This window comes from Vibrio pelagius, from assembly GCF_024347575.1.
Taxonomy (GTDB): domain Bacteria; phylum Pseudomonadota; class Gammaproteobacteria; order Enterobacterales; family Vibrionaceae; genus Vibrio; species Vibrio pelagius.
In genome coordinates, this window is record NZ_AP025503.1 from 922746 (window position 1) to 980416 (window position 57671).

Sequence of the window (57671 nt, forward strand, 5' to 3'; positions counted from 1 at the left end):
TGGTTACATTGTTAAGCCTTTCACTGCTGCAACGCTAAAAGAAAAACTAGACAAGATTTTTGAGCGCTTATAAGCCTCGGAGCAAAAGATTTAGGCGCTTCTAGGGGAGGAAAAACTGTTTGGTTTCCCCGTTATCCCAAAAATTGAAGCGTCGCAGTATATGCGGAGTAAGGCCGAATTCAGGATGATTTCATTAGAACAAGCAAAAAAATTAGTAGAGCTGCTTGAAAACGATGAGCAGCAACAAGCTGATTCTCTTGTTAGAAGCATGTATGAAGAGAATGTTGGTCTTCAAGACAACCCAATGCTTCAAGAAATAGGTTCTCTGACCCGCGATCTCCATGACTCTTTGACACAGTTCAATTTGGATGAACGCATTAGCGTTATCGCAAATGATGAAATCCCAGACGCTCGGGATCGCCTTCAATATGTCATTGATAAAACGGAAGTCGCTGCAAATAAAACGATGGACGCGGTCGATCGTTGTATGCCAATTGCAGACAACCTACACGAGTGTTTACTTCAAGTAAGGCCTCAATGGAATGAACTGATGCATGGCCGCATTGAGCTGGCACAATTTAAAGCTTTATGTCACCGCATTGATGGACTACTTGTTCAAGTAGAGGGTGATAGTACCGAACTGCGTGGACAACTGACTGAAATCTTGATGGCTCAAGACTTCCAAGACTTAACCGGCCAAATCATTGGTAAGGTTATCACTCTTGTCAATGAAGTCGAGGGTCGCTTAGTTGAGATCCTGACCGTGTTTGGTGCGGATCAAGCTAGCCAGAATAAAGAGACCGATAAAAAAGCGTCAACCGCACCTGAAGGGCCGATCATGAACCCTGAAGAGCGAGAAGATGCAGTGGCATCTCAAGATGAAGTCGATGACTTGTTATCCAGTCTTGGATTTTAAAGGTAACGTATGAGCTACGAATTAGACGAAGACATTCTTCAGGACTTTTTAGTCGAAGCGGGTGAGATTCTCGAACTACTTTCAGAACAGTTAGTAGAGCTTGAGAACAACCCTGATGATAAAGATCTACTAAATGCTATTTTCCGAGGTTTCCATACCGTTAAGGGTGGTGCAGGTTTCCTTGCACTGACTGAACTGGTTGATACCTGTCATGGCGCCGAGAATGTGTTCGACATTCTAAGAAATGGCCAACGTAGCGTAACATCAGGCTTGATGGATACCATGCTTCAAGCACTGGACACCGTTAACGTGCAGTTCCAAGCTGTTCAAAATAGGGAGCCTCTGGAGCCTGCTGAACAATCTCTACTTGATGAGTTGCATCGTCTATGTAAACCAGAATCAGAGGATGAGATTGTTGCTCCTGCAGCTGAAGCTCCTGCACCTGTAGTCGAACCTGTTGTTACACCTGAACCTGTAGCACCAGCGGATACGAATATTAATGCAGCATCTGTCGATGAGATTTCTCAAGATGAATTCGAAAGACTGCTAGATGAACTGCACGGTAAAGGTGGGTCACCGACAGCCGCACCAGTAGAACCGACACCGCCTCCAGCAGCGCCAGCGCCAACGGCAGATAGCGGTGACATCACTGACGATGAGTTTGAAAAACTGCTTGATGAGTTGCACGGTGCAGGCAATAGTCCATCTAACGCGACCTCAGCGCCACCACCTCCACCGCCAGTAGCACCCGTTGCCTCTGTTTCTGCAAGTGCAGATGGCGACGACTTAATGACGGATGAAGAGTTTGAAAAACTGCTAGACCAACTGCATGGTTCAGGTAATGGCCCATCAGCAGAAGAGTTAGATGTCGCGACCAAGCCTGCTGAAGTGAAACCAGCTCCGGCACCAGCAGCCGCTGCTGCACCGCAGCCTGTTTCAGCACCTACAGCGGTACAGACACCAGAGCCAGTGAAAGCGCCTGTTAAATCTGAAGCGAAAGCACCAGCGGCTAAGAAGCAACAAGCAGAAGCGACCGTACGTGTAGATACATCAACACTGGATACCATCATGAATATGGTTGGTGAGCTAGTATTGGTACGTAACCGTCTTGTGAGCTTAGGTTTGAACAGCAACGACGAAGAAATGTCGAAAGCGGTCTCTAACCTAGATGTTGTTACTGCAGACCTACAAGGCGCGGTAATGAAAACGCGTATGCAGCCAATTAAGAAAGTATTTGGCCGTTTCCCGCGCGTTGTCCGTGACTTGGCTCGTAGCTTGAAGAAAGACATTGTACTTGAGATGCGCGGTGAAGAGACCGACCTTGATAAAAACCTAGTTGAGGCTCTTGCGGATCCATTAATTCACTTGGTTCGTAACTCGGTTGACCACGGCATTGAAATGCCTGAAGCTCGTGTAGCTGCGGGTAAGCCTCGCACTGGTAAAGTGATTCTATCGGCTTCACTAGAGGGCGATCATATTGAGCTAGCTATCGTTGATGATGGCGGTGGTATGGACCCTGACAAGCTTCGTGCAATTGCGGTGAAACGTGGATTGATGGATGAAGATGCAGCCTCTCGTCTATCAGACAAAGAGTGTTTCAACCTGATTTTCGCTCCGGGCTTCTCAAGTAAAGAGCAAATTTCAGATATCTCTGGCCGTGGCGTCGGCATGGATGTCGTAAAAACGGCGATCAACACGCTGAATGGCTCTATCGATATCGACTCTGAAATGGGTAAAGGAACTAAGATCACTATCAAAGTTCCACTGACGCTAGCAATTCTACCAACATTGATGGTAGGTGTAGCCGGTCACCCATTCGCATTGCCATTAGCATCCGTGAATGAAATCTTCCACTTAGATCTAAGCCGTACCAATGTCGTTGATGGTCAGTTGACGATCATTGTTCGTGATAAATCGATTCCGCTGTTCTACTTACAGAACTGGTTGGCACCGAAATCAGGCATCGTTGAGCTACGTAAAGGTCATGGTCACGTGGTTATTGTACAGCTAGGAAGTCAACGTGTTGGCTTTGTGGTTGATACTTTGATTGGCCAAGAAGAAGTGGTAATTAAACCTCTAGATAACTTGCTGCAAGGCACACCAGGTATGGCAGGTGCGACGATCACCAGTGATGGTCATATCGCTCTTATCTTAGATGTACCCGATCTACTGAAGCAGTACGCAGCAGCGTCTAGAATTTAATTTAAGGATAAATATGGCGATTAAAGTATTAGTCGTTGATGATTCGAGTTTTTTCCGTCGTCGAGTAAGCGAGATCATTAATTCAGAGGCGCGCCTAGAGGTCATTGATGTTGCTGTAAACGGCAAAGAAGCGGTTGAAAAAGCCAAAAGGCTAAGACCTGATGTCATCACAATGGACATTGAAATGCCCGTTATGGATGGCATTACTGCCGTCCGTGAAATCATGGCAGCAACACCAACGCCAATTCTGATGTTCTCTTCACTGACACACGATGGTGCGAAGGCGACGCTGGATGCGTTGGATGCAGGCGCCCTAGACTTTTTGCCGAAAAAGTTCGAAGACATTGCTCGAAATCGTGATGAAGCCGTATCACTGCTGCAGCAGCGTGTGATTGAGATTGCATCGAAGCGTGCATTACTAAGACGCACCGCTTCGATTACTCGCCCCGTGACGCCAGTTGCTTCAACCACAGCATCTACAGTCTCTTCATTGCGCCAACCTGCTGCGTCAGTTAAGCCTGTGGCAGCTAAGTTCCGTGCATCGGGCAAGAAATATCAATTGACGGCTATTGGTACGTCGACTGGCGGTCCAGTGGCACTTCAGAAGATTCTGACGCGCATACCTGCCAATTACCCACATCCAATTGTGTTGATTCAGCATATGCCGGCAACCTTTACCGCGGCATTTGCGAGTCGCTTGAATACCTTGTGTAAGATTGAAGTGCGTGAAGCTCAAGATGGCGACATCTTAAAACCAGGCGTTGCGTATTTGGCACCAGGCGGTAAACAGATGATGATAGATGGTCGTCCGGGTTCTGCTCGACTGCGTATCATCGATGGTGGCGATCGTATGAACTACAAACCGTGTGTGGACGTAACTTTCGGTTCTGCTGCAAAGATCTATCACGATAAAGTGCTGTCTATGGTACTTACCGGGATGGGTGCAGACGGTCGTGAGGGTGCACGCATGCTTAAATCTGCAGGTTCAACTATCTGGGCACAAGATGAAGAGAGCTGTGTGGTGTATGGTATGCCTCAAGCCGTTGCTAAAGCGGGCATTTCAACTGAAGACCTTCCTCTTGAGCGAATCGCCGAGAGAATGTTGGTTGAAGTTGGCTTAGCTTAGGTAGCGCATCATGATTGTTTGGAGTGTTGCAAACCAGAAAGGTGGTGTAGGTAAAACTACAACAACGGTGACTTTAGCTGGGCTTTTGAGCCAAAAAGGTCACCGCGTTTTGTTGGTCGATACCGATCCACATGCATCACTGACAACGTATCTGGGTTACGACTCAGATACCGTTGAATCCAGTTTATTTGACCTGTTTCAGTTGCGTGAATTTACGCCTGAAACAGTCGCACCTTTGACTCTGCAAACAGAGGTTGAGGGTATCGACATCATACCCGCGCACATGTCTTTGGCCACCTTAGACAGAGTGATGGGAAACCGTAGCGGTATGGGCTTGATTTTAAAGCGCGCACTGGCAGCGGTGAAAGATGACTATGATTACGTGTTGATTGACTGCCCACCTATTCTTGGTGTGATGATGGTGAACGCGTTAGCAGCCAGCGATCGCATTTTGATCCCAGTGCAGACAGAGTTCTTGGCAATGAAAGGTCTTGAACGAATGATCCGAACACTGACCATCATGCAGAAGTCTCGCAAAGCGCCATTTAAAGTTACGATTGTTCCGACTATGTACGACAAACGCACCAAGGCGTCGCTGCAAACATTAACTCAGTTAAAAGATGACTATCCGAATCAGGTGTGGACATCAGCAGTACCGATCGACACCAAGTTTAGAGATGCAAGTTTGAAGCGTTTACCAGCGTCTCATTTTGCATCTGGCAGTCGTGGCGTATTTGCGTATAAGCAGCTGCTTATCTATCTCGAGAGGCTGGGTATTAATGAGCTCCAGTAAAGAATCAACTATCGAGCAAGGCAGCTTATCAAGCGAACAAGCCCTAGATGATTATTTCACAGCTTTGCTTGATGAAAGCTTTGAAACCGAAGAGATTTGGGTTGACGACGAGGTCATAGAACAACAACCTAAAGAGCCAGAGCCAGAGCCAGAGCCAGAGCCAGAGCCAGAGCCAGAGCCAGAGCCAGAGCCAGAGCCAGAGCCAGAGCCAGAGCCAGAGCCAGAGCCAGAGCCAGAGCCAGAGCCAGAGCCAAAATTGGCGGAATATTCGAGTTACTCTGAGATTCGCTCGGCTGAGTTTGAAGTCCCAAATCTTGAGGACGTTCAAAAGCTACTCAGCCAGCTGGAATCAACCAATCTTGTTGAAGAGTTAAATCTCGACGACTTAATGGATCAGAACACGCAGCAAATTGCGCTCCATTCAACGACCACGGTTGATATGCCTGTGGAAACGGATTTGGCACCTAAGATGGAAGTGGCTTCGCCAACTCTAGAATTGGAAACGCCAGAACCAACAATGGTAGAGCAACAAGCTGAAGAAGAGATTCAAAGCTGGGACATCGAAGAGCCTCAAGCCTTCACAGAGCCTGTCTATCAGCCGAGTGTTGAAGCTGTTGAAGAGACGGTTGCTGTAGAGGAAGATTTAGAAACGGCAGAGCAAGCAGTTGAGCTTGAAACTCAAGCGGGTGGGGCTAATCACTTCACTTCGTGGGAGAGCACAGTTCGTAGTGAAGATTTCCAAGTTCTCTACTTTGATGTGAATGGTGTGACTTTCGCTGTCCCACTGGATGAACTTGGCGGCATACACCGTCTAGAAGAGTTGAGTCACCTAATTGGTCGCCCTGCTTGGTATTTAGGCCTTCAATCTAATAGAGATAGTCAATTAGATGTGGTGGATACCGCAAAATGGGTGATGTCTGAGAAGTTAACCAGTGACGAATACAAAGAAAACTATCAATATATAGTGATGCTTGGTGAGAGCATGTGGGGGCTGGCGAGCACAGAGCTCAAAGGTACCGAGCTCTTAAATACAGATAAAGTACGCTGGCGAGAAATGGCGGGCAAACGTCCGTGGCTCGCGGGTATGGTTAAAGAAAAAATGTGTGCTTTGATTCATGTTGAAGCATTGATCGCCATGCTAAATGCAGGGTTAGATGTAAAAGCATTAGATTAATAATAGTGAGCCGGTAACGGCGGCAAGAGGATTAAATATGTCTCAATTGAGTGAAGTTGAAGTAAGAAAAGATCAAACGAATGATGAAGTACTTCAATGGGTGACATTCCAACTTGAGGAAGAAACTTACGGCATCAATGTAATGCAGGTGCGCGAAGTTCTTCGTTATAGTGAGATTGCTCCAGTACCAGGCGCTCCAGACTACGTACTGGGTATTATCAACCTACGTGGTAACGTGGTAACCGTTATCGATACACGTTCACGTTTTGGCCTAATGCAAGGCGAGATCACTGACAACACTCGTATTATCGTTATCGAATCAGAACGCCAAGTGATTGGTATCCTAGTGGATAGCGTGGCAGAGGTTGTTTACCTTCGTTCTTCTGAAATCGATACTACGCCAAGCGTTGGTACTGATGAAAGTGCTAAGTTCATTCAAGGTGTGAGTAACCGTGACGGCAAGCTTCTGATCTTGGTTGACTTGAATAAGCTACTAAGCGAAGACGAATGGGATGAGATGGCTCACCTGTAATGTTTGAAGCGCTTCCTTTAAGCCCAGCTGCTCTGATTATTGGCGTTGGGTGTTTTACGCTATTTATCGTCGTGCTACTGGGCAAAGTGAAACGTGTCCTTCAAAAGCAGCTCGACCACTCTCGCGCGCAAGTTCGTAGCTTGGAAAAAGAGCTTCAAAAATCGAACAAGCAGTTGCTAGAGGTGCGTTCTGTTGTGGTTGGTCTTGGCCAGAAAGTGACAGAGCAAGAAGATGTGATTAAGCATCTAAATGAGCGTATTGTTGAGTTAGAGCATGCTGACACTGACGGCAGACTCTACACTCGAGCGACAAAAATGGTTCAACTTGGGGCTGGAATAAACGAGCTTATTGAAGAGTGTGAATTGCCAAAAGCAGAAGCTGAGTTAATGATGTCTTTACAGAATAAATTAGCGGGCAAAGAGAAAATTCCATCTCTTAGTAGCAACCCATCCTCTTACGATGAGCAACGTAAGCCTTACGACCGTCGTAAGCCACCACGTCGCTAAAAATAAGTTAAGCGCGAAATCGCGAATCAAAAAAAGAAGCTCAGGCTTCTTTTTTTGTTTCTGAAGTTTACGAATTGTGAAATTTTACTTATAAAACGCTGTGTCTAAGTATTTGTATCTCTGAGGTATTATGATTTAAACATAATATATGTAAATTTTGACACAGCGTTAACAGTTTCTTACTGAGTTTGTTCTTTCGCAAAGACCTATACCTATTTTGTCACCATAATGGTGTGCTACTATACCCCTCTTATTATTGGACCTATATTTCCTATGTTAGAAGTCTCAAATTTAACCGCTATTCGTGACGAAAGAGTTCTCTTTGAATCTCTGTCTTTTCAACTTAAAGCTGGCGAACTCGTTCAGGTTGAGGGAAGGAATGGTACAGGCAAGACGACACTACTTAGGATCATCACCGGATTAGGCGATCGAGACGAAGGCACCATTTCATGGGATGGCCAGTCCATAGAGTCCAATCGCGATGCTTACCATCAAAACCTACTGTTTCTTGGACACCAAACCGGTGTCAAGCGTGAGCTCAGTGCTTACGAGAACTTAAGCTTTTACCAATCTATTCATAGTGGTAAGGCAAGCAAAGAAGAGCTTTATGGTGCTCTTGCTCAGGTCGGTTTGGCTGGGCGAGAAGATGTCCCAGCAGGACAGTTGTCCGCAGGTCAGCAGCGCCGCGTAGCATTGGCTCGTTTATGGTTAAGTAAACAGATGTTGTGGATCTTAGATGAACCATTAACAGCAATTGATAAGCAGGGTGTGAAAGTTCTCGAGAGTTTGTTTTCGCAACATGCAGACAACGGCGGAATTGTGCTTCTCACAACGCACCAAGATATGTTCGCTGACAGCCCGAAACTAAGAAAAATAAAGCTGGGTGAATAATATGATCACTTCAATGACAATGATTATCCGACGTGAGCTTCTTATTGCGTTTCGTCGTCAGGCCGATATTTTCAACCCGTTGTGGTTCTTTATTATCGTCATCACCCTATTTCCTTTGAGTATTGGTCCGGAGCCAAACCTTCTTGCGCGTATCTCTGCGGGTATCGTTTGGGTGGCTGCTCTGTTATCAGCTCTGCTCTCACTTGAGCGTCTATTCCGTGATGATTTTCAGGATGGGGCACTAGAGCAGATGATGCTCATGCCCATCCCGTTGCAGTTGGTAGTATTGTCCAAGGTCATAGCACACTGGTTATTGACTGGTTTACCATTAATTTTAATTAGTCCACTTTTGGCTGTTCTACTATCGCTGGATTTTGATACATGGCTTTCGGTGGTGTTGACTCTGTTGGTCGGCACGCCCGCGTTGAGCTTTATTGGTGCTATTGGTGTAGCACTTACGGTTGGGTTGCAAAAAGGGGGCGTGCTGTTGAGTTTGCTTATTCTACCGCTTTACATCCCAATTTTGATTTTTGCGACCTCGGCAATTGATGCGGCAGCACTAGGTGTTGCGTATAACGGTCAATTGGCCGTGTTAGGTGCGATGCTCATGGGTGCGATGACATTAACGCCTTTTGCGATTAGTGCAGCATTACGTGTGAGCGTGAACTAATTAAATAGATTGCGGTGTGAACTAATTGACACCATTGGACTCCTAGAGTCGCCATACGGAATGCAACCGTAAATAAATTATAATAACTATAGCTTTAATAGCTGTAAGTAATATGAAGTAAGAGTGAGATTACAACATGTGGAAATGGCTCCATCCCTACGCCAAAGCGGAAACCTCTTATCAGCTTGCTGGTAAGCTTCTGCCATGGTTCTCAGTTCTAGCACTATTTTGTCTATCCGTTGGTACCGTTTGGGGGCTTGCATTTGCCCCTTCAGATTATCAACAAGGCGATAGCTTTAGAATTATCTACATTCACGTTCCGTCAGCGATTTGGTCGATGGGTGTCTACATGTCGATGGCGATCGCAGCCTTTATCGGCCTTGTATGGCAGGTGAGATTGTCGGATATGGCATCTCTGGCAATGGCGCCAATCGGTGCTGTGTTTACTTTTATTGCGCTTTTGACTGGTGCAGTTTGGGGTAAGCCGATGTGGGGCGCTTGGTGGGTATGGGACGCTCGTTTAACATCCGAACTGATCTTACTATTTTTGTACTTGGGTGTTATCGCTCTACACCACGCTTTTGATGATCAGAAAACAGCGGCAAAGGCAGCAGGTATTCTTGCGATTGTCGGTGTGATTAACCTACCTATTATTCACTTCTCAGTAGAGTGGTGGAACACACTGCACCAAGGTGCAACGATCACTAAATTCGATAAGCCATCGATCTCAAGCGATATGTTGTGGCCACTGCTTCTCAATATTTTCGGTTTTGCATTCTTCTTCGGCGCTGTGTTGATGGTTCGTTTCCGTAATGAAATCATCAGCAAAGAGGGTCATCGTCCGTGGGTCCGCAAATTAGCGGCCGAAAAAGCGTAATCGGGGTAGGTAATTATGTATTTTGAATCTCTTAGTGATTTCTTTGCGATGGGCGGTTACGCCTCTTACGTTTGGAGTGCATTCGGAATCACTTTTCTTGCGATGATCATCCTGCTGGTAGTCAGCGTTCGTCGCGGTAAACAATTGCTCAATGAAGTACAAGCTAAAGTTGATCGTCAGGCGCGAATCGACGCAGCGAAAAAAATGGAGAACACTCTATGAACCCAAGGCGTAAAAAGAGACTGGGGATTGTCCTAGCTATTTTTATTGGTATTAGTGCAACGGTCGGCTTGATGGTTTATGCACTGAATCAAAACATGGATCTGTTCTACACACCAACGGAATTGGTAAACGGTAAAGATGGCCATAAGCCAGAAGTAGGTCAACGCCTGCGTATTGGCGGCATGGTTGTTGTTGGCTCTGTGAAGCGTGATAACGAATCTTTGCGCGTGAGCTTCGATTTAGCGGATGTTGGCCCTAAGGTAACCATTCTTTACGATGGTATTCTTCCTGATCTTTTCCGTGAGGGACAAGGTATTGTTGCTCAGGGCGTTTTGAAAGATGCGACGACTATCGAAGCGTTTGAAGTTCTAGCGAAGCACGACGAAGAGTACATGCCTTCTGAAGTTGCTGAAGCGATGAAAAAGACACATGAGCCTTTGCAATACTCGACTGAACAAAAAGAAGGAAGTGCTAAATGATAGCCGAGATCGGCCACTTTGCCATGATCCTATCGCTAGGGTTGGCATTGTTGCTGAGTGTGCTCCCACTCTATGGAGCTGCTCGCAACAACACTTTGTTGATGAACAGTGCTCGCCCGCTTTCTTGGGGCATGTTCATCTTCCTAGCGATTTCGTTTTTTATTCTATGTTACGCGTTCTATACCAACGACTTTACGGTTCAGTATGTAGCGAGTAACTCCAACAGCCAGCTACCTTGGTACTACCGTATTACGGCGGTATGGGGTGCACACGAAGGCTCGCTGCTGCTTTGGGTATTAATCCAAGCGGGTTGGACTGTTGCGGTAGCGGTGTTTAGCCGTGGTATGCCACAAGAGTCGGTAGCGCGTGTTTTGGCGATCATGGGTCTGATTACTGTCGGCTTCCTGCTGTTCATCATTGTGACCTCGAACCCGTTCCTGCGTACTTTGCCATTCTTCCCAGTTGACGGTCGTGACCTAAACCCGCTTCTTCAAGATCCAGGTTTGATCATTCACCCACCAATGCTTTACATGGGCTACGTAGGCTTTTCGGTTGCATTCTCTTTTGCTATTGCATCTCTAATAAGTGGTCGTTTGGATACGGCATGGGCGCGTTGGTCTCGCCCTTGGACAATTGCGGCTTGGCTCTTCCTAACGCTAGGCATCGCACTGGGTTCATGGTGGGCTTATTACGAACTAGGCTGGGGCGGCTGGTGGTTCTGGGATCCAGTAGAAAACGCATCATTCATGCCTTGGCTAGCGGGTACTGCACTAATGCACTCTCTCGCTGTGACAGAGAAGCGCGGTACATTTAAAGCTTGGACAGTACTGCTGGCAATCTCAGCATTCTCGTTGAGCTTACTGGGTACTTTCTTGGTTCGTTCAGGTATCTTGGTATCGGTTCACGCCTTTGCATCGGATCCTGCTCGCGGTATGTTTATCTTAGGCTTCTTAGTCTTTGTTATTGGTGGTTCTTTACTCCTGTTTGCTGTGAAAGGCGCAGCAGTACGAGTTCGTGGTAACTTCGATCTGGTGTCTCGCGAGAACTCACTGCTTGCGAATAACGTGCTACTTATTGCCGCGCTGGTGGTGGTACTCGTCGGTACATTGCTACCACTTGTGCACAAACAGATTGGTCTTGGTTCAGTCTCTATCGGTGCTCCATTCTTCGATATGCTGTTCTTCTGGCTGATGATTCCATTCTCATTCCTACTTGGTATCGGTCCACTGATCCGTTGGAAACGCGACAACTTGTCTAAGCTCGCGAAACCGATGGTTGTATCCGGTGTGCTGTCACTTGGTTTGAGCTGGTTGATGGTAAGCTTACTGGCTGAATACTTCAGCGGTACGGCGTTTGCTGGTTGGCTAATGGCGTTCTGGATTATCTTCATGCACGGTTTCGAGCTGCATGAACGAGCAACGCACCGCCACAGTTTCTGGACGGGTGTGACTAAGATTCAGCGCAGCCACTGGGCGATGATGTTAGGTCATCTTGGTCTTGCTGTAACTGTTATCGGTATCGCTATGGTGCAAAACTACAGCATCGAGCGCGATGTGCGTTTGGCTCCAGGTGAGTACTACCAACTTGAAGAGTACGATTTCTACTTTGCAGGTGTTCGTGACAAAGATGGTCCGAACTATGATGGTTACATCGCTGATTTTGAGATCACTAAAAATGGTAAGTACATCAACACATTGCACGCGGAGAAGCGTTTCTACACTACCGCTAAGTCTATGATGACAGAAGCTGCGATTGATCGCGGCGTGACTCGCGATCTGTACATTGCGATGGGTGAGCGTCTAGACGACAACAAATCGTGGGCTGTGCGCATTTACCATAAACCGTTCGTTCGTTGGATCTGGGCTGGCTCTTTGATCATGTCGATTGGTGGTGCGATTGCGATCAGTGACCGCCGTTACCGATTCCGCAAGCCAGCGAAAAAGACAGCCAAGAAGCAGGAGGCTTAATGAATAAGAAGATACTTTTCATTCCATTGATTGCTTTTATGGCATTGGCTGTCATTTTTGCAACTCAGCTTGTTCGCAACCAGTCGGGTGATGACCCGACTAAGCTTGAATCAGTATTGATTGGCAAAGAAGTACCTGAGTTCCGTCTAGAAGACCTAGCAGAGCCGGGCAAACTGTACGACCAAGCTATATTCAAAGGTGAACCTCTACTGCTAAACGTTTGGGCGACATGGTGCCCAACGTGTTATGCAGAGCACTCATATCTGAATAAGCTAGCGGCGCAAGGCGTTAAGATCATCGGCTTGAACTACAAAGACGATCGGACCAAAGCGGTAGGCTGGCTGAATGAGCTTGGTAACCCTTATCTTATCAGCTTGTTTGATGGTAATGGCATGTTAGGTCTAGACCTAGGCGTGTATGGCGCTCCAGAGACTTTCCTAATTGATGCGAACGGCGTTGTTCGTTATCGCCACGTTGGTGATGTAAACCCAACTAACTGGGCATCGACCCTTGAGCCTATGTATCAAGACTTGTTGGAGGAAGCAAAATGATGAAACACGCACTGATTGCGCTGTTAGCAACGTTTGCTATCTCTCTGACAGCGACTGCGGCTATTGAGGTTCATGAGTTTGATAACTTGCAACAAGAGCAGCAGTTCAAAAATTTGAGCAACACGCTGCGTTGTCCAAAATGTCAGAACAACACCATTGGTGATTCGAATGCTGAACTGGCAGTCGACCTGCGTCAAAAAGTGTATGAGATGACGAAAGAGGGCAAGTCTGAGCAAGAGATCATCGATTACATGATCGCCCGCTATGGCAACTTTGTAACTTACAATCCACCACTAACGCTAGCAACATCAATCTTATGGGTTGGTCCGTTTGCCGTTGTGGTATTTGGTTTTGCGCTGATTGTACTGCGCAGCAGAAAGTCGAAAGCGAAAGCCGTAGAGTCAAATGACGATTGGAATGCAGATAAAGAAGCACGTTTAAAAGCGTTACTCGATGAAGAGAACGACGGAGACAAGAAGTAATGACTCTATTTTGGATTTCTACAATTATCCTTTCATTCGCTGCTGTCGTGTTGATTGTCTTGCCATTTGTGAACAAGAAAGCCAACAATGATGAAGCGCTTCGTGATGAATTGAACAAGGCTTTCTATAAAGATCGTTTAGATGAGCTAGAAGTTGAAACGGAAGAAGGTCTAGTTGATAACCAACAGGAGCTGATTGCTGATCTTAAGCAGTCTCTTCTTGATGATATTCCAGCAGAAAAGGCGACCAAGAAGACGCAGATTTCAACCGCTGTTGTGGTTGTGCCGTCTGTGCTGATGGTAATCGCGCTTAGTTACGGTATGTACTTTCAATTTGGTGCGATGGACAAGGTTCAGCACTGGCAACAAGTGAGTGCAAATCTACCGGCTTTGTCTAAGAAGTTGATGTCTGCAGAGGGCAGTGCGCTGACGGATGATGAGTTGGAAGACTTAACGCTTGCACTTCGTACCCGTCTGCATTATCAGCCTAAAGATTCGACGGGTTGGTTATTGTTAGGTCGTATCGCGCTAGCAAACCGCGATGCGCAAACGGCAATCGATGCAATGGAGCGCGCTTATAAGCTTGAACCAAATAACGAAGATGTTCAGTTAGGGTTTGCACAAGCTTTGATGCTATCTCCAGATGAAGCGGAACAGAACCAAGCTCGCCTACTACTGAGTCGTTTGGTGCAGAAGGACTATGTCGACTTGCGTGTGTTCTCACTATTAGCGTTTGATGCATTTGAGCGTCAAGACTACCCGTCAGCGGTGAAATACTGGAGCATCATGCAACAGATGATCGGTCCTCAAGACAGCCGTTACGAGATGTTATCGCGCAGCATCGAAAGTGCTCAGAAAAAAATGGGTAACTTGATGGGCGTAGCGGAAGGTAAGAGCGTTGCTGTCACTCTAAATCTGGGTGAACAAGTTAATGCCGATCCTGATGCTGTCCTTATTGTATCAGTACACAGGGCAGATGGTTCTCCTATGCCGGTAGCCGCAGCTCGCTACCCACTAGGTGCATTCCCTCGTACCGTTGTGCTGGACGATGGCAATAGCATGATGGAAGGCATCAAGCTTTCTAGTCTTGAATCTCTGATGGTTCGCGCTAGGCTTGATACAGATGGTAACGTGGCAACTCGTGAAGGCGATTGGTACGGTGAAAGTGAAGTAGTAGAGCTTGGCTCGCCAGTCACACTGAGCATTGATCAACAGTATTAATCAGCGAATTGCATAGGCGTGGCTATTCCGATTTCTTTAGAAACGTTATAGACTTACGCAAACAATTGAGGCCAGCGATTGCTGGCCTTTTTCTTATTCCTTATGGAAAAGGTGTTATGTCTATCAGCGCTTTAAGACTTTCTAGCTTAATTCTAGCGGCCAGTATTATGGTCGGGTGTTCTAGTGTCCCCGATGAAGAAGTGGCCCACTCAGAAAACCAAGCAACCACAGAGTATGAAGCTGAATCGCATCCTAATGACCCTTTTGAAAGCTTCAACCGCGCGATGTGGGATATCAACTACGATTATCTTGACCCATATCTAGTGCGCCCTGTGTCTCTTGCTTATGTTAACTACACGCCAGTTCCTGTGCGTACCGGTATCTCTAACTTTCTAGCCAACTTGGATGAGCCAGCCAGTATGGTCAATAATCTGATCATGGGTAATGGTGAAAAAGCGCTGGATCACTTCAACCGCTTTTGGATTAATACCACCTTTGGTTTGGTTGGTCTGATCGATATTGCGAGTGAAGCGGGTATCACTAAGTATGACGATAAGTCTTTCTCTGATGCTATCGGTCATTATGGGGTAGGTAATGGTCCGTACTTCATGATTCCGGGCTATGGTCCTGTCACCACACGTGAAGTAACAGAGCAGGTTGATGGTCTCTACTTACCGCTCTCGTTATTGAATTTTTGGGCAAGTCTAGGGAAGTGGGCGTTCGAAGGTATGGAAACACGTGCTCAGTTAGTATCGCAAGAAGCGTTACTCGATGACTCTCCAGATCCTTACGCTCTGACACGTGATATCTATATACAGCGTCGTGATTTTAAGGCAGAAATTGAGCCTGAAGCGGTTGATCTAGAGGAAGAAGATTTAATTGATGACTATTTGGAAGATTTTTAACGCATAGTCTAATTAAGTTGATATAAAAAAGCTCGGAAACTTCCGAGCTTTTTTGATCTTGCCTTGTATTAGAGTAGCTTAGAAGCGGTAGTTCGCTTGAACACCGACTAGCCAGACATTACCCGTTGTTGTGCCTACAAATCGACCGCCAACTGCTTCTGCAGCGTCGTCAGAAGCATAACCACGAGATTCAGTAATTGGCGCATCTTTGGCAATGATGTATGTAAAGCCAGCATCTAATGAAAGTTGCTCAGACCATTGGTAACCAGCACCAATACTTAACCAAGTACGGTCTGTCTCTGGAATCGTGATAGTACGGTTTTTGTCACTTACTGCAGAAGTATCGTAAGCTACACCTGTACGCAGTGCTAGTTTAGGGTCAACTTGGTAAGTTGCGCCAACAGCTAGTCGATAATTGTCTTCCCAGTTCTCCACTTTAACTGTATGGCTACCGTAGTTGTTTAGTTCTGCCTGCAGTTTTTCGAAAGAGCTCCAGTCAGTCCAGTTGAAGCTAGCGTGAACTGCTAATGCTTTTGTTAATTGATGGAAGCTCGCAAGCTCAGCAGTAGCTGGAAGAGCTAGCATCATATGACCGTTGTCGCGTTGACCTGGATTCAAGCCAAAGCCGATGCCTTCAGCGTGACCTTCTAGTTTAAACTCAACCTCTGATTTATAAGCGAATCCGATACGGTTACTCTCATTGATCTGCCAAGCGGTACCCACTTGCCAACCCCAAGCTGTGTCATCACCTTCCATATACTTTAGTGTGGTACCTGCAGGTACAGAAATAGGCATTCCTGTATTAGGATCAACGCTAACTGCATTCTTTTCAGGAGCGGTAGCACCAAAGCTTCCTTCACCTATTACGTAGCGTACTCCGCCACCAATACTTACGGCTTCGTTGAGTTGGTAAGCAAAGTTTACATTTGCTTCTTTAGTTATAACGCTTGCTTCATTACCAAAGTGAGAAGCATTGAAGTCATCGCCTAGATTCGTTTCCATGCCGTAGTTCGTACCTAAGGCAAAACCAATAGCAAATTTCTCGTTGTAACGGTGAGAAATGTATAGATTCGGGATAATCGCGTCATCAGCGAAATCATTTGAAGATGCTTGGCTAGTACCTAGTGCTGGGTGTGCGTGGTTTACCTCACCTTTAACATCAATGTTTGGGTTTACGTATATACCACCAACAGAAACTTGAGTACCTTCTAGGTAAGTCAACATTGCAGGGTTACGCCATTGTGCGTCTGCACCGTCAGCCATTGCTGCTTCACCTGCGTATGCACGACCAAGACCAGTTGCAGAGTACTCTGCCAGTTGGAAGCCTGCAGCCTGAGTTACGCCAGATGTAGAAAGTAAACCAACTGCCACTGCAGTAGATAGAAGAGTCTTATTCATTTTCATTATTATGTTCGCTGAATCATAAGTATCAAGGTCAATGATTTTACTTTTAGAGCTATTACTTTAAAAACGAAATTCGAATAAAACACGGTTTTAGGTATTAAATGATTAAAATTTAACTATTGGCAGTCAAAAAAACTGAATGTTTCGATGGTGTTACGGGTTTTGAGCGTACACCTGTAGTGATATAAAGGTGTTAGAGGATACAGGTGTAAGCTTAATTGGGAGATTGTTGCGTGATCTAGGAAATAAAAAAGGGTCGCTAGTCGCGACCCCTTAGTGTTTTCAAGCTTTTGCTTTGATTAGAAGCTGCGGCTGTATTGTAGACCTAGTAGAATTGCATCTGCGTGTGTCGTTGCTGAGATAGATGTCACACCAAGACTTTCGTTTACACTCGTATCATCACCTAGTAAGTAAGTGAAGCCAAAGTCGACGTTAGATGCTGTGTCGATGTGGTAAGTAAAGCCTGCAGAGAACCATTGGCGGTCAGAGTCTGGTACAGAGATTGATGTTAAGCTATCCTGAGCGCTTGTGTCATACATGTAACCAGCACGTAGAGTCCAATCTGTGTTCAAGTAGTAAGTACCACCGATAGCGTAATGCCAGCCATCTTGCCATTTGTAGTCTTTCTGGTATGAGCCAGTACCTCCACTTAGTGCGTAAGCTAATGTCGATTGCGTCGGATCTAAGTTTTCAAAATCGATTGAATCAAAAGCACTCCAACCAATCCATTGTACTGAGTAGTGAACGGCAAATTTGGTATCTTCAATTTTGTGGAAGCCCGAGAACTCAGCCATATCTGGCAACGGCAGGGTTATTTCCTGTCCGTAATCATCTTCTGCTGTGAATTCAGGACTATAGCGGTAAGAAAGACCAAATCTGTTGTTTTCATCTAACTCATAAACGGTACCAACATTGAAGCCTACAGCCCAACCTGTTGCGCCATCAACGTCAAGTAGTGCTGTGCCTGCAGATGGACCGAAACCTGCACCAGCAGTTCGCTTCATTGTTCCTTCACCGTAGATCACATCAAGACCAGCACCGAAACTCCATTGATCATTTAGACGGTATGAACCAGCAACACCTAGGTTGATGCTCATTACATCTGTCAAGCCGCCATATTCACTTGCTAAGTAATCATCAGAAAACTCAGTCTTAGTACCGAAGTTAGAGTAAGCATTAACACCCCAAGCAAACTTATCGTTCACAGGAACAATCAAATGGATGTTTGGTGCAACAGAAGTGTCACCGACATCATCTACATCACCAACAGGCAAAGTACCGCCACCTGTAGTGTAAGAGGCATCTTTTACCTCAATCATCGAAGTAATTGTTTCAAAACCAAGAGAAAGCTCAGTTTTGTCAAACAGCGCCATTGCTGCTGGGTTACGTGCCATTACTGACGCGTTATCTGCGATTACTGCATCACCAGCGAAAGCACGGCCGATACCTGTTGCTGATTGTGCGTTAAGTTGGAAACCTGCTGCCATTGCTTGTGAAGAGGCGAGTGTAATTGTCGTAATTGTCGCTGCCAAGAGAGACTTTTTAAACAGACGCGTGTTGTTTGTCATTTATTAATTCCTTTATTTATCCGCCTCTACAGGGCGATTTATTTGAGCTTTTGCTCAATGGGGCTGATCCTAAGCGTAAGTATAGAGTATACAAATCCGACCATTAAAAAATTTGAGCATAAAATTACGGAAATGACGCCTATCTGACACGAAAATGGTAGGAAACGCTGTTTTTTAGAGTTTTAACTCTAGCGTTATATTTTTTGTGAATGGTTGAGGTTTTATCTATAAAGCAAAGCCCAGCAATATCAGTGATATAGTGCTGGGCTCAGTGTTTACGGGCGTTTGACGAGCAGGTTAGCTCATCGGTTTGATCATTTTAGATAACTTTTCTGCAATTTTGTCGACATCTTCACCTTCCATGCCAACGAGTATCAAACTGCTGTCATCGATAGGGGTAATAGAACCAGACATGCCATCTTCTTCGAAGTTTTGGCTTTTGTCTGAAGGTATCCCCGTTAAAAACAGCGTGACTTTGCCTTTTTCGCCTTGGAATACCATGTGCATGGCATTGGATTTACCAAAGCCGCAGTGGTTTAGGTAATAGACGTGATATGGGAAAGTATCATCAAATTGGAACGCGAATGGGTTCATCTTAGTATTGATTTGCTCAGACGATACATTCTCATCCAATACTTCAACAAACGGCTTTTCAGTGACCACATGTTTCAGAGCCGTATCCGCTAAGCTCGCTTGAGCAGGGGACACAAGTGCATTGCCCCAATTTATCTGTCCCACGAGTAACCCAGCGACAAACGCAACCGATGCGGCCATTGCCATTGCACGGCGAGCAAAAGTAGGCTTAACCACTTTACTCTCTTCATAAGAGGTTTGATTGAACAAGATGCGATCGGCAAGATCGTCAGGCACATCGACGTTCATGGCTGAATGAATTTGCTTATCGAGAGCAAGAACATCATCCAAGAATTTACTGTTGGCCTCACTGTTTGTTGCAGCATCCATGATGTCTTGATTTCGTTGTTTCGGTTCCGACAATATACGACGACGGAATTCTAAATCATCCATTATGTTGCCCCCTTTCTGCCTCTTCTGAATCCAACATCTCTTTGAGCTGGTTTCGCGCCCTAAATAATCGTGTCATTACCGTATTTTTATTTAGCTCCAAGACCTCTGCGATCTCTTCACCACTGAAACCACCGATCACCTGAAGAAAAAGAGGTTCACGGTAATCAACGTCTAATTTCATGATCTGGGCTTGAAGCCACTGGTGCTGGTGATGTGGGTCATCACTGACTTTAGCATCGTTGCCGTGGTCATCAATATCAACCAGATCAAACTGTTTGCGTTCAAAACGTCGGGCGTTTTCGCGGCGTAAAATCGTGATTAGCCATGATTTCGCTGCCTTTTCATCTTGTAGGCTGTCTAGTGACTTCCAAGCCCTTAGGCAAGTTTCCTGCACTAGATCTTCGGCAATGCTTTTGTCTTTGCATAACCAATAGGCGTAGCGAAATAGGTCTCGATGATAAGCACGCACGAGCGCTTCGTATTTTCTTTGTTTGTCCATATCAGAGTTGACCGGACGCTTGGCAGTTTTCTTTCCAAACATATTTATTATCGACACATGAGCCTCCATATTCGCTCTGTGGATAGAGTGTCTTTGTTCGTTGTGCTTTGTTTTCTATGTTGTAATCGATTGGAGGAGGTAAAATCACATTAAAATTGATCTACTTCAAAATCTGAGACTTCGAACAGGCTATAGTACATCTTGTCGTCTAGTTAGCCTTATGGCTAGCATGTTGAGCAAGACGACACTTCCTTTTGAAGGCTGACTTTACTTTCTCCTAATCAGGAAACTGATTATTTTCAATTGGCGTAATGTTAATTGCTTTAAAACATTCCAACCACACAGTTCTGTGTGGTTTTTTTTTGCCTCAACAACTCAATAAGCAACACAACTCTTATGTTTCGCAAATGGTTGTTCTTGCATTTAGTTTAGCGCTTATTTGAGCCTTAATAATCTGAAAGGTTCGATTCAACATCACACTTCTTGTCAATGCCCGCTTTCTACCCGTGTCACGTTTATTTAAACGGCCGTTTGATTAAATTAACAACTTCTTTACAATGTGTCAGGTCAGACCTCTTACACTTAAGGAGAAACCATGGGCAAACAGGAAGTCAAAACTCGTTCGGGAGAGCGTGTTGCCGTTGTCGCTGGATTACGAACCCCATTCGCTCGCCAAAGTACAGAATTTAGTCAAGTGCCTGCGGTAGATCTAGGAAAAATGGTCGTGAGCGAAATGCTTGCGAGAACAGATATTGACCCTGCGCTGATTGAGCAGGTGGTATTTGGTCAAGTGGTTCAAATGCCAGAAGCGCCAAATATCGCGCGTGAAATTGTGCTGGGTACAGGAATGAACATTCACACAGACGCTTACAGTGTGACGCGTGCCTGTGCGACAAGTTTTCAAGCCGCGGCTAATGTTGCAGAAAGTATCATGGCAGGCACCATTGATGTGGGCATTGCGGGTGGTGCAGATTCGTCATCTGTGCTACCGATTGGTGTGTCGAAGAAACTTGCGGCTAACCTGCTTGCTCTGAGCAAAACCAAAACGCTAGGCCAAAAACTAAAAATACTAAAAAGCCTATCAGTGAAAGATTTAATGCCAGTTCCACCAGCGGTCGCTGAGTATTCTACCGGCTTGTCGATGGGACAAACGGCTGAACAGATGGCAAAAACGCATGGTATTTCGCGTGAAGAACAGGATGCGCTCGCTCACCGTTCACACTCTCTCGCTTCTCAAGCATGGAAAGACGGCAAGATCCAAGATGAAGTGATGACAGCTTTCCCTGCACCTTATAAGAAGTACATCTCAGAAGACAACAATATTCGCCATGAATCAACGCTAGAGGGCTACGCCAAACTGCGTCCAGCCTTTGACCGTAAATACGGCAGTGTGACGGCAGCAAACGCGACACCACTAACCGATGGTGCAGCAGCGGTTATGTTAATGCGCGAAGGCAAAGCAAAAGAGCTTGGCTTAGAAGTGATGGGCTACATTCGTGGTTTCGCTTTCTCAGCAATCGGTGTTGAGACCGACATGCTAATGGGGCCAACTTACGCGACTTCAAAAGTGCTAGAGAATACAGGGTTAGAGCTGTCTGATCTGACGCTTATCGATATGCACGAAGCGTTTGCAGCACAAGCTCTGGCGAACGTGAAAATGTTTGCAAGTGATGAATTTGCTCAGCAAAACCTTGGTCGAGGTAAAGCGATTGGTGAAATCGATATGGACAAGTTCAACGTTCTCGGTGGTTCCATCGCTTATGGTCACCCATTTGCCGCAACTGGGGCACGTATGATGACGCAGACTCTGCGTGAACTGAAACGTCGTGGTGGTGGTTTAGCGTTGAATACAGCGTGTGCCGCTGGTGGTCTAGGTGCAGCAATGATCTTGGAGGTAGAGTAATGTCTAATAATGCTGAAGTGAACACAGAAAACGAAGTTGCTATCAATAATGAGTCAGCTCCAGCGTCAGCAGAGGAGGCGTTCTCGCTGAGCATCGATGACCAAAACATCGCTTGGTTAGCGATTGATGTTCCAAATGAAAAAATGAACACGCTACAGGCCGCCTTTGCTGAAGAGATGAAGAGCATCTTTGAACAACTCAAAGAGAAGCAAAATAGCGTTAAAGGTTTGATTGTTCACTCTTTGAAACCTGACAACTTCATTGCCGGCGCCGATGTTCGAATGCTAGACGCGTGCACCAGTGCCAGTGAAGCTGAATCGTTAGCAAGACAAGGCCAGGAGATGTTCCAAGAGCTGTCTGACTTGCCATATCCGGTAGTGGCTGCGATTCACGGCCCATGTCTAGGTGGTGGTCTAGAGCTCGCTCTGGCGTGTGACTACCGAGTTTGTACTGATTCCGATAAAACCCGTTTAGGTCTTCCAGAGGTGCAGCTTGGTTTGTTACCGGGTTCTGGCGGCACGCAACGTTTGCCTCGTTTAATCGGCTTATTACCATCGCTGGATCTTATTTTAACGGGTAAGCAGTTACGTGCGAAAAAGGCGAACAAGCTAGGTGTTGTTGATGCTTGTGTGCCTGAAACTATTCTATTGAAAGTCGCGCAAGACTTCGTTGAGAAGAACTCTGGTAGCAAGAAGGGCAAACGCCTTGCGTCGAAGAGCCAAGCTTCGACCAAAGAGAAATTGATTTCGCGTAACGGTTTGGGCCGTAAGGTTATTTTCGAACAGGCTGCGAAGAAGACCAACCAGAAAACACGCGGTAATTACCCAGCGGCTGACGCGATTCTTGACGTGATTCGTTATGGTCTAGAGCACGGTTTCGATAAAGGTTTGAAATATGAAGCGCAGCGTTTCTCTGAACTGGTAATGAGTGAGGAGTCTAAAGCGCTACGCTCTATTTTCTTCGCAACAACAGAAATGAAGAAAGAGCATGGTGCCGATGCTGAGCCAAATCGCGTTAACCGTGTGGGTGTGTTAGGTGGCGGCCTAATGGGTGCGGGTATCAGTCACGTAACAGTTGCCAAAGCTAAGGTGCCAGTTCGTATTAAAGATGTATCGAACGATGGTGTTCTGAACGCTCTGAATTACAACTACAAGTTGTTCAACAAGCAGAAAAAGCGCCGTATCCTGAGTCGCGCAGGTCTGGAAAGCAAAATGCTCCAGCTGTCAGGTGGAATAGATTTTACCAGCTTCAACCATATTGATGTGGTGATCGAGGCTGTATTCGAAGATCTAGATCTTAAGCAGAAGATGGTCGCGGATATCGAAGAAAACGCCAAGCCTGAAACCATCTTTGCCACTAACACCTCGTCTCTACCGATCCATAAGATTGCTGAGAAAGCAGCGCGTCCTGAGAATGTTGTTGGTCTTCACTACTTCAGCCCAGCAGAAAAAATGCCGTTGGTTGAAGTTATTCCTCATGAAGGCACGTCAGATCAGACAATCTCAACAGTGGTTGCTTTAGCCAAGAAGCAAGGCAAAACGCCTATCGTGGTAAAAGATAAAGCGGGTTTTTACGTAAACCGCATTCTGGCGCCATACATGAACGAAGCAGCTCACCTTTTGCTAGCGAATGAGCCTATCGAAAAGCTCGACAGTGCGCTGCTTGATTTCGGCTTTCCAGTAGGACCAATTACTCTACTAGACGAAGTGGGCGTAGATATCGGCGCGAAAATCATGCCGATCCTAGTCAATGAGTTGGGTGACCGCTTCCAAGGTCCTGATGTGTTCGATGTTCTACTGAACGATGACCGTAAAGGCCGCAAGAGCGGTAAGGGTTTCTACACTTACAAAGGTAAGAAGAAAGAGGTCGACAAGTCAGTCTACAAACTTCTGAAACTTCAGCCTGATCCTAAGTTGAGTGATAACGATATCGCGATGCGTTGCGTGTTACCAATGCTAAATGAAGCGGTTCGCTGTCTCGATGAAGGCATAATTCGCAGCCCACGTGATGGCGACATCGGTGCTATCTTCGGTATCGGTTTCCCTCCGTTCCTAGGTGGTCCGTTCCGTTACATGGATCAAATTGGCGTGAAGTCGCTGGTTGAGATGATGAACGACTTTGCTGTGAAGTACGGCGATCGTTTCGCTCCGTGTGATGGTCTACTGACTCGCGCCGGTCTGGATGAGCCGTTCTATAATACCAATCACAGTAAGTAAGTGATCAAAAATAGCGCAGGGAAAAGGCTTGAGAACAAGGCGGCTTTTCTGCAACAGAGAGTTTCGATAAGTAGTTATTCTACAATCAAAAATTCTAACGCAGTTATCGAGCATTTTAACAAGCTAGGGTGAGCAATTATTTACTACGATTGGTATAAGTAGAGTGGTATAAATTTATGACAAAGCCCGTATCATTGACGATGCGGGCTTTTTTGTTTGGTGTGCGCAATAAGCATATTCCCGACTTACTCCTTCCTCCGTCTCGGAAATGACGGTAAAAGTTCGAGAAAAAATGACGTCATCTCCTAAAGCGACGAAGGAGCGTAGTAGGCGATCTCTTTTAGCGCGAGATAGTTTAAAAAAGGTTGATACGTTGACATCAACCTCTGTATTCACTGGCTATGAATTAACCGAGTTCTGTATCTTTCGGGCGCAGCTGGAACTCTTCAATAGAGCCAATCTCAACGCCCATAGACAGCGGTGGTTCTTCTTGATGAGCGTTGCCCTGAGCATGCATAACCAAACGGTTTGCGGTGCGTGGTTTGAGTTGGTTAACCACAAAACGAATCATGTCGCTACGTGTTAACTCTTTTAGCTCTTCCAGTACACGTTCACGCTGGTTGAAGTCGGTATCTTTATTGCCTATTGCGACCCACAGGCGCTGAGCACGACCACGTAATGTTGTGTCAGGTGTCGATATCTGATTCCAAAGCCCGCGCTTACTGCTGTGCCATTGATAATCATTGAGCTCTAACAGCACCATGTAGAAAGCATTAAGAAACTCGTCGATGGATGCAATCAGGTCAACAGGGGCGGCATTAGGTGATTGTACATAGAGCACGATACCGGGGTGGCGGTTGAGTGGCATGTTGCCAGTACCAACCATATACCCAAGCTGCTGCTTGGTGCGAATTTCATGGAAGAAGGTGGCCGACATCAAATGGTTAGCCAAAGAGTAGAGCGCGATGCTTTGTGGCGAAATGTCAGGACATTGGTAGTAAACCACAATCGCAGAATCGTCTTGGTTGCACACTACTTCGCGTTGGAAACTGCCATTTTCCCCAAGCATAACCAGTGGTCGCAATGACTCTTCGTACGCTTGGTCTTTGACTCTTAGCGCATCTTTCAGTGATTCTGCCATCTGCAAGGCATCGTCTTGACGCCAGTCACCGTAAACAAACATTTCGACATGCAGTTCGGCTAAGATGGCTTGCACGAATGACGAGAGCTCATCCACTTCGATGGTTTCTAACGCTTCAATTAACACCGAGTAGGGTGGGTTGTTCGGTTGCAGCAACCCAGTCATCGCGTTAAATAGCTGCGAGATAGGGCGATCTTGCGACGCGTTGCTCCAGCTTCTAAGCAGTTGGCTCTTAATCGTTTCAAAGCGAGTAGGGCTGAACTGGCGAGATGCAAAACGCTCCAGAATCATATTCAGAAGCTGCGGTTGCTTACGGCTAAAGCCAGAAATCGTCAGTGTTACGCCGCCTTGATGGGTATACATGTTGTATCCCATTCCGGCAATTTCAGCTTGATATGTCTCTTTTTCGAGTGAATCTAAGAACATTTCGACGCATAATCGCGTCTTAACAATGTTCCTAGGACTTGCCACAGAGTGAGGGCTATCGATCGCGACGTAAACCACACCTTTAGGAACGCGAAATTCGGTGTCTTGTAGGTGCCACAGTTTAAATCCGTCTAGCTCTTGCAGAAGAGTTGGGTGAGTTTTGTGCTCTTCAAGCTCTGCAGGATCTAAGTCATAGCAGATGAATGGGTTTTTGCCCGGTAATTCAAACTCCCATCCAGGGTTAATGCGTTGGAAAGCTTGTTTCTGTTCCTTAGTAAAAGGCCGCACCGAGTAAGGAGTGAAATACCATTTTGCTTGACGATCGTACTCAAGCCCATGAGCAACCAAGGTTGAACGCATGTTTTCAACAGTGAAATGCTTGAGTAAAGAGCGCTGTAATGCTTCATCGTAACATTCCATTTTGTAGTCGCCGTAGACTACGTCCTGCTCTGGATAGTGTTGCATGTTCATCACAAGATGGCTAACAACATCCATTGGACGAGCAGGCTCTTGGAAGCGGAATGCTGATTCTAGAACCGCGCGTTTTTCAAGGTAGCGCCACTCCTGCATACCCTCTTTTTCAATCAGCTTAATGTATTGAAATACCGCTTGGGTGATCTCATCAACTTTGGTTAAACCTTCGACAGAGAGTGAACAGCTCACCGTGAAATCACGATAGTTACTGCCACTGGCTCCACCGCCGGCAGAAAGCGAAGTGATCCAACCTTTCTCTTTCAACTGCATCATCAGGCTGCCTTCGCCCTCATAGCCGAGTAAATGTGCAAAGAAGGAGAGGGGCTTAATGCTGTAATGCTCATCCATGCTTGGCATTGGGAAGGTCAATATCAGTTTGCGGATCTCTTTAATTGGTTCGACAAACACCTGAACGCCCGTGCTCTCTGGACCTACAATTGAAATGTCGACTTTTTTCCCTTGTCGCTGATGATTGACAATGCTGCTGAACCTTTTCTCAACCCAACTCTGCATGTGATCAAGAGGTTGATTACCCGACAAGGTAAGCGTCATTAAATCGGCGGAATATTGTTGCTGGTGGAAGTCCAGAATCTCTTGGCGAATGGTTTGTTCATTTCTATCTCCGAGCGTTTCAATGTTACCGACCGAAAACTTGGCGAAAGGGTGAGCCGGGTTGACTAACTCTTTGCTCACTTGATAGAGGCGTCGTGAGTCGTCATTGAGCTTCATTTTGTACTCAGAATCAACCGCTTGGCGCTCTTTATCCAGCGCTTCTTCATTGAATAACGGCGCGGTAAAGAACTGGCTGAAGCGGTCGAGCGCATTTTCAAACGCATCGAGTTCAACATCGAAAAAGAAACAGGTATGTTCGGTACCAGTCCAAGCATTATTGCTGCCACCATGTTGGTTAATAAAACTTTGGAACTCTCCGACCTTTGGATACTTTTCAGTTCCTAAAAAAAGCATATGCTCTAGGTAATGAGCCAAACCTTCTCGATCATTTGGGTCATCGAAGTGCCCGACATTGACCGCTAATGCGGCGGCGGCTTTTTGAGCGTGTTGGTCATGAACAAGTAACACTCTTAAGCCATTATCAAGCGTTAAATAGCGGTATTGGTGTTCGTCGTTTGGGCTTAGATGCACACGCGTGTCTCCAGAGAAGGTAGTGTTTAAATTATGTACCCGATGTAAATCGGTGCAAACCTTGTAATCCTATTTTGGGATATGAAGAGCTTTTTGTTGTTTTTGAACTCGATTTTATCGATTTTTATCAGTGATTTATTATCTTTTAATAAGATTGTTAAGAAAGTCGAACTCTTTGGCAAGTGACTTGGTATAATTATTTACAACGAACAAAGTTTCCATAACTTTAGAGTCACCCCTAAGTAGCGTTCAGGCAGTCAATTGATTGCTCAGCTTTTAACGGCTACATAGACAGGATAGAACATGAAAGTATTCATTATGCGTCACGGTGAAGCAGAGCATTTTGCAAACTCAGATGCAGAACGAGCGCTCACTAAGCGTGGTAAGAAGTTATCGCTTGCAGTAGCCCAAGCTGCCGCAGAACAAGGCGTAACTCATTTTGATAAAGTATTGATCAGCCCATACTTGAGAGCGCAAGAGACTTGGTTAGAGATCTCGGAAGTGTTTTCTGGCAATAAGGTAGAAACGAGCGAAGACATCACGCCTTACGGTGATTCTGCACAGGTCTTCGATTACACCATTGCAATGGCTGAGGTTGAAAATCTGGAGAGTGTGCTGTTTGTGTCGCACTTGCCACTGGTGGGCTATTTAACAGCAGAGTTTGCCACTGGTATGACGCCACCTATGTTCCCAACGTCGGGATTGGTCTGTATCGACTTTGATTTAGAGACCAAAAAAGGTGAGCTAGCTTGGAATATTAACCCTTAATCGGTTATCTCTAAACTAAGCCATTCGCCAAAAGTCGAATAACGAAAAGGCACATCGTCGGATGTGCCTTTTTCTTTGTATCTCAATGAGTGTGGCTATGCTTCACTGCATTTTTGCGTCTTAACGTTGATTACAATTGGAGGCGTTACTTCTCAGGAATAGAGAGTAGAACGAGTAGTGCGCCATTACCACCGAACTCCAATGGAGCTTGGTGGAACGCAAGCACATCTGGATGCTGAGCAAGCCACAATGGTACTTTCTCTTTTAGAATATGCTTACCAATACCGTGCTGCACAGAAGCACAAGAGACGCCCTCTTTCACACAGTGAGCAATCATTGCGCCTAGTTCACGTTTGGCTTCTTGTTGAGTCATGCCATGCATATCGAGATAGACATCCGGTACATAGACACCACGACGCAGTCTTTTCACTTCGTATTTAGACACATCATCACGCGCGTAACGTGTCGGGCCATCTTCACTTAGGTGAGGGATGAACTCGTCCGAAAAATAAAACTCGCTGTCACTGGCTTGTCTGGCTGTTCGCGTAATTTCTTTTTGTTTGGTATTTCTTTTTGGCTGCTGGATTATGGTATCCTGTTGCAACTTTTTAACGCCCTTTACTGCTTCACTGAACAGGGCGAAATCGTCATCGAGATCGGTGTCTTTTTTGCTCATCAGGTTATAATTTCTAAATTGAAACGTAATTAGCAGTATTGTAGCGCTTTTCGGAGATGATTTTGGATAAGATTTTTGTAGAAGAAGCGGTATCAGAACTACACACGCTTCAAGATGTGATTCGTTGGACTGTTAGCCGCTTTAATGCAGCGGGCCTATTTTATGGTCACGGCACAGATAATGCGTGGGATGAGGCGGTACAACTTATTTTACCAACCCTTTATCTGCCGATTGACGTTCCTTCGCACGTATTGAACTCTCGCCTAACCAGCAGTGAGCGTCTACGTATCGTTGAGCGTGTTATTAAACGAATCAATGAGCGCACACCGACTGCTTACCTAACCAACAAAGCGTGGTTCTGTGGCCTTGAATTCTTCGTTGATGAGCGTGTACTAGTGCCGCGTTCTCCAATTGGCGAGCTGATCGAAGCGCAATTCCAGCCGTGGCTGACTGAAGAGCCAACTCGCATCATGGACCTATGCACTGGCAGTGGTTGTATTGCGATTGCTTGTGCACATGCATTCCCTGAAGCGGAAGTGGATGCGATTGATATCTCAACTGACGCACTGCAAGTGGCTGAACAGAACGTTCAAGATCACGGTATGGAGCAGCAAGTGTTCCCAATCCGTTCAGATCTGTTCCGCGATCTGCCAAAAGAGAAGTACAACCTGATCGTATCGAACCCACCATACGTGGATGAAGAAGATATGAACAGCCTGCCAGATGAGTTCACTCATGAGCCTGAGCTAGGTCTAGCTGCGGGTACTGACGGTCTGAAGCTGGTTCGTCGTATTCTCGCTAACGCACCAGATTACCTAACAGACGAAGGTATCCTTATCTGTGAAGTGGGTAACTCTATGGTTCACATGATGGAACAGTACCCACACATTCCATTCACTTGGATTGAGTTCGAAAATGGTGGTCACGGCGTATTCATGATCACACGCGCTCAGATGCTTGAGCACGCTGATGAGTTCTCTATCTACAAAGACTAATTAACAGAACTCATGAATCTAAAGCCACGCTGAACAGTGCGGCTTTTTTGTTTTTGGCGAGTCATGCTTGGTTTGTTTCTATCTTTGAATAAAAGCTTTGTTATTTTTCTATGGGGCGGATGATTACACCGTATGGCGATGGCTTTTACGAAAGTAAGCCCCGCGCAGTGATAGATAAAGCAACGTGGTGAAGTTGATCAAGTTGCACATCTGATTCATATTGGAGCTCAAACATTTATATTTAAGGTCAACACGCCCTAGTGAGTTACGGAGGATTCACGATGAGTTTTGATATTTGGGTTTATTACTTTCTTGCCGTATTGGTGCTAACAGCATCACCAGGACCAAGCTCTTTGTTGTGTATGACGAAGGCGGTGCAATCAGGATTCAGGCTGTCTGTTTTTACCGCTCTTGGTAGTTTAACGGCGATTACTTCAATCTTAACCCTGTCTTTTACCGGGCTTGGCGTCATCATCGCTTCATCTGAGGTCGTGTTTAACATCATCAAATGGACGGGTGCTGCCTATCTGATTTATCTAGGTTGGAAGTCACTGCGCTCAGATCAGCAGAGTTATCAGCTTGATGAACAAGGAGAAGAAGGCAGTAAGCAAAACAAAGGCACTCACCTACAGCACTACTTAAGCGGGTTTATTGTAGGCGCGAGTAATCCTAAAGCCATCTTGTTCTTCACCGCTCTTTTTCCCCAGTTTATTGACCCTACAGCGGCACTCTTTCCGCAGTTTGTCGTATTTGCGACGACTTTCGCAGTGATGGAGTTGTCGTGGTTGTTGATGTACGCCTATCTTGGGGCTAAATCATCTAACTGGTTATTTGCTAAGGGCAGAGCCAAGATGTTTAACCGAGTGACTGGTGGTGTATTTATCGGTGCAGGCGCACTTTTATCCACGACCACTCGTGCTTAAAGTAAAAGAAATCTCAATTGTTACGAAAATTTCTTGGTGTTGTAATAAAAAGTTAATATTAATGTGCTTGCCGATTTTGGCTGCTTGTCGATATATTGTATATATACGGTATATATAGTTAAGGAGCGCATTTATGCAGCATCAAGAAATGATTCAAAACTCTCATTTTGGCGTTATCGGTCGTACTTGGCTTTTCGCATCGGTTTCTCTAGTCGCTATTCTCGCTTTAATCTAATTAGGTTTACGCAACTCGAAAATTGTTATGAATAACTCTTTTTCACGATCTTATCGCTCAATCTTTTCTAAACATTAAACGTGGCTTTCTACCTCAGCAAACAAACCGCCGAGACCCAGTAGTTAGCCATTCAACCTTTTCAGAAGTTGTTACCAAACTGTGATAATCTGATACGACTATTCAATTAAAGTGTATCGTTATGTCTATTTGGGACCATCTCTCTTTTAACAATCGATTCGTCGAACTGCCTCAGACCTTTTATTCTCGTGTTGATCCAACACCACTGTTGAACCCGCGTTGGCTTGCGTGGAATGACGCTTTGGCAACGGAGCTCGGTTTTCCTTCTGTGGACGGAACTCAGAGCCTCGACCCAGATCTCTTGAATTCATTGTCCGGTTTGGTCGATAACGAAAACTTTGACCCGATAGCGATGAAGTATGCGGGTCATCAGTTTGGTGCATACAACCCAGATCTTGGTGATGGAAGAGGACTACTCTTAGCTCAAGTTGTCGCTAAAAGTGGTGAAACGTTCGACTTACACCTTAAAGGTGCAGGTAAAACACCTTATTCACGGATGGGCGATGGGCGTGCGGTTATCCGTTCGACTGTGCGTGAGTATCTATGTAGTGAAGCGATGGCGGGACTGAATATTCCAACCACACGTGCGCTCGCTATGATGATCAGTGACACGCCGGTGTACCGTGAAAAGCAGGAGAAGGGTGCGCTGCTACTGCGTGTATCTGAATCGCACATTCGCTTTGGTCATTTTGAGTATCTGTTTTACACCAATCAACTTGCAGAGCAAAAGCTATTGGCTGATAAGGTGATTGAGTGGCACTTCCCAGAATGCCTAAACGAAGAAAAGCCATACGCGGCGATGTTTAACCAAATCGTTGACCGCACTGCAGAGATAATTGCGTTGTGGCAGGCGAATGGTTTTGCCCACGGTGTCATGAATACCGACAACATGTCGATCATTGGCCAGACGTTTGATTACGGCCCGTTTGCCTTTATGGATGAGTATAATTCTCGCCTTATTTGTAATCATTCGGACTATCAAGGTCGCTACGCATTCAATCAACAGCCTCGTATTGGTATGTGGAACTTGTCTGCACTAGCGCATGCGCTATCTCCGCTGATTGAGCGAGCTGATTTAGAAGCTGCACTTGAGATGTACGAACCTCAAATGAATGGCTATTTTAGTCAGCTTATGCGTAGAAAGCTCGGGCTGCTATCGAAACAAGAAGGAGACAGTCGCCTGTTCGAGTCTATGTTCGAGCTGATGTCACAAAACCGCGTCGATTATCCTCGATTCTTCAGAGCGCTATCGGATCTCGATACGCAATCTGAGCAAGAGGTCATTGATCTGGTTATCGATCGCCAAGCAGCCAAACTTTGGGTTGATAGTTACCTTAAGCGCTGTGAACTGGAGCAGGAAAGTACAGAGCAGCGCTGTCAAAAGATGCGTGCAATCAACCCTAAATATGTACTGCGTAACTATCTGGCTCAATTGGCAATTGATAAAGCGGAAGAGGGCGATAGCAGTGTGGTTGATGCATTGATGGTCGTGCTTGCCGATCCATATGCTGAACATCCTGCCTATGAATATTTGGCTGCTTTGCCTCCTGAATGGGGCAAAGAGATGGAGATCAGCTGTTCGTCTTAGTGCGAGTCATTAGCAAATGCAGGTAGAGGTTATCTAGTTGTGATCTCTATCTGTTCATTGTTCTAATTTTACAGACATATCAATAATCAAATACTCGACCTGCCTATACACTATGTGAATAAGTTGTAAATTTTATGGGTTTGGGCGATGCCAACAAATACTCGAATTCTCGTGGTGGATGACGATCAAGAAATCCGCGAGTTGCTGGAAGAGTACCTTTCAAAATCCGGCTTCGATGTCTCTTCGGTTGGAGACGGGGCGGAACTAGACATTCACCTTCAGAGTCAAGGTTACCCTGATCTGATTCTTCTCGATGTAATGCTGCCTGGTGACGATGGTTTTACTTTGTGTCAGCGCGTTCGTAAAAACTCCAATGTGCCTATCATTATGCTGACAGCGGTATCAGATGAAACCGATCAGATCATTGGCTTGGAAATTGGCGCGGATGACTATATCGCCAAGCCGTTTAGCCCGCGCCAATTAATGGCTCGTATCAAAGCTCTGTTACGTCGTGTTCAGGTGGTTGATGACAAGCCGAGCGATGCATTGCCAAAACAGATCATCTTTGGAGATTGGACGCTCGACACACTTGCGCACCGAATCTCACACAATGAAAGTGCCGAAGAGATGGACTTGTCGGGTAGTGATTTCTCATTGTTGATGCTGTTCCTTAGTCGCCCAAACGAAGTGTTAGACCGAGATACCATCTCTTTTGCAACCAGAGGGCGTGAAGCGTTGCCTTTTGAGCGCGGTATTGATGTTCAGCTCAGTCGTTTGCGAAGCCGACTCGGTGATAGCGCTAAATATCCGCACTACATCAAAACCATGCGTGGCAACGGCTATATATTGGCTGTACCTGTGCATTATGAACACTGAGTAAGAAGTCCTTATGAAGTGGTTGAGAAGTTTAAAGCCAAATTCCTTGGTTGCTCGAACCTTGCTTTTGACCTTGTTAGCAGTCGTCATCGCACAAGGTATCGCAACCTCGATTTGGTATAGCGAATCCAAACAAAAAGAGTTAGAGGGGATTCGTTCTGCTTCATCAAGCATGGCTAATATGTTTGCTTCGACGGTGACTTTCTTTCAGTCTTTGCCCGTCAAGTATCGCCACATCGTGTTAGATCAGATCCGCAATATGGGTGGGACGCGATTCTTCGTCTCTTTCAATAAAGAGGCATTGATTGTTGAACCGATACCCGATACTCGTTTAAAAGCCGCATCGATTGAAGCGATAGAGAGTGTCTTGAGTAGCAAGCTCAATAAAGTGGAGTCGGTGCGCGTCGATTTTTCTCGCCCAGAACATCTTAGGTTGCTGAAAAATGACATCTACTTGAGCGACCTCCCGCGATCTTGGGCGCATCATACCTTAACCTTAGAGCCGCTTAATCCGCCGATTCTGGTTGTTCAGATAGAGTTAGCCAGTCATGAATGGGTTTACATTGCAGCACTGTTGCCAGCACCCTACGTCAAACTGGATGACACGATTCTTGGCCGCGAGCAGGTGATCTTCTTGCTCTCTTCAACGCTGATTTTGCTGGTGTTGACTTACTTAATGATTCGCCGCCAAGTGCGTCCGCTTAAAAAGCTAGCAAGGGCAGCGAATGAGATGAGTATGGATATTCAGCAACCGCCGCTTAACGAAGAGGGGGCGACTGAACTGGTGACTGCGACTCGGGCGTTTAATCGGATGCAGCAACGTATTCGTCGTTATGTGGCCGATAGGGAGCACCTTTTCTCTGCTATTTCTCATGATTTAAAGACACCGATCACTCGACTGAGGCTCAGAGCTGAGCTATTGGAAAGCGAAGTTAAGAAAGAGAAGTTCAACAAGGATCTGGATGAGCTAGAGATGATGGTTAAAGGTGCCCTGCAAGCGGTAAGAGATACAGACCTTCACGAAAACAACGCCATTATCGACCTTAATGACATGGTGGCTTTGGTTATTGAATCGCATAACCAGCATCAAACCTTAGTAGAGTTTGAGCCTATTGTGGTTGAGCCGTTAGTCGCTAAACCACTAGCGATCAAACGTGTGCTGACCAACCTTATCGACAATGCGGTGAAATACGGAACGTCCGCTAGAGTCGACATCAGTAGCGATTCTGTATGGGTAATCGTAACGATTCAGGATCACGGCAAGGGTATTCCTGAAGACAAGCTTGAGTTGGTGTTTGAACCCTACTTCAGGCTTGCGACCGACGATCAAGGACACGGTTTAGGGCTCGGAATCTGTCGAAATATCCTACACGGACATGGCGGAGATCTCATTATTTGCAACTCCCCTCAGGGTGGCTTAGAAGCCAAAGTCTATATCCCACGCGGCCTAGAAGTGTAATGTAACAATTGTGTTACATTGGGCTTACCTTTTGTTTCAATCCTAAAAATCAAAATAAGTAGACTCTTTATTGAACCGGGCGTCGAGTCCGCTAAACATGGAAGATTATAATGAAAATCAATAAAACCCTACTTACTCTATCTCTTCTTGCTACCTCAACATTTTCTCAAGCTGGTGAAGTGGAAGTGCTTCACTGGTGGACTGCTGGTGGTGAAGCTAAATCTGCTGCAGTGCTTAAAGAGATGATTGAACAACAAGGTCATACTTGGAAAGATTTCGCTGTTGCTGGTGGCGGCGGTGAAAGTGCAATGACCGTTTTAAAAACACGAGCAGTATCTGGTAATCCGCCATCTGCCGCGCAGATCAAAGGTCATGATATTCAGGAGTGGGGTGGTTTAGGTTTTCTAACGTCTCTCGATGCAACCGCGAAACAAGAAAAGTGGGATGACATACTGCCCGCTGTTGTCACCAAAGTGATGAAATGGGACGGCGAATACGTAGCGGTCCCTGTGAACGTTCACCGTGTTAACTGGCTTTGGGCAAACCCAGAAGTACTCGAAAAATCGGGTGTGACGGTTCCAACTACCTTAGATGAGTTCTTTGTTGCTGCAGACAAAATCAAAGCAGCAGGTTTCATTCCTCTGGCGCACGGTGGTCAGCCTTGGCAAGACGCGACCGTTTTCGAAGCGGTAGCGCTTGATGTACTTGGTAGCGAAGATTACAACAAAGCGTTCGTTGATTTGGATATGGATGTACTGTCTGGCGACAAAATGGTCGAAGTGTTCACCAAGTTCAAAAAGATGCGAGACTACATCGACAGTAACTCTCCGGGCCGTGACTGGAACGTAGCGACTTCAATGGTTATCAATGGTGAAGCGGCGATGCAAATCATGGGTGACTGGGCGAAGGGTGAGTTTACCGCAGCAGGCAAAGTGCCGGGTAAAGACTACATCTGTGCACCTGCTCCAGGTACTGACGGCCAATTTACTTTCAATATCGATAGTTTTGCTTTCTTCGAGCTAGGCGATAAAGAGAATCAAAAAGCGCAACAAGATCTGGCGAAAACCATTCTTACTAAAGACTTCCAAGAGGTCTTCAACCTAAACAAAGGCTCGATTCCAGTTCGTCTTGATATGGATATGTCTAAGTTCGACCAATGTGCGTTGGACTCAATGGCAACCTTCAAAGCGAGTGCGGAGTCTGGTGACCTTGTACCGAGTATGGCTCACGGTCTATCTACAACAAGCTACGCCCAAGGCGCCATCTATGACGTTGTGACTAACTTCTTCAATGAAAAAGATGCGGATCCTAAAGAGGCAGCCGCTAAGTTAGCAAAAGCGGTAAAAGCGGCTATCTAACCTAGCTTGATAAGCAATATGAACAGAACACGAGTTACTGATTATGTTGCTTATCCCTAACCCCCAGGGTGGGTAGGTTCGTAGGGAACCTATCCGCTCTTCACCTCAATTCTGATATACGTGATGCTGATGTGGTGCCGAGAGGTAAGCCATCGGCTCAATTGTGCAACAAGGAAAAGTTATGGAGCATGTTTTGACTAAGTCGACTCCAAAACCGACAAGGAGCCAGCCTGCACCCAAGCCCAGTTTTGCTGACAGGTTACAACATTGGTTACCTAAGATTGTGCTGGCACCGACCGCGTTGGTGACCGTGGTATGTATCTACGGCTATATATTCTGGACGGCAGCGCTGTCGTTTACTAACTCTCGATTTCTACCGAGCTTCAATTTTGTTGGCTTTGCTCAATATGAAAAGCTGATGGAAAACGATCGTTGGATCACCTCAATCACCAACCTCGGTGTGTTTGGGATCCTATTCATGGTGATTGCTATTGTGTTGGGTGTCGGTTTGGCGATTCTGCTTGACCAGAATATCCGACAAGAAGGTGCTATTCGTACTATTTATCTCTACCCAATGGCACTGTCATTCATCGTGACGGGTACCGCTTGGAAGTGGATTCTGAATCCGGGTCTGGGTATTGAAAAGCTGATGCAAGATTGGGGCTTCACCAACTTTAAATTCGACTGGTTAGTCGATTCTGAAATGGCGGTCTACACCTTAGTGATTGCCGCGCTGTGGCAGTCGTCAGGCTTTGTGATGGCAATGTTCTTAGCGGGCCTGCGTGGTATCGACTCTTCGATTATTAAAGCGGCGCAAATCGATGGAGCAAGCTTACCCACAATTTATCTCAAAATCATTTTACCTTGCTTGCGACCTGTGGTTTTCAGCGCGGTGATCATTACTTCACACATCGCAATTAAGAGCTTCGACCTTGTGACAGCAATGACAGCAGGTGGTCCGGGTTATTCATCGGATCTTCCAGCGCTATTTATGTATGCACACTCATTTACACGCGGACAAATCGGCCTCGGTGCTGCCAGTGCGATGATGATGCTAGCCGGTATTTTAGCGATTCTCGTGCCTTATCTTTACTCTGAACTTAGGGAGAAAAAGTCATGATGAATAACATCAACTTTGCTCGAATGTTTATCTATTCGGCGCTGCTCTTCTTCTGCCTGGTTTATCTCATGCCGCTGTTCGTCATGGTACTGACCTCATTCAAAACCCTACCAGATATTAAGGCGGGTAACTTGATGAGCTTACCAAAAGAGTGGGTTTTCGATGCTTGGTATAAAGCGTGGGATAGCGCGTGTACTGGCGTGAAATGTGAAGGGGTGAAAGGCTATTTCTGGAACTCGTTCCAAATGGTGATTCCTGCGGTCGCTATCTCAACACTACTCGGTGCATTCAATGGCTATGTGGTCACTAAGTGGCAGTTCCGTGGCTCAAACCTGTTCTTTAGCTTGCTGCTGTTCGGTTGCTTCATTCCATTCCAAGTGGTGCTGTTACCAATGGCGACCGTACTGGGCAAAATGGGCTTAGCAAACACCACAGTGGGTCTGGTCATTGTGCACGTTATCTACGGCATGGCGTTTACAACGCTGTTCTTTCGTAACTTCTACATCTCGATTCCAGATGAATTGATCAAGGCGGCAAAACTGGATGGAGCGGGCTTCTTTACCATCTTCTTTAAGATCTTATTACCGATCTCAACACCGATCATCATGGTGACGGTGATCTGGCAGTTTACCGCTATCTGGAACGATTTCTTATTCGGGGTGGTGTATTCAGGCTCAGAGACTCAGCCTATCACCGTCGCATTAAATAACTTAGTCAACACCAGCACAGGTGTTAAAGAGTACAACGTCGACATGGCTGCTGCGATTATCGCCGCACTGCCAACATTGTTGGTGTATGTCTTCGCAGGAAAATATTTTGTTCGTGGCCTAACGGCAGGATCAGTAAAAGGATAATTACCCATGGCAACATTAGATTTAAAACAGATCCGTAAAACCTATCGCAACGCGGACAACGAAACGTTAAAGGGCATCGACATTAGTATCGATTCGGGGGAATTCTTGATACTTGTCGGCCCTTCGGGGTGTGGAAAATCCACCTTAATGAACACCATTGCTGGGTTAGAAAATATTAGCTCGGGTGAGATTGTGATTGATGGTGTCGATGTTGCTCAGGTTGAACCCAAAGATCGCGACATTGCGATGGTGTTTCAATCTTATGCGTTATACCCAAACATGACAGTACGCGGCAATATCGCCTTCGGCTTGAAGATCCGCAAGATGCCGCAAGACGAGATCGATGCGGAAGTGAATCGCGTCGCTGAAATGTTGCAAATCGAGCAGCTGCTGGATCGTAAACCATCACAGCTATCGGGTGGTCAACGTCAGCGTGTGGCGATGGGGCGTGCACTGGCGCGTCGCCCTAAACTATATCTCTTCGATGAGCCGCTCTCTAATTTGGATGCCAAACTGCGTGTGGAAATGCGCCATCAGATTAAACGCCTGCATCAAAAACTGAATACCACGATTGTTTATGTAACCCATGACCAAATCGAGGCGATGACGCTGGCTGATCGCATCGCAGTAATGAAAGATGGCGAATTGCAGCAGTTAGGCACACCACAAGAGATCTACACTAAGCCAAGCAACATGTTTGTCGCAGGCTTTATGGGTTCACCATCGATGAACTTCATCAAGACTATGGTAGATCTCGACGAGGAGCAGAATCCGATCATCAAGGTTATTGGTACGGCGGATCAAGAGCACCATATTCGTCTGCCGCAAAGCATGCGCGAACAAGATGGTAAAGAAGTGGTGATTGGCCTACGCCCAGAGCACATTACTGAGCAACAAGGTGATGATCTGTCAGCAACCACTAAGCTGGACTTGCAGTTGGAAGTGCTAGAACCGACCGGGCCAGATACGATTGCGATGGTGAAGGTGAATGACCAAGAAGTGGCGTGTCGCTTATCACCGGAATTTGAAGTCTCGGTAGGGCAGATGGCACCGCTGCATTTTGATTTGTCGAAAGCGGTATTCTTTGATGCGCAGACTGAAAGGCGAATTGATTTCTAATTGATTTAGCGCCTTAGCGTAAACAAAAGCAGTCCTAGATAGGGGCTGCTTTTTCTATTTTCTCGCCTCGATAGCAGCGACACTAACATTGAGTCTCTCGGTGGCTTTCCACCCATTTACAAATACTCGATGTGTCATTTTCCACCCATTATTTACGCGTCGGTTTCTCTACAGATTCGTCCAATCATCCGCCAAGCCTTGCGGTTAAAGGGTTGTTAAATAATTGTAGCGAGTTGGCGCGCTAATTGCCTTAGTGATGATATGCAGTTCCCATTGATGGGCTGCTTTGTTTACTAAGGAGAATAATAATGTTTAAGCCTCTTACCCTGCTATCTGTATCTGCGCTTGCGCTCACAAGTTTTAATGCTGCTGCGAACTGTGACCCTGGCGAAATTGTTATCAAATTCAGCCACGTAACAAATACTGACAAGCACCCGAAAGGCATTGCTGCTTCTTTACTTGAAGAGCGAGTAAACACGGAAATGAACGGCAAAGCTTGTATGCAAGTTTTCCCTAACTCAACGCTATACGATGACAACAAGGTACTGGAAGCCCTGTTAAACGGTGATGTTCAAATGGCGGCACCTTCGCTGTCTAAATTTGAGAAGTTCACTAAGAAATACCGCATTTTTGACCTTCCGTTCCTGTTTGAAGACGTTGACGCAGTTGACCGTTTCCAAAACTCAGAATCTGGTGAAAAGCTGAAAAATGCAATGAAGCGCCGTGGCCTACAAGGTCTTGCGTTTTGGCATAACGGCATGAAGCAGATGTCAGCAAACAAGCCTCTTATCAGCCCTGCAGATGCAGAAGGTTTGAAGTTCCGTGTACAAGCGTCTGATGTACTGGTTGCTCAGTTTGAGCAGTTAGGTGCTAACCCTCAGAAGATGTCGTTCAAAGAGGTATACGGTGGCCTACAAACTAAGGTTATCGACGGTCAAGAGAACACTTGGTCTAACATCTACGGTAAGAAATTCTTCGAAGTACAAGACGGTGTAACAGAGACCAACCACGGTATTCTTGATTACCTAGTGGTAACGTCAAACGACTTCTGGAAGGGGCTACCTGAAGATGTACGTAACCAGCTAAACACGATCGTTAAAGAAGTCTCTGAGACACGTAACGCTGAGTCTGCAAAAGTTAACCTAGCGAACAAAAACAACATCATCGAAGCGGGTGGTGAAGTTCGTACTCTGACACCTGAACAGCGTCAAGCTTGGGTAACAGCGCTTCAACCAGTATGGAAGAAGTTTGAGAAAGACATCGGCTCTGATCTAATCGAAGCTGCACTGGCTTCTAACCAGTAATACCGCTATTGGGTGGCGGACCCCTACCGCCGCCCTTTATTAAAACAATTATAAGCGGAGCATTTTATGGAACAGTCTCAAATGGAACAGTCTTTATTTTCCAAAGTCGGAAGAGTTACCGATTTAATTGAAGAGTCTTTAATCGCCTTTTTTTTGGGTGCAATGACCCTATTAACTTTTGCAAACGTGGTCTTTCGATACGCGTTCAATGACAACATTTTATGGGCATTGGAACTCACCGTATTCATGTTTGCATGGATGGTGCTAGTTGGCGCTTCTTACGGCGTTAAAAAGCATTTTCATATCGGGGTTGATGTGGTGATCAACCTAGCGCCAGAGAAATTGAGAAAAGTGTATGCCTTAGTCGCTGTCACTTGTTGTCTCGCTTTCTCGATTCTACTTTTGATTGGTTCTTGGAACTATTGGTATCCGTTTGCAACCGAGCGTGCATGGTACGAAACCGACGATATTCCAATGCCAGAGATGTTGCAGTTCTTGGCTGACTGGCTCAATGAGGGCGAGCGTTACGAAAAGCTGCCTCGATTCATTCCTTATATGGCATTACCGATCGGCATGGCACTTCTTACCTTCCGATTTGCACAGATCGCTTATCAAGTCGCGACAGGCAAGATTGATCGCATGATTGCAGGTCATGAAGCGGAAGAAGATCTTGATGCGCTTAAAGCACAGGTAGAAGCGGGAAGTGACGAAGACGCAACAGCGATTTTGGATTCGCAAAACTCCGTGAAAGCGGAAGACTCAAAGTCATCTAATCAACAATCGAAAAGCAAGGACGACTAATCATGGCGATGTTATTTCTATTCTTGATGGTAATCGCTTTCATGCTGGTTGGCGTGCCGATTGCTATCTCACTGGGTCTATCCAGTATTCTGTTTTTGTTGATTCACTCTGATGCGTCACTCGCGTCGGTTGCGCAAACCTTATTTAATGCGTTTGCAGGGCACTACACTTTGCTTGCAATCCCATTCTTCATTTTAGCGTCTAGCTTTATGTCTACGGGTGGTGTGGCGAAGCGTATTATCCGTTTTGCTATCGCGATGGTAGGTTGGTTCCGCGGTGGCTTGGCAATGGCGTCGGTTGTGGCGTGTATGATGTTTGCGGCACTGTCTGGTTCCTCTCCGGCGACTGTGGTGGCAATCGGTAGTATTGTAATTGCCGGTATGGTGAAAAATGGCTACTCAAAAGAGTTCGCAGCAGGGGTTATCTGTAACGCGGGTACGTTGGGTATTCTGATCCCACCATCGATTGTAATGGTTGTTTACGCAGCAGCAACGGACGTGTCTGTTGGTCGTATGTTCTTAGGTGGTGTTATTCCGGGACTACTGGCTGGCGTGATGCTGATGATCGCTATCTACATTGCCGCTCGTATCAAAAAAATCCCGGCACAACCTTTTGTTGGTTGGGGCGAAATGTTTGATGCTGCGAAAGACGCGAGCTGGGGCTTGTTACTTATCGTCATCATCCTTGGTGGTATTTACGGCGGTATCTTTACACCAACAGAAGCGGCGGCGGTAGCAGCGGTGTACGCCTTCTTTATCGCGAACTTTGTCTATAAAGACATGGGACCATTCGCTGATAAAGAAAACAAAAAGCCGATGTTAGTGAAAGCACTGCAAACCTTTGTCCACAAAGACACGAAAGATACTCTGTACGACGCTGGTAAGCTGACCATTATGCTGCTGTTTATCATTGCGAATGCCTTGATACTAAAGCATGTACTCACAGAAGAGCGCATCCCACAAATGATCACCGAGTCGATGTTATCGGCAGGTCTAGGGCCTATTACCTTCTTGATCGTAGTGAACTTGTTGCTACTGATTGGTGGTCAGTTTATGGAGCCTTCTGGTCTTCTTATCATCGTTGCACCACTGGTTTTCCCAATCGCGATTGCACTGGGTATCGACCCAATTCACCTAGGTATCATGATGGTGGTGAATATGGAGATAGGGATGATAACCCCACCGGTGGGGCTCAACTTGTTTGTGACCGCTGGGGTTGCGAAAATGTCGATGATGAACGTGGTGAAAGCGGCACTGCCGTGGGTTGGTGTTATGTTCCTGTTCTTGATAATCGTAACTTACGTACCTTGGGTATCAACATGGCTACCGACCACCCTGATGGGACCGGAAATCATCACTAAGTAACACGATTAAGTACAACTTTATCCTTAACGAATAGATGAAGAGTTAAACCTCTTCATCTATTTTTTTGCCTGGCTCTCGACGAGAAGTTCTGCTCCTTCTGTCGTAACCTTTCCAGCGAACATGCCTTTTACGTCGCTCTCGCCCTGAACGTTTCTCTTCTTCGTAATGTCCGTCGATTAGGACGGTATCAGATATCGCGGGAACTGTGATTTTTTCGTTCATGGCTCGATTGGGTATGCTGAACACTGGAATATTGAAAGTATGGTCGAGCTTATCCGTCTGTGCCAATCCAGTACCTAAATCGGCAGCAGATCGTTCACTGTTTAAAATCGTCTTTGTCGATTTGGTAGCGTTGCATCTTGTCGTAAAGCGTTTTTCTTGGAACATTGAGTTGCTCCATTGTTAGCTTGATACTGCCTTCGTTGTCGATCAAAGCTTGTTCAATCACAGACTTTTCGAAGCTTGCGACTTGGTCAGCTAAACTCGAACATGTCTCTTGTTCAATAACATCCCCTAGTTGAGCGAGTTTACCCAGCAGAATAAAACGTTCTGCGGTGTTTCTAAGCTCTCGAACATTACCGGGCCAGTCGTGAGCCATTAACTTGTGCAGATCGCTACTTGGGAGGGCTTGCGCCGTTTTGCCATAACGTGCCGCAGCAACCAAAAGGAAGTGATGGAAGAGGGCGGCGATGTCCTCTTTTCGGCTACGTAAAGGGGGTAAATCGAGTGTGACGACATTGAGGCGATAGTAGAGATCTTGTCTAAATGTGCCTTCAGCAGCGGCTTTCTTAAGGTCAACCTTAGTAGCGGCGATAACGCGAATATCCAAGGGTTGAAGCTGGTTAGAACCAATACGCTCAATAACGCGCTCTTGAAGAACGCGAAGCAGACGAATCTGCGCCTGCATTGGCATTGATTCAATCTCGTCTAGAAATAGGGTGCCACCTTGAGCATGTTCAAACTTACCAATCCTCTTGGTTTCAGCGCCAGTAAAGGCGCCTTTTTCGTGACCATAGAGTTCGCTCTCAATTAGGTTCTCCGGTACAGCACCGCAGTTTACTGCGACGAAGTTCTGCTCACGTCGGCTGCTCTGCTCGTGCAGCGAACGTGCCACTAACTCTTTACCTGTCCCTGTTTCTCCAAACAGTAAGATATCAGCACTGGTGTCCGCAACATGAGTGATGGTCGAACGCAACTCTTGGATAACGGGTGTGTCACCAATGATGCGTGGTCCGAGGGTTTGGCTGGCTTTGAGGGACTGTTTAAGCGCGCGGTTCTCAAGAATAAGTTGACGCTTTTCGATCGCGCGTTTAGTGGTCTCAATCAACCTTTCATTGGCAAATGGCTTCTCGATAAAATCATAAGCGCCATCATGAATTGATTTAACCGCCATTGAGATGTCACCGTGCCCTGTAATCATGATAACTGGCAGCTCTTTATCTTTGTGGATGACGGTATTCAGTAGGTCATGACCAGACAATCCCGGAAGGCAGATGTCGGTGATGATGACGTGGGGCAGTCCATGCTCTTTGATCGCAATTAATGCGGATTCCGCATCGGGGAAGAACTGAGCATCAATGTCCGCCAGTTCAAAGCTCTGTTCACTGGCTAGCCGCAGATCTGGCTCATCATCAATGAAATAGACATGGCACATAATGGTTCCTTTACTCGTTATTGTTATTTTGTTTTTCTGTAATTAACGGCAGACAGATAGTAAATCTTGCTCCGCCTAATGGACTTTTGGCGTGTGTGAGCTCGCCGTTGATGCCTCTAATAATCTGTTGTGATATCGATAACCCTAGACCTAAACCATTCTTCTTGGTGGTATGAAATGGTTCAAAAAACTGTTGTGGCGTGTCATGTGCAAAGCCGGGGCCGTTGTCGTCAATATGCAGTTGAATACATCGTTCTGAGTTGGCATTGGTATGGTATTCGAACTCGAGACTAAGTTGCTTGTTCTCTTGTCCCTCCATCGCCTGTATACCATTAGTGATGAGGTTAATGATCACTTGCTCAAGCTGGATTGCATTGGCTTGAATGAGTGCATCTAGCTTGTCCGGAAGGGGGGATATCGTCACTCTTTCTGCTTTTAGCTGAGGTTTCATTAATTCAATGGAAGAGTGAATAAGCGGGAGCAGTTGCAGTTGCGATAGGTCTTCCGCGTTTGATTTTTTAGCAAATGATCGAAGTTGATGGCTGATTTTAGCCATACGGTCAGTCAGTGATGAGATGCGAGATAGGTTGTCATCAACACGCTCGAACTTCTCTTTGGCTAAAAATAGGCGTCCGTTATCGGCATAGCTACGAATTGCGGCAAGTGGATTGTTTAACTCGTGACTGATACTGGCGGACATCTGCCCCAAAACCGCCAATTTCGCGGCTTGGATCAACTCGTCTTGGGTCTGTCTCAGGACCTTTTCTGTCTCGGTGCGTTGCAAAACCTCTGCGTGTAATTCTGATGTTCTCTCTAATACTAGAAACTCGAGCTTCTGTTTGGCTTCTGATTGCAGTCTATCTATCTGTACTCGACGATGGATACGGTTGAGGTTGAGCTGCAAGGCGAGATAGATGATGGCAAAGACTAAGCTCAGTACCACTAGATAAGAGATCAGATCCCACCACACTAAATGCGTCGGAGAGAGTACCCTTACCGTTAATCTCGGCTGTTCGACAAAGCGTGATGAGACAAAAAACTGCTCATGAACCAGAGGATGAAGAGACTGAATGGTGCTGGTGGATGAGCCAAGGTCGCCGTTGAAGTTCAGGCTCTTAATATCAGTATCAAGAAACTGCCTTCCCTCTTGGATTTCACGTTTACGTTCACTGTCCAACGGTTTCAGACTTTTAAATAGCCAGTCGGGGTTACTCGACATAAACACCACATGATCTTTATCGTCTGCAACGAAGTAACTCTGTTTGCCTTTCCAACTGGCTTCGATCAGTGATAGGTCCATTTTGACGACGATCACACCGATGATTTCGGCGGCGTAAGAGACAGGGTAAGAGTAGTAATAACCACGCTTTCCAGAAGTCGAGCCTAGAGCGAAATACTGATTCTCTTTACCACTAAAAGCGTGCTGAAAATAGGGGCGAAAAGCAAAGTTACGGCCAACAAATGAGTGGCTTTGATTCCAGTTGCTCGCTGCAATTGTGGTACCGATATGGTCGAGCAAGTAGGTGTCAGAGGCTTGTATTACTTGATTTACATGAGCCAGATAGCGATTGGTTAGCTCAATCTGAGCAGAGTTATCAGGCGCGTGCAGCGCATCGATTAACTCTTTGTCTTTAGAGAGCAGTTCTGGAATGTGCGCGAATTTATCCAGTTGACTGGCGATGTGTACCGAGACGCGATCAAGTTTTGACTGATGATCTTCGAGCAAACTCTGATGACTGATTTTCCATACCCAATGACCGCCAAGAATCATCAGCAACCCATAGGTGATGAGCAGCAGAATGGGGAGGCGGGAAGGTTGAAACATAAGAGATCTCGCTGTGTATTACGCTGTCGAAAAGCGTGTCATGTGCCTGAAACGCTAAAAGCGTCATAAAAAGTTCAAAAATTGAGAGCCGAGAGGCTGTTATAGGTTAAGGCTTTGTAACGCGGATTGTTGAAAAAGTTATCGACTCTGAGGGGTAAAACAAGAGCAAGATCTCTTTTTAAGCTTTTTCGGAAAAAAAGCCCTCGATTCCCTTGAAAAAGCCGCTATTGTCCCCATTTCCGATGTGTCGAGTGGTGTTTTGATTGAATACAACCCTCTCAGGCGGACGAATTTAGAGCATTCATCATCAAGCTGAGGTGATTGGCTCGACAGAGATTAAACAGATCGCTAGAATGTCGCGTCTAAAATTTCTGTCCTGAGGCTAATCGGAGATACCTTTCCTTGTTGTAAAACAGGCTATGAACTTCACAAAAGAACATAGAAAAAAGATATCGCTGATTAGTCTGGTGTTTGATTGAATAGTCACTCAGACATCAATGCTCAATTTTAAATTAGGTGTTCGGATAGAGCACTACACAAGGATGCAGCCAACAACACGCTTTCCAAAAGAATGCACGTTACGGCTCATATGCTCAGATTATCTGAGCCAGTTTTGAGGTTTTATATAATGCAAGTTACTGTTGAAACGCTAGAAGGCCTAGAGCGCCGTCTTAATATTACTGTTCCTGCTGCTAACATCGAAGATGCAGTTACAGCTGAACTACGCAACATCGCGAAAAACCGTCGTTTCGATGGTTTCCGTAAAGGCAAAGTGCCAATGAAGATGGTTGCTAAAATGTACGGCAAAGCAGTACGTCAAGACGTGATGGGCGAAGTAATGCAACGCCACTTCATCGAAGCGATCGTTAAAGAGAAGATCAACCCAGCTGGCGCACCAACTTTCGCACCAGTAGAAAACAAAGAAGGCGAAGACCTAGTATTCAACGCAACTTTCGAAGTTTACCCAGAAGTTGAGCTGAAAGGTCTTGAGAACATCTCTGTTGAGAAACCAGCAGTAGAAGTTAAAGACGCTGACGTTGAAGAGATGATCGAAACTCTACGTAAGCAACAAGCAACTTGGACTGAAGTTGATGCAGCTGTAGAAGACGGTTCTCGCGCAACTATCGATTTCGTTGGTTCTATCGACGGTGAAGAGTTCGAAGGCGGTAAAGCTGAGAACTTCCCACTAGAGATGGGTGCTGGTCGCATGATCCCTGGTTTTGAAGACGGTATCGTTGGCAAAACTAAAGGTATGGAATTCGAAATCGACGTAAACTTCCCAGAAGATTACCACGCTGAAAACCTAAAAGGTAAAGCAGCTAAGTTTGCAATCAAAGTAAACAAAGTTGAAGCTCGTGAACTTCCAGAACTAAACGAAGAGTTCGTTGCTAAGTTCGGCGCGACTGACGGCGTTGAAGGTCTTAAAGCTGAAGTTCGTAAGAACATGGAGCGTGAGCTTAAGCAAGCTGTTAAGAACCGCATCAAAGAGCAAGCTATCGACGGTCTAGTTAAAGAAAACGACATCGACGTTCCAGCTGCACTTATCGACCAAGAGATCGGTACTCTACGTCAACAAGCTGCTCAACGTTTCGGTGGCAACACTGAAGCTGCTGACCAACTTCCACGTGAGCTGTTCGAAGAGCAAGCTAAACGTCGCGTAGTTGTTGGCCTTCTACTTGGTGAAGTCATCAAGTCTGAAGAGCTAAAAGCTGACGATGAGAAAGTAAAAGCAATCATCGAAGAGATGGCAACTGCATACGAAGATCCATCTGAAGTTATTGCTTACTACGAGCAAAACGAGCAAATGATGAACAACATGCGCAACGTAGCTCTAGAAGAGCAAGCAATTGATGCAATCATCGCTAAAGCTCAAGTTTCTGAGAAAGAAGTTAGCTTCAACGAGCTAATGAATCAGCAACCTGCTTAATATAGTAATATCTGACGTAGAAGGTTGACGTACGGTCAACAATTCTGCTAACAATGGTCCGTATGATTTAATCATTCGGGCCATTTATTTTAGGGACATAAGAATATGAGCTACCAAGAAAAAAATACAATGCCATCGATTATGGATGCACTCGTTCCAATGGTGGTTGAACAGACTTCCCGTGGTGAACGTTCTTACGATATCTATTCTCGTCTTTTAAAAGAACGAATCATTTTCTTAACCGGTCAAGTGGAAGACCACATGGCAAATCTTGTCGTGGCTCAACTGCTTTTCTTGGAATCAGAAAACCCAGACAAAGATATCTATCTATACATCAACTCACCGGGCGGCAGCGTAACAGCGGGTATGTCTATCTACGACACAATGCAGTTCATTAAGCCAAACGTGAGCACGGTATGTATGGGTCAAGCTTGCTCGATGGGTGCATTCTTACTTGCTGGTGGTGAGCCAGGTAAGCGTCATGTGCTTCCAAACTCTCGTGTAATGATTCACCAGCCACTTGGCGGTTTCCAAGGCCAGGCGTCTGATATTCAAATCCACGCGCAAGAGATCCTAACGATCAAACAGAAGCTAAACAAACTATTGGCAGAGCACACAGGTCAGCCTCTAGAAATCGTTGAGCGTGATACCGATCGTGACAACTTCATGTCTGCAGAACAAGCTGTAGAATACGGTTTGGTGGATTCAGTACTAAATCATCGCGGCGAGTAATTGCACAAGCAATTGTTTAACGCAAATTGATGCAAATTGATATACACTCAAATCATAGAGAGTAAAGGCTAAGAGGTTAGCGAATGACAGATAAAAGCAAAGAGGGTGGTAGCGGTAAACTACTTTACTGCTCTTTCTGTGGCAAAAGCCAACACGAAGTTCGCAAGTTAATCGCAGGCCCTTCTGTTTACATTTGTGACGAATGTGTCGACCTTTGTAACGACATTATTCGTGAAGAAATCAAAGATGTTCTTCCTAAAAAAGAGTCTGAAGCGTTACCCACGCCTCGCGAGATTCGAGAGCACCTTGATGACTATGTAATCGGTCAAGAGTACGCGAAGAAAGTGTTAGCAGTTGCAGTATATAACCACTACAAGCGTTTACGTAATGGTGATACAACAGCTGAAGGTGTAGAACTTGGTAAGAGTAATATTCTTCTTATCGGTCCTACTGGTAGTGGTAAAACACTACTTGCAGAAACATTGGCTCGTTTCCTAGACGTTCCATTTACTATGGCAGATGCAACCACACTAACCGAAGCGGGTTACGTGGGTGAAGATGTAGAAAACATCATTCAGAAGCTGCTACAGAAGTGTGATTACGACGTTGCGAAAGCGGAACGCGGCATTGTTTATATCGATGAAATTGACAAGATTTCTCGTAAAGCTGAAAACCCATCGATCACTCGTGATGTTTCAGGTGAAGGTGTTCAGCAAGCACTTCTAAAACTTGTAGAAGGCACAGTCGCTTCAGTTCCACCACAAGGTGGCCGTAAGCATCCACAGCAAGAGTTCTTGCAAGTGGACACATCTAAGATTCTGTTTATCTGTGGCGGTGCATTTGCCGGCCTAGATAAAGTGATTGAGCAGCGTGTAGAAACAGGCTCTGGTATTGGCTTTGGCGCAGAAGTGCGTTCAAAAGACGAAACCAAAACTATTGGTGAGCTATTCACTCAAGTTGAACCTGAAGATCTAGTGAAATATGGTCTAATTCCAGAGTTCATTGGCCGTCTACCGGTAACAACCACACTGACAGAGCTAGACGAAGAAGCACTGATCCAAATTCTGTGTGAGCCGAAGAATGCACTGACCAAACAGTATGCTGCGCTATTCGAGCTAGAAGATACAGAGCTTGAGTTCCGTGAAGACGCACTGCGTGCCATTGCGAAGAAAGCGATGAGCCGCAAAACAGGTGCTCGTGGTTTACGTTCTATCTTAGAAGGCGTGCTACTAGAAACGATGTACGAACTGCCATCATCGACCAATGTGAGCAAGGTTGTGATTGATGAGTCTGTGATTAACGGAGAGTCTGAACCTCTTCTAATTTACAGCAATTCAGAGAACCAAGCGGCGGTAGCAGAGTAGGTCTTTTTTAGACTAGTGACTCAAATTCCAAAAGGAGGTAAGCAATTACCTCCTTTTTTTTATTCTTCCATTGAATCCAGTCGTTTAAGCCCCATATACTGCTTTATAAGTTAAAGCGGAAGAGAGAAATATATGAACTTGGAACGTTCCGAGCGTATCGAGATCCCCGTACTGCCTCTACGTGATGTAGTGGTTTACCCACACATGGTTATTCCACTGTTTGTTGGTCGTGAAAAATCGATTACTTGCCTTGAATCGGCAATGGAAGCCAACAAACAAGTGCTACTCGTGGCGCAGAAAGAAGCGGATACTGATGAGCCTTCAATCGACGACCTATTCGAAGTAGGTACTGTTGCTACGATTCTTCAGCTTTTAAAGCTACCTGACGGCACGGTAAAAGTGCTTGTTGAAGGTCAGCAGCGTGCGAAAATTCACCAATTTAAAGAAAGTGAATTCTTCCTTGCAGATGCAGAATACGTTGTCACCTCAGAACTTGACGAAAAAGAACAAGAAGTGGTTGTTCGCAGCGCGATCAATCAATTCGAAGGCTTTATTAAGCTAAACAAAAAGATTCCACCAGAAGTATTAACTTCTCTGAATGGGATTGATGAAGCCGCTCGTCTAGCGGATACCATCGCAGCACACATGCCACTTAAACTGGTAGACAAACAGCACGTACTAGAGATTCTAGATGTGACTGAGCGTCTAGAGTTCCTGATGGGCCAAATGGAGTCAGAAATTGATATCCTGCAGGTAGAAAAACGCATCCGTGGTCGTGTTAAGAAGCAGATGGAAAAATCTCAGCGTGAGTACTACCTGAATGAGCAGATGAAAGCGATTCAGAAAGAACTTGGCGAGATGGACGATGCTCCAGATGAATTTGAGGCTCTAAAGAAGAAAATCGAAGAGTCGAAAATGCCTCAAGAAGCGCGCGAAAAAACCGAACAAGAGCTGCAAAAGCTGAAGATGATGTCGCCAATGTCGGCAGAAGCAACAGTGGTACGTAGCTACATCGATTGGATGGTTGGTGTGCCTTGGGCGAAGCGTTCTAAGGTTAAGAAGAATCTAGCCAAAGCAGAAGAGATCTTAAACGAAGACCATTACGGTCTAGAGCGTGTTAAAGAACGTATTCTTGAGTACTTGGCGGTACAAAACCGTATCAATAAGTTGAAAGGCCCTATCCTTTGTCTTGTTGGTCCTCCTGGTGTCGGTAAAACCTCGCTAGGTCGCTCTATCGCTGCTGCTACAGGCCGTAAGTACACGCGCATGGCGCTAGGCGGCGTACGTGATGAAGCAGAGATTCGTGGTCACCGTCGTACCTACATCGGCTCTCTTCCGGGTAAGCTAATCCAGAAGATGTCTAAAGTTGGCGTGAAGAACCCACTGTTCCTATTGGATGAGATCGATAAGATGTCTTCTGATATGCGTGGCGACCCATCTTCAGCACTGCTAGAAGTACTCGACCCAGAGCAAAACAACGCGTTTAACGATCACTACCTAGAAGTAGACTACGATCTGTCTGACGTTATGTTCGTTGCGACGTCTAACTCAATGGACATTCCTGGCCCACTGCTGGACCGTATGGAAGTTATCCGTCTATCTGGTTACACAGAAGACGAGAAGTTAAACATCGCTAAGCGTCACCTCGTTGATAAGCAAGTGAAACGCAACGGTCTTAAGCCTCATGAGATTGAGATTGAAGACTCTGCAATCATCGGCATTATTCGTTACTACACGCGTGAAGCGGGTGTACGTAGCCTAGAGCGTGAGATCTCTAAGATCTGTCGTAAAGCGGTGAAGAATATCCTGCTAGACAGCGATCTTAAGTCTGTGACTGTGACTATGGACAACCTAAAAGATTACCTAGGTGTTCAACGTCATGACTTCGGTAAAGCAGACGAGAGTAACCGCATTGGTCAAGTAACTGGTCTAGCGTGGACTCAAGTTGGTGGTGATCTATTAACGATTGAAACTGAAGCAATGCCAGGTAAAGGTAAGCTAACGCAAACCGGTTCCCTTGGTGATGTGATGAAAGAGTCGATTCAAGCTGCGATGACCGTAGTTCGCTCTCGTGCTGAAAAACTGGGTATTAACTCAGATTTCTACGAGAAGCGTGACATCCACGTTCACGTACCTGAAGGCGCGACACCAAAAGATGGCCCGAGTGCGGGTATCGCAATGTGTACTGCACTTGTTTCTAGCCTGACAGGTAACCCTGTAAAAGCAGAAGTGGGTATGACAGGTGAAATCACTCTTCGTGGTGAAGTTTTACCTATCGGTGGCTTGAAAGAAAAGCTACTTGCAGCGCATCGTGGTGGCATCAAAACAGTACTGATTCCAAAAGATAATGAGCGTGATTTGGAAGAGATTCCAGACAATGTCATCGCTGACTTAGAAGTCATTCCTGTTCAATGGATTGATGAAGTATTGAAAGTTGCTCTAGAACGAGATCCGTCAGGGGTCGAGTTTGTCGCTAAAAAATAGTGATGCGTAGCAAAAATAAGTAAAGATTTACGCTGATGAGTCTAAAAAGGCTTGTCAGCGTTTTTTTTGGGCGCTAAGTTAATTGACTAAAGCCGCAAGCCCTTTTGCAATAAGGCTTTCGGCTAAATTAAAACCAAAATGGAACGTACCGTCATCCTAAATTAGTCGCAGATGACAAAGAGGGGAAACACAGTGAATAAAACACAACTAGTAGAATCAATCGCAGAAAACGCAGATATCTCTAAAGCTTCAGCTGGCCGCGCACTAGACGCATTCATCGAAGCAGTTGGCACAACACTTCAATCAGGTGACCAAGTAGCACTTGTTGGTTTTGGTACTTTCAGTGTTCGTACTCGTGCAGCTCGCACAGGTCGTAACCCTAAAACTGGTGAAGAAATCCAAATTGCAGAAGCAAAAGTACCTGGCTTTAAAGCGGGTAAAGCACTAAAAGACGCATGTAACTAATATTGCGTTACCTCGGCTTTCGTTAAGCCAAGGTAGCAAGATGCGTTAGCTGTTTGAAAAATGATGTTTCATCCTTAAACAGTGATTGTGTAAAGCACATTGAACTAATTTAAATTATGCGCATCCTACTGATGCGCATTTCTTTTTCTGATAATATCGCGTGAATAAGATTTTTATGTTGAAGCCCATGCTTCATATCCGGAGAGCACTTAAATTATGATGGATCGATTACGCGAAGGCGTGAATAGCATCGCGGTAAAAATTATCCTTGGGTTGATTATCCTGTCATTCGTATTCGCAGGTGTAGGTAGCTACATCACAGGTGGTGGTAACAACGCCGCAGCGAAAGTTGGCAATACCGAAATCGGTCGTGGTGAGTTTGAACAAGCTTATCAAAACGAGCGTAATCGCATGCAATCTCAACTTGGCGATTACTTTTCTCAAATGCTTGCAGACCCTGCATACGTAGAGTCTTTCCGTAAATCAGTACTTGATCGTATGATTAACGATGTACTGCTTGAGCAGCAAGCTGAATCTCTAGGTCTACGCATCAGTGATTCACAAATTCGCACTATGATTCTAGAGATGCCACAGTTCCAAACTGCGGGTCAATTTGATCAAGAAGTTTACCAAGCAGCACTTCGTCGCGCTGGTTTTAGCCCTGAAAGCTTTGCAGAATACATGCGTCGTGATCTAATGCGAAACCAATTGGTGACGGCGCTACAAAGCAGTGAGTTTGTTCTTCAAGGCGAGATCGATACTCAAAGCAAGCTGATTGCTCAAACTCGTGATATCCGTACTGTGACGCTATCGGTTGCTGAACTTGCGAAAAGTGTTGAGCTAACGGAAGATGAGATTTCAGAGTACTACCAGCAAAACCCACTAGCTTACACTCGTCCAGAGCAAGCGAAGGTGTCTTACATTGAGCTTTCTGCAGAAGCGCTGAAAGGTCAAATCCAAGTCTCTGACGAACAAGCTGAACAGTACTATCAAGAACACCTAGACAAGTACTCGACTGAAGAGCAACGTAAAGTAAGTCATATCCTTGTTCAAGGTGATGATGAAGCTAAAGCGCAAGCCATTCTTGATGAGCTAAATGCAGGTGCTGATTTTGCTGCACTAGCTGAAGAGAAATCTGACGATTTCGGCAGCGCGGATGTTGGCGGTGATCTAGGTTGGATTGAACGTGATGTGATGGATCCAGCGTTTGAAGATGCGGCTTTCGCTCTCGAAAACGTCGGTGATACAACAGGCCTAGTTAAGTCTGAGTTTGGTTACCACATCATCAAGCTAGACGAACTGCAAGCTTCTAAAGCACAGCCTTTCTCTGAAGTAGCGGTTGAGATCAAGCAAGAACTATTGGATCAGGAAGCAGTAGACCAGTTCTACGAGCTACAAACTGAACTAGAGAAAGTTGCGTTTGAGTACCCAGACTCACTAGACGACTCTGCAGAGGCGATTAACGCTAAGATCCAGACAACAGACTTCGTTTCTCAAATCGACGCTCCTGAGCTGCTGAAAACGCCTGCTGTAATACAAGCGATTCTAAGTCCTGAAGTGAAAGAAGATGGTCTAAACTCAGAAGTTATCGAAGTTGCGCCTGAACACGTAATTGTGGTTCGCGTTGAAGAGACTCGTGATGAGACAGTTCTTCCTCTTGAAGAAGTGAAAGATCAAGTCGTTGCTGCGCTGTCTGCTGTTAAAGCGGAACAACAAGCGATTGAGCTAGGCGTATCACTTGTGAATGAACTAAAAGCAGGTAACGAAGCCGTACTAGCGGAAAACAACCTGACGTTTAGCGAGCTTGAAACGATTGACCGTAGCTCACCACTAGCAAGTTCTGTATTTGCTTTTGCTAAGCCAGAAGCGGATCAAGCAGTGTTTGGTCAAGCGAAAGACCAAAACGGTAATATCGTCGTTGTCGAGCTGTCTAAGGTTACTGCAGATATCAACCCAGATTACAGCACTCAAATTGGTGCGCAGCTAGAGCGAGTTGGTAACCAGCAAGACCTAACCAACGTTCTGAACGTACTTCGTAAGAATGCAGACGTTGAATACTACATCGTAGGTCAAGGTCAATAATAGCAAGCTCAGTAAAAGATAGCTTGGAGAGTAGGTTTGCGAGTCAGCCTACACGACGATGAAAATCAGTTGTAACTCAAAGCGGGTCACTTAGGTGGCCCGCTTTATTTTTGTCTCAATAAACTTCGGTAGTCGGTTTTCAAAGAGTAATGTTTATACCAATCGTAGTAAATAATTGCTCACCCTAGCTTGTTAAAATGCTCGATAACTGCGTTAGAATTTTTGATTGTAGAATAACTACTTATCAGAAAATTCTGCCTTGTTCTCAAGCCTTTTTCCTGCGCTATTTTTGATCACTTACTTACTGTGATTGGGATTAGTTTTCACAACATGGAACGGAACGAGAATGAAAAGTTTATACACTCTTTTAATGTCTTTTATGATTGCTTTTAGTGCTTCAGTTTGGGCCGATAGTCCGTCTAAAGCAGAACTTTATGAAGGTATTGAGGTAACGGTAAATATCAACACGGCCACAGCGGAAGAGTTGTCAGCTTTGTTAGTTGGTATCGGTGATAAAAAAGCTGAAGAAATCGTGCAGTATCGCGACCAACATGGCGCGTTTCAAAAGCCTGACGACTTAGCGAATGTCAAAGGCATCGGTGTTGCCACTGTTGAGAAGAACCGTAAGAGAATTGAACTCTAAATAGGGTCAAAACAAAGATAGCAATAAAAAGGGAGTGACCGCCATTCACTCCCATCCTCGTTTGAACTTATGGCTAAGCCACATTTCGGTTTCACTCATTTTGATAGAGTTAAGTCCATCTCTTTAGTCTCAGCCAAGCCAAGATAAAGCCACCAACGGCACCCAACAGGTGAGCTTCAATCGCGACGCGTGCATTGATTAACGCGCCAGTCGTGGTGGAAGGGCCAACAAACTGTTCCCAAGCCACTTTCACTATCAGACCACCTACGAGCAACCAGCTTGAACGACGTCCAGTCAGCGCCTCTGTCAGCGCAAAGAAACCAAATAACCCGTGTAGTGTGCCAGACAGCCCGACATAACTTTGGATATTGGTCAGTAGCAGTCCAGTACCAGTGAACAAGCTGATAATCAATAGTGACGTAATCAGTCGAATAGCATTAGGTTGAAATAGATAACTGATTACCCATAATCCAATTAGGTTCATCGCCAAATGCGAAAGGTTGGTATGGGAAAAGTTTCCTGTTACGATTCGCCACCATTGTCCATCGGCGATTGCATTGTGATCCCAAACGACCCAAGCTTGAATCGGGTCAAATTGGAACAAAACACACATCAGTGAAATAAAAACTAAAGCAGGGTACACCGTAAATCCATGTCTCGTTATTGCCCCCAGTGCCGCAAGGCTTTGAAAGCGTGTATTTGTCAGTGGATCACTCCACTTGAATCGGACGTTGAGCTTATCATTCTTCAGCACCCATCAGAAGAGCATAGGCCGATGGGTACAGCACGAATTTTATCCTTGTCATTGGAAAACAGCGTTACTTTCATTGGCGAAGACTTTTCTGAACACGAAGAACTCAATCTTCTGTTGAGCGACCCCAACTATCAATATGCAATCTTGTACCCAGGTGAGAGCTCGGTGTCAGTTGAGCAGTTATCTGAGTCCAGTTGGAATGGTACGGATAAGCCAAAACGGAGAATCATCTTGCTCGACGGAACGTGGAAGAAAGCGTTCAAAATGTGGCAAGTTTCCAGCAATTTACAGCAGCTCGTTACCGTTCATTTACCAAAAGATTTGAAAGGGAACTATCGGATTCGTAAAGCGCCGAGTGAAAACAGTCTATCCACCGTAGAGGCGGGTTATCATTTGCTGAGCTTACTGCAACCCCATCATGAGTTTGCTCCGTTACTTGCGGCATTTGATCGAATGATTCAGTTTCAAATCGACCAAATGCCACCAGGCGTGTTTGAGAAAAACTACTTAAGTTGAGTATTCTTCAACGAAGCTCAGCCAGTCAGAACTCGGTATGCGCTGAGAACAGCTGCTGGTGCACCTTTTGAGCGAGGTCATCGGTCATGGACGAGATGTAATCAGCAATAACCCTCATCTTACGACACTCTTCAGTGTGGCCTTGCCACTGCTTTTTAATTGCCAGAGGTAACAAACGCTCAGGGTCGGCACTGAAGGCTTCAAACATATCCATAATGATCTGTTGCCCTTTGTACTCAATGACTTGAACTTGAGGCACTTGAATCACAAACTCACTCACAAAGTGCTTCAGCTTATCTAGGGTTAAATCCATGCTCGGTTCTAGGTAGGCATTATATGAGAGCAGTGGGTTTTCAAAACCCGCATCTACTGGCTTGATTGAGATGCTGGTAAG

The 57671-nt window shown here is 45.7% G+C and carries 52 protein-coding genes (2 of these 52 cut by a window edge); 41 read left to right on the forward strand and 11 right to left on the reverse strand.

Annotated features, from left to right (window positions below):
- The 18 genes from cheY to vsple_RS04255 form a co-directional block, all read left to right on the forward strand.
- Window positions 1-73, forward strand: the final stretch of a protein-coding gene (gene cheY / locus vsple_RS04170) for a chemotaxis response regulator CheY (RefSeq protein ID WP_008218307.1). It extends 296 nt beyond the left edge of the window; the window shows 73 of its 369 coding nt (coding positions 297-369); the start codon falls outside the window, past its left edge; its stop codon occupies window positions 71-73.
- A 111-nt stretch (window positions 74-184) separates the two neighbouring features.
- Entirely contained in the window at window positions 185-916 is a 732-nt protein-coding gene (locus tag vsple_RS04175) for a protein phosphatase CheZ (protein WP_261882743.1), read from the forward strand.
- A gap of 9 nt (window positions 917-925) precedes the next feature.
- Complete coding sequence (locus vsple_RS04180) at window positions 926-3118, forward strand: chemotaxis protein CheA (RefSeq protein WP_261882744.1); 2193 nt, start codon at window positions 926-928, stop codon at window positions 3116-3118.
- 13 nt (window positions 3119-3131) lie between these two features.
- Window positions 3132-4244, forward strand: coding sequence for a protein-glutamate methylesterase/protein-glutamine glutaminase (locus vsple_RS04185; RefSeq protein WP_255231171.1), 1113 nt, complete (start codon window positions 3132-3134; stop codon window positions 4242-4244).
- A 10-nt stretch (window positions 4245-4254) separates the two neighbouring features.
- A complete protein-coding gene (locus vsple_RS04190) occupies window positions 4255-5037 on the forward strand; it encodes a ParA family protein (protein WP_255231170.1) in 783 nt (260 codons plus the stop codon).
- Entirely contained in the window at window positions 5024-6211 is a 1188-nt protein-coding gene (locus vsple_RS04195) for a chemotaxis protein CheW (RefSeq protein ID WP_261882745.1), read from the forward strand. The genes vsple_RS04190 and vsple_RS04195 overlap by 14 nt, the downstream gene beginning before the upstream one ends.
- Window positions 6212-6248: 37 nt before the next feature.
- Window positions 6249-6743, forward strand: a complete 495-nt coding sequence (locus tag vsple_RS04200) for a chemotaxis protein CheW (RefSeq protein WP_032549641.1) — start codon at window positions 6249-6251, stop codon at window positions 6741-6743.
- Window positions 6743-7249, forward strand: coding sequence for a DUF2802 domain-containing protein (locus tag vsple_RS04205; protein ID WP_255231168.1), 507 nt, complete (start codon window positions 6743-6745; stop codon window positions 7247-7249). Before vsple_RS04200 ends, vsple_RS04205 begins: the two co-directional genes overlap by 1 nt.
- Before the next feature lie 273 nt (window positions 7250-7522).
- On the forward strand, window positions 7523-8140 hold the full coding sequence (ccmA, locus tag vsple_RS04210) for a cytochrome c biogenesis heme-transporting ATPase CcmA (RefSeq protein WP_261882746.1): 618 nt from the start codon (window positions 7523-7525) through the stop codon (window positions 8138-8140).
- A 1-nt stretch (window position 8141) separates the two neighbouring features.
- Window positions 8142-8810, forward strand: a complete 669-nt coding sequence (ccmB, locus tag vsple_RS04215) for a heme exporter protein CcmB (RefSeq protein WP_255231166.1) — start codon at window positions 8142-8144, stop codon at window positions 8808-8810.
- A 136-nt stretch (window positions 8811-8946) separates the two neighbouring features.
- Window positions 8947-9687, forward strand: a complete 741-nt coding sequence (locus vsple_RS04220) for a heme ABC transporter permease (protein ID WP_261882747.1) — start codon at window positions 8947-8949, stop codon at window positions 9685-9687.
- Between the two features lie 15 nt (window positions 9688-9702).
- Window positions 9703-9909, forward strand: a complete 207-nt coding sequence (ccmD, locus tag vsple_RS04225; protein WP_032549636.1) for a heme exporter protein CcmD — start codon at window positions 9703-9705, stop codon at window positions 9907-9909.
- Window positions 9906-10388 (forward strand): cytochrome c maturation protein CcmE, encoded by a 483-nt coding sequence (gene ccmE / locus vsple_RS04230; RefSeq protein ID WP_032549635.1) that lies wholly within the window; start codon window positions 9906-9908, stop codon window positions 10386-10388. Before ccmD ends, ccmE begins: the two co-directional genes overlap by 4 nt.
- Window positions 10385-12355 (forward strand): heme lyase CcmF/NrfE family subunit, encoded by a 1971-nt coding sequence (locus tag vsple_RS04235; protein WP_255231163.1) that lies wholly within the window; start codon window positions 10385-10387, stop codon window positions 12353-12355. Before ccmE ends, vsple_RS04235 begins: the two co-directional genes overlap by 4 nt.
- Window positions 12355-12906, forward strand: coding sequence for a DsbE family thiol:disulfide interchange protein (locus vsple_RS04240; RefSeq protein WP_255231162.1), 552 nt, complete (start codon window positions 12355-12357; stop codon window positions 12904-12906). The genes vsple_RS04235 and vsple_RS04240 overlap by 1 nt, the downstream gene beginning before the upstream one ends.
- Complete coding sequence (locus vsple_RS04245; protein WP_261882748.1) at window positions 12903-13388, forward strand: cytochrome c-type biogenesis protein; 486 nt, start codon at window positions 12903-12905, stop codon at window positions 13386-13388. The genes vsple_RS04240 and vsple_RS04245 overlap by 4 nt, the downstream gene beginning before the upstream one ends.
- Window positions 13388-14608, forward strand: coding sequence for a c-type cytochrome biogenesis protein CcmI (ccmI, locus tag vsple_RS04250; RefSeq protein ID WP_261882749.1), 1221 nt, complete (start codon window positions 13388-13390; stop codon window positions 14606-14608). Before vsple_RS04245 ends, ccmI begins: the two co-directional genes overlap by 1 nt.
- Window positions 14609-14724: 116 nt before the next feature.
- A complete protein-coding gene (locus vsple_RS04255; protein WP_255231158.1) occupies window positions 14725-15513 on the forward strand; it encodes an MlaA family lipoprotein in 789 nt (262 codons plus the stop codon).
- Window positions 15514-15591: 78 nt separating this feature from the next.
- Here the strand turns inward: vsple_RS04255 and vsple_RS04260 are convergent, their stop codons facing one another.
- The 4 genes from vsple_RS04260 to vsple_RS04275 form a co-directional block, all read right to left on the reverse strand.
- Complete coding sequence (locus vsple_RS04260; protein ID WP_261882750.1) at window positions 15592-16917, reverse strand: outer membrane protein transport protein; 1326 nt, start codon at window positions 16915-16917, stop codon at window positions 15592-15594.
- Between the two features lie 299 nt (window positions 16918-17216).
- Window positions 17217-18485 carry an outer membrane protein transport protein gene (locus vsple_RS04265; RefSeq protein WP_261882751.1) on the reverse strand — a complete coding sequence of 423 codons (1269 nt, stop codon included), beginning with the start codon at window positions 18483-18485 and terminating at the stop codon, window positions 17217-17219.
- A gap of 297 nt (window positions 18486-18782) precedes the next feature.
- Window positions 18783-19511 (reverse strand): DUF3379 domain-containing protein, encoded by a 729-nt coding sequence (locus tag vsple_RS04270; protein ID WP_261882752.1) that lies wholly within the window; start codon window positions 19509-19511, stop codon window positions 18783-18785.
- Window positions 19504-20052, reverse strand: coding sequence for a sigma-70 family RNA polymerase sigma factor (locus tag vsple_RS04275; protein ID WP_255231154.1), 549 nt, complete (start codon window positions 20050-20052; stop codon window positions 19504-19506). The genes vsple_RS04270 and vsple_RS04275 overlap by 8 nt, the downstream gene beginning before the upstream one ends.
- A gap of 553 nt (window positions 20053-20605) precedes the next feature.
- Here vsple_RS04275 and fadI point away from each other — a divergent pair.
- On the forward strand, window positions 20606-21913 hold the full coding sequence (gene fadI, locus vsple_RS04280; protein ID WP_255231153.1) for an acetyl-CoA C-acyltransferase FadI: 1308 nt from the start codon (window positions 20606-20608) through the stop codon (window positions 21911-21913).
- The gene (gene fadJ / locus vsple_RS04285) at window positions 21913-24129 is read left to right on the forward strand and encodes a fatty acid oxidation complex subunit alpha FadJ (RefSeq protein WP_420833788.1); all 2217 of its coding nucleotides are present in this window, start codon (window positions 21913-21915) and stop codon (window positions 24127-24129) included. Before fadI ends, fadJ begins: the two co-directional genes overlap by 1 nt.
- A gap of 406 nt (window positions 24130-24535) precedes the next feature.
- Here fadJ and vsple_RS04290 read toward each other — a convergent pair whose 3' ends face one another.
- Entirely contained in the window at window positions 24536-27313 is a 2778-nt protein-coding gene (locus vsple_RS04290; RefSeq protein WP_261882754.1) for an insulinase family protein, read from the reverse strand.
- A 303-nt stretch (window positions 27314-27616) separates the two neighbouring features.
- On the opposite strand from vsple_RS04290, the gene sixA reads away from it, so the two are divergent.
- Window positions 27617-28081: a phosphohistidine phosphatase SixA gene (gene sixA, locus vsple_RS04295; RefSeq protein ID WP_261882755.1), complete on the forward strand. Its 465-nt coding sequence runs from the start codon at window positions 27617-27619 to the stop codon at window positions 28079-28081.
- 145 nt (window positions 28082-28226) lie between these two features.
- Here sixA and smrB read toward each other — a convergent pair whose 3' ends face one another.
- Window positions 28227-28757 (reverse strand): endonuclease SmrB, encoded by a 531-nt coding sequence (gene smrB, locus vsple_RS04300; RefSeq protein ID WP_032549621.1) that lies wholly within the window; start codon window positions 28755-28757, stop codon window positions 28227-28229.
- Between the two features lie 62 nt (window positions 28758-28819).
- On the opposite strand from smrB, the gene prmB reads away from it, so the two are divergent.
- The 12 genes from prmB to vsple_RS04360 all read left to right on the forward strand — a co-directional run bounded on the left by prmB (window position 28820) and on the right by vsple_RS04360 (window position 42831).
- Window positions 28820-29752 carry a 50S ribosomal protein L3 N(5)-glutamine methyltransferase gene (prmB, locus tag vsple_RS04305; RefSeq protein ID WP_150895473.1) on the forward strand — a complete coding sequence of 311 codons (933 nt, stop codon included), beginning with the start codon at window positions 28820-28822 and terminating at the stop codon, window positions 29750-29752.
- 281 nt (window positions 29753-30033) lie between these two features.
- Entirely contained in the window at window positions 30034-30675 is a 642-nt protein-coding gene (locus tag vsple_RS04310; protein ID WP_261882756.1) for a LysE family translocator, read from the forward strand.
- A 434-nt stretch (window positions 30676-31109) separates the two neighbouring features.
- The gene (locus vsple_RS04315; RefSeq protein WP_261882757.1) at window positions 31110-32576 is read left to right on the forward strand and encodes a protein adenylyltransferase SelO; all 1467 of its coding nucleotides are present in this window, start codon (window positions 31110-31112) and stop codon (window positions 32574-32576) included.
- Between the two features lie 147 nt (window positions 32577-32723).
- Window positions 32724-33452, forward strand: coding sequence for a response regulator (locus vsple_RS04320; RefSeq protein WP_261882758.1), 729 nt, complete (start codon window positions 32724-32726; stop codon window positions 33450-33452).
- Between the two features lie 13 nt (window positions 33453-33465).
- The gene (locus vsple_RS04325; protein ID WP_261882759.1) at window positions 33466-34911 is read left to right on the forward strand and encodes an ATP-binding protein; all 1446 of its coding nucleotides are present in this window, start codon (window positions 33466-33468) and stop codon (window positions 34909-34911) included.
- 110 nt (window positions 34912-35021) lie between these two features.
- Window positions 35022-36269 carry an ABC transporter substrate-binding protein gene (locus tag vsple_RS04330; RefSeq protein ID WP_261882760.1) on the forward strand — a complete coding sequence of 416 codons (1248 nt, stop codon included), beginning with the start codon at window positions 35022-35024 and terminating at the stop codon, window positions 36267-36269.
- A gap of 181 nt (window positions 36270-36450) precedes the next feature.
- Window positions 36451-37389 (forward strand): carbohydrate ABC transporter permease, encoded by a 939-nt coding sequence (locus tag vsple_RS04335; protein WP_261882761.1) that lies wholly within the window; start codon window positions 36451-36453, stop codon window positions 37387-37389.
- Entirely contained in the window at window positions 37386-38243 is an 858-nt protein-coding gene (locus tag vsple_RS04340) for a carbohydrate ABC transporter permease (protein ID WP_150871506.1), read from the forward strand. Before vsple_RS04335 ends, vsple_RS04340 begins: the two co-directional genes overlap by 4 nt.
- A gap of 6 nt (window positions 38244-38249) precedes the next feature.
- Window positions 38250-39362, forward strand: coding sequence for an ABC transporter ATP-binding protein (locus vsple_RS04345; RefSeq protein WP_032549615.1), 1113 nt, complete (start codon window positions 38250-38252; stop codon window positions 39360-39362).
- 308 nt (window positions 39363-39670) lie between these two features.
- On the forward strand, window positions 39671-40666 hold the full coding sequence (locus tag vsple_RS04350; RefSeq protein WP_261882762.1) for a TRAP transporter substrate-binding protein: 996 nt from the start codon (window positions 39671-39673) through the stop codon (window positions 40664-40666).
- Between the two features lie 66 nt (window positions 40667-40732).
- Entirely contained in the window at window positions 40733-41467 is a 735-nt protein-coding gene (locus vsple_RS04355) for a TRAP transporter small permease (RefSeq protein WP_261882763.1), read from the forward strand.
- Between the two features lie 2 nt (window positions 41468-41469).
- Entirely contained in the window at window positions 41470-42831 is a 1362-nt protein-coding gene (locus vsple_RS04360) for a TRAP transporter large permease (protein WP_255231141.1), read from the forward strand.
- 42 nt (window positions 42832-42873) lie between these two features.
- On the opposite strand, the gene vsple_RS04365 is transcribed toward vsple_RS04360, so the two are convergent.
- The 3 genes from vsple_RS04365 to vsple_RS04375 form a co-directional block, all read right to left on the reverse strand.
- Window positions 42874-43053 carry a hypothetical protein gene (locus vsple_RS04365; protein WP_261883118.1) on the reverse strand — a complete coding sequence of 60 codons (180 nt, stop codon included), beginning with the start codon at window positions 43051-43053 and terminating at the stop codon, window positions 42874-42876.
- A gap of 94 nt (window positions 43054-43147) precedes the next feature.
- Window positions 43148-44485, reverse strand: coding sequence for a sigma-54-dependent transcriptional regulator (locus vsple_RS04370; RefSeq protein WP_261882764.1), 1338 nt, complete (start codon window positions 44483-44485; stop codon window positions 43148-43150).
- Between the two features lie 10 nt (window positions 44486-44495).
- Window positions 44496-46310 carry a sensor histidine kinase gene (locus tag vsple_RS04375; protein ID WP_261882765.1) on the reverse strand — a complete coding sequence of 605 codons (1815 nt, stop codon included), beginning with the start codon at window positions 46308-46310 and terminating at the stop codon, window positions 44496-44498.
- A gap of 628 nt (window positions 46311-46938) precedes the next feature.
- On the opposite strand from vsple_RS04375, the gene tig reads away from it, so the two are divergent.
- The 7 genes from tig to vsple_RS04410 all read left to right on the forward strand — a co-directional run bounded on the left by tig (window position 46939) and on the right by vsple_RS04410 (window position 56007).
- Window positions 46939-48237, forward strand: coding sequence for a trigger factor (gene tig / locus vsple_RS04380; protein ID WP_255231138.1), 1299 nt, complete (start codon window positions 46939-46941; stop codon window positions 48235-48237).
- Between the two features lie 105 nt (window positions 48238-48342).
- Entirely contained in the window at window positions 48343-48969 is a 627-nt protein-coding gene (clpP, locus tag vsple_RS04385; RefSeq protein WP_032549604.1) for an ATP-dependent Clp endopeptidase proteolytic subunit ClpP, read from the forward strand.
- A gap of 83 nt (window positions 48970-49052) precedes the next feature.
- On the forward strand, window positions 49053-50333 hold the full coding sequence (gene clpX / locus vsple_RS04390) for an ATP-dependent protease ATP-binding subunit ClpX (RefSeq protein WP_255231137.1): 1281 nt from the start codon (window positions 49053-49055) through the stop codon (window positions 50331-50333).
- A 132-nt stretch (window positions 50334-50465) separates the two neighbouring features.
- Window positions 50466-52817, forward strand: coding sequence for an endopeptidase La (lon, locus tag vsple_RS04395; protein ID WP_255231136.1), 2352 nt, complete (start codon window positions 50466-50468; stop codon window positions 52815-52817).
- Window positions 52818-53009: 192 nt separating this feature from the next.
- On the forward strand, window positions 53010-53282 hold the full coding sequence (locus vsple_RS04400; protein WP_004736083.1) for an HU family DNA-binding protein: 273 nt from the start codon (window positions 53010-53012) through the stop codon (window positions 53280-53282).
- Window positions 53283-53498: 216 nt separating this feature from the next.
- Window positions 53499-55364: a peptidylprolyl isomerase gene (gene ppiD, locus vsple_RS04405; protein WP_261882766.1), complete on the forward strand. Its 1866-nt coding sequence runs from the start codon at window positions 53499-53501 to the stop codon at window positions 55362-55364.
- 346 nt (window positions 55365-55710) lie between these two features.
- A complete protein-coding gene (locus vsple_RS04410) occupies window positions 55711-56007 on the forward strand; it encodes a ComEA family DNA-binding protein (protein WP_255231126.1) in 297 nt (98 codons plus the stop codon).
- A 109-nt stretch (window positions 56008-56116) separates the two neighbouring features.
- Here vsple_RS04410 and rrtA read toward each other — a convergent pair whose 3' ends face one another.
- The gene (rrtA, locus tag vsple_RS04415) at window positions 56117-56650 is read right to left on the reverse strand and encodes a rhombosortase (RefSeq protein WP_261882767.1); all 534 of its coding nucleotides are present in this window, start codon (window positions 56648-56650) and stop codon (window positions 56117-56119) included.
- A 9-nt stretch (window positions 56651-56659) separates the two neighbouring features.
- Here rrtA and vsple_RS04420 point away from each other — a divergent pair, with 9 nt between their 5' ends.
- Window positions 56660-57277 (forward strand): tRNA-uridine aminocarboxypropyltransferase, encoded by a 618-nt coding sequence (locus vsple_RS04420; protein ID WP_261882768.1) that lies wholly within the window; start codon window positions 56660-56662, stop codon window positions 57275-57277.
- 25 nt (window positions 57278-57302) lie between these two features.
- On the opposite strand, the gene vsple_RS04425 is transcribed toward vsple_RS04420, so the two are convergent.
- Window positions 57303-57671: the end of an anti-phage deoxyguanosine triphosphatase gene (locus vsple_RS04425; RefSeq protein ID WP_261882769.1), read on the reverse strand. Its footprint extends 975 nt past the window's final position; 369 of the gene's 1344 nt are visible here — the last part of the coding sequence; its start codon lies off the right edge, out of view; its stop codon occupies window positions 57303-57305.

Excerpts from the sequence above, each read along its gene's own strand:
- vsple_RS04175 (WP_261882743.1), top strand. The coding sequence starts at position 185 with ATGATTTCATTAGAACAAGCAAAAAAATTAGTAGAGCTGCTTGAAAAC.
- vsple_RS04180 (WP_261882744.1), top strand. The coding sequence starts at position 926 with ATGAGCTACGAATTAGACGAAGACATTCTTCAGGACTTTTTAGTCGAA.
- vsple_RS04185 (WP_255231171.1), top strand. The coding sequence starts at position 3,132 with ATGGCGATTAAAGTATTAGTCGTTGATGATTCGAGTTTTTTCCGTCGT.
- vsple_RS04190 (WP_255231170.1), top strand. The coding sequence starts at position 4,255 with ATGATTGTTTGGAGTGTTGCAAACCAGAAAGGTGGTGTAGGTAAAACT.
- vsple_RS04195 (WP_261882745.1), top strand. The coding sequence starts at position 5,024 with ATGAGCTCCAGTAAAGAATCAACTATCGAGCAAGGCAGCTTATCAAGC.
- vsple_RS04200 (WP_032549641.1), top strand. The coding sequence starts at position 6,249 with ATGTCTCAATTGAGTGAAGTTGAAGTAAGAAAAGATCAAACGAATGAT.
- vsple_RS04205 (WP_255231168.1), top strand. The coding sequence starts at position 6,743 with ATGTTTGAAGCGCTTCCTTTAAGCCCAGCTGCTCTGATTATTGGCGTT.
- ccmA (WP_261882746.1), top strand. The coding sequence starts at position 7,523 with ATGTTAGAAGTCTCAAATTTAACCGCTATTCGTGACGAAAGAGTTCTC.
- ccmB (WP_255231166.1), top strand. The coding sequence starts at position 8,142 with ATGATCACTTCAATGACAATGATTATCCGACGTGAGCTTCTTATTGCG.
- vsple_RS04220 (WP_261882747.1), top strand. The coding sequence starts at position 8,947 with ATGTGGAAATGGCTCCATCCCTACGCCAAAGCGGAAACCTCTTATCAG.
- ccmD (WP_032549636.1), top strand. The coding sequence starts at position 9,703 with ATGTATTTTGAATCTCTTAGTGATTTCTTTGCGATGGGCGGTTACGCC.
- ccmE (WP_032549635.1), top strand. The coding sequence starts at position 9,906 with ATGAACCCAAGGCGTAAAAAGAGACTGGGGATTGTCCTAGCTATTTTT.
- vsple_RS04235 (WP_255231163.1), top strand. The coding sequence starts at position 10,385 with ATGATAGCCGAGATCGGCCACTTTGCCATGATCCTATCGCTAGGGTTG.
- vsple_RS04240 (WP_255231162.1), top strand. The coding sequence starts at position 12,355 with ATGAATAAGAAGATACTTTTCATTCCATTGATTGCTTTTATGGCATTG.
- vsple_RS04245 (WP_261882748.1), top strand. The coding sequence starts at position 12,903 with ATGATGAAACACGCACTGATTGCGCTGTTAGCAACGTTTGCTATCTCT.
- ccmI (WP_261882749.1), top strand. The coding sequence starts at position 13,388 with ATGACTCTATTTTGGATTTCTACAATTATCCTTTCATTCGCTGCTGTC.
- vsple_RS04255 (WP_255231158.1), top strand. The coding sequence starts at position 14,725 with ATGTCTATCAGCGCTTTAAGACTTTCTAGCTTAATTCTAGCGGCCAGT.
- vsple_RS04260 (WP_261882750.1), bottom strand. The coding sequence starts at position 16,917 with ATGAAAATGAATAAGACTCTTCTATCTACTGCAGTGGCAGTTGGTTTA.
- vsple_RS04265 (WP_261882751.1), bottom strand. The coding sequence starts at position 18,485 with ATGACAAACAACACGCGTCTGTTTAAAAAGTCTCTCTTGGCAGCGACA.
- vsple_RS04270 (WP_261882752.1), bottom strand. The coding sequence starts at position 19,511 with ATGGATGATTTAGAATTCCGTCGTCGTATATTGTCGGAACCGAAACAA.
- vsple_RS04275 (WP_255231154.1), bottom strand. The coding sequence starts at position 20,052 with ATGTTTGGAAAGAAAACTGCCAAGCGTCCGGTCAACTCTGATATGGAC.
- fadI (WP_255231153.1), top strand. The coding sequence starts at position 20,606 with ATGGGCAAACAGGAAGTCAAAACTCGTTCGGGAGAGCGTGTTGCCGTT.
- fadJ (WP_420833788.1), top strand. The coding sequence starts at position 21,913 with ATGTCTAATAATGCTGAAGTGAACACAGAAAACGAAGTTGCTATCAAT.
- sixA (WP_261882755.1), top strand. The coding sequence starts at position 27,617 with ATGAAAGTATTCATTATGCGTCACGGTGAAGCAGAGCATTTTGCAAAC.
- smrB (WP_032549621.1), bottom strand. The coding sequence starts at position 28,757 with ATGAGCAAAAAAGACACCGATCTCGATGACGATTTCGCCCTGTTCAGT.
- vsple_RS04310 (WP_261882756.1), top strand. The coding sequence starts at position 30,034 with ATGAGTTTTGATATTTGGGTTTATTACTTTCTTGCCGTATTGGTGCTA.
- vsple_RS04315 (WP_261882757.1), top strand. The coding sequence starts at position 31,110 with ATGTCTATTTGGGACCATCTCTCTTTTAACAATCGATTCGTCGAACTG.
- vsple_RS04320 (WP_261882758.1), top strand. The coding sequence starts at position 32,724 with ATGCCAACAAATACTCGAATTCTCGTGGTGGATGACGATCAAGAAATC.
- vsple_RS04325 (WP_261882759.1), top strand. The coding sequence starts at position 33,466 with ATGAAGTGGTTGAGAAGTTTAAAGCCAAATTCCTTGGTTGCTCGAACC.
- vsple_RS04330 (WP_261882760.1), top strand. The coding sequence starts at position 35,022 with ATGAAAATCAATAAAACCCTACTTACTCTATCTCTTCTTGCTACCTCA.
- vsple_RS04335 (WP_261882761.1), top strand. The coding sequence starts at position 36,451 with ATGGAGCATGTTTTGACTAAGTCGACTCCAAAACCGACAAGGAGCCAG.
- vsple_RS04340 (WP_150871506.1), top strand. The coding sequence starts at position 37,386 with ATGATGAATAACATCAACTTTGCTCGAATGTTTATCTATTCGGCGCTG.
- vsple_RS04345 (WP_032549615.1), top strand. The coding sequence starts at position 38,250 with ATGGCAACATTAGATTTAAAACAGATCCGTAAAACCTATCGCAACGCG.
- vsple_RS04350 (WP_261882762.1), top strand. The coding sequence starts at position 39,671 with ATGTTTAAGCCTCTTACCCTGCTATCTGTATCTGCGCTTGCGCTCACA.
- vsple_RS04355 (WP_261882763.1), top strand. The coding sequence starts at position 40,733 with ATGGAACAGTCTCAAATGGAACAGTCTTTATTTTCCAAAGTCGGAAGA.
- vsple_RS04360 (WP_255231141.1), top strand. The coding sequence starts at position 41,470 with ATGGCGATGTTATTTCTATTCTTGATGGTAATCGCTTTCATGCTGGTT.
- vsple_RS04365 (WP_261883118.1), bottom strand. The coding sequence starts at position 43,053 with ATGAACGAAAAAATCACAGTTCCCGCGATATCTGATACCGTCCTAATC.
- vsple_RS04370 (WP_261882764.1), bottom strand. The coding sequence starts at position 44,485 with ATGTGCCATGTCTATTTCATTGATGATGAGCCAGATCTGCGGCTAGCC.
- vsple_RS04375 (WP_261882765.1), bottom strand. The coding sequence starts at position 46,310 with ATGTTTCAACCTTCCCGCCTCCCCATTCTGCTGCTCATCACCTATGGG.
- tig (WP_255231138.1), top strand. The coding sequence starts at position 46,939 with ATGCAAGTTACTGTTGAAACGCTAGAAGGCCTAGAGCGCCGTCTTAAT.
- clpP (WP_032549604.1), top strand. The coding sequence starts at position 48,343 with ATGAGCTACCAAGAAAAAAATACAATGCCATCGATTATGGATGCACTC.
- clpX (WP_255231137.1), top strand. The coding sequence starts at position 49,053 with ATGACAGATAAAAGCAAAGAGGGTGGTAGCGGTAAACTACTTTACTGC.
- lon (WP_255231136.1), top strand. The coding sequence starts at position 50,466 with ATGAACTTGGAACGTTCCGAGCGTATCGAGATCCCCGTACTGCCTCTA.
- ppiD (WP_261882766.1), top strand. The coding sequence starts at position 53,499 with ATGATGGATCGATTACGCGAAGGCGTGAATAGCATCGCGGTAAAAATT.
- vsple_RS04410 (WP_255231126.1), top strand. The coding sequence starts at position 55,711 with ATGAAAAGTTTATACACTCTTTTAATGTCTTTTATGATTGCTTTTAGT.
- vsple_RS04420 (WP_261882768.1), top strand. The coding sequence starts at position 56,660 with ATGTCTCGTTATTGCCCCCAGTGCCGCAAGGCTTTGAAAGCGTGTATT.